Annotated in this window: 61 protein-coding genes (1 of these 61 running past the window's edge); 46 read left to right on the top strand and 15 right to left on the bottom strand. The window is 51.5% G+C overall.

The features are described 5' to 3' along the window. The first annotated feature begins 690 nt into the window (after positions 1-690). Positions 691-975 carry a hypothetical protein gene (locus tag HY394_00005; protein MBI4052400.1) on the top strand — a complete coding sequence of 95 codons (285 nt, stop codon included), beginning with the start codon at positions 691-693 and terminating at the stop codon, positions 973-975. 30 nt (positions 976-1,005) lie between these two features. Here HY394_00005 and HY394_00010 read toward each other — a convergent pair whose 3' ends face one another. The 3 genes from HY394_00010 to HY394_00020 form a co-directional block, all read right to left on the bottom strand. Further along, entirely contained in the window at positions 1,006-1,563 is a 558-nt protein-coding gene (locus HY394_00010; protein ID MBI4052401.1) for a hypothetical protein, read from the bottom strand. Between the two features lie 122 nt (positions 1,564-1,685). Further along, a complete protein-coding gene (locus HY394_00015; protein MBI4052402.1) occupies positions 1,686-1,976 on the bottom strand; it encodes a PRC-barrel domain-containing protein in 291 nt (96 codons plus the stop codon). Positions 1,977-2,195: 219 nt separating this feature from the next. After that, a complete protein-coding gene (locus tag HY394_00020) occupies positions 2,196-3,131 on the bottom strand; it encodes a tyrosine-type recombinase/integrase (protein MBI4052403.1) in 936 nt (311 codons plus the stop codon). 156 nt (positions 3,132-3,287) lie between these two features. Here HY394_00020 and HY394_00025 point away from each other — a divergent pair, with 156 nt between their 5' ends. Together HY394_00025 and HY394_00030 are read left to right on the top strand one after the other, a co-directional pair. After that, positions 3,288-3,521 carry a hypothetical protein gene (locus tag HY394_00025; GenBank protein ID MBI4052404.1) on the top strand — a complete coding sequence of 78 codons (234 nt, stop codon included), beginning with the start codon at positions 3,288-3,290 and terminating at the stop codon, positions 3,519-3,521. A 139-nt stretch (positions 3,522-3,660) separates the two neighbouring features. Then, the gene (locus HY394_00030) at positions 3,661-3,822 is read left to right on the top strand and encodes a hypothetical protein (protein MBI4052405.1); all 162 of its coding nucleotides are present in this window, start codon (positions 3,661-3,663) and stop codon (positions 3,820-3,822) included. Positions 3,823-3,981: 159 nt separating this feature from the next. Here HY394_00030 and HY394_00035 read toward each other — a convergent pair whose 3' ends face one another. Then, positions 3,982-4,266, bottom strand: a complete 285-nt coding sequence (locus tag HY394_00035) for a hypothetical protein (protein ID MBI4052406.1) — start codon at positions 4,264-4,266, stop codon at positions 3,982-3,984. A gap of 172 nt (positions 4,267-4,438) precedes the next feature. Here HY394_00035 and HY394_00040 point away from each other — a divergent pair, with 172 nt between their 5' ends. Continuing rightward, positions 4,439-5,194 (top strand): TrmB family transcriptional regulator, encoded by a 756-nt coding sequence (locus tag HY394_00040; GenBank protein ID MBI4052407.1) that lies wholly within the window; start codon positions 4,439-4,441, stop codon positions 5,192-5,194. 332 nt (positions 5,195-5,526) lie between these two features. Further along, positions 5,527-7,194, top strand: coding sequence for a glutamate--tRNA ligase (locus HY394_00045; protein ID MBI4052408.1), 1,668 nt, complete (start codon positions 5,527-5,529; stop codon positions 7,192-7,194). A 14-nt stretch (positions 7,195-7,208) separates the two neighbouring features. Here the strand turns inward: HY394_00045 and HY394_00050 are convergent, their stop codons facing one another. Next, positions 7,209-7,715 (bottom strand): hypothetical protein, encoded by a 507-nt coding sequence (locus HY394_00050; protein MBI4052409.1) that lies wholly within the window; start codon positions 7,713-7,715, stop codon positions 7,209-7,211. A 265-nt stretch (positions 7,716-7,980) separates the two neighbouring features. Here HY394_00050 and HY394_00055 point away from each other — a divergent pair, with 265 nt between their 5' ends. The 15 genes from HY394_00055 to HY394_00125 are packed head-to-tail and all read left to right on the top strand — an operon-like array spanning position 7,981 to position 16,716. Beyond that, positions 7,981-8,355: a 50S ribosomal protein L7ae gene (locus HY394_00055; protein ID MBI4052410.1), complete on the top strand. Its 375-nt coding sequence runs from the start codon at positions 7,981-7,983 to the stop codon at positions 8,353-8,355. A gap of 7 nt (positions 8,356-8,362) precedes the next feature. Beyond that, positions 8,363-8,581 (top strand): 30S ribosomal protein S28e, encoded by a 219-nt coding sequence (locus HY394_00060; GenBank protein MBI4052411.1) that lies wholly within the window; start codon positions 8,363-8,365, stop codon positions 8,579-8,581. A 24-nt stretch (positions 8,582-8,605) separates the two neighbouring features. Next, the gene (locus tag HY394_00065; protein ID MBI4052412.1) at positions 8,606-8,971 is read left to right on the top strand and encodes a hypothetical protein; all 366 of its coding nucleotides are present in this window, start codon (positions 8,606-8,608) and stop codon (positions 8,969-8,971) included. Positions 8,972-8,984: 13 nt separating this feature from the next. After that, positions 8,985-9,458: a nucleoside-diphosphate kinase gene (gene ndk / locus HY394_00070; GenBank protein MBI4052413.1), complete on the top strand. Its 474-nt coding sequence runs from the start codon at positions 8,985-8,987 to the stop codon at positions 9,456-9,458. Further along, complete coding sequence (gene dut, locus HY394_00075; GenBank protein ID MBI4052414.1) at positions 9,427-9,915, top strand: dUTP diphosphatase; 489 nt, start codon at positions 9,427-9,429, stop codon at positions 9,913-9,915. Before ndk ends, dut begins: the two co-directional genes overlap by 32 nt. Positions 9,916-9,939: 24 nt before the next feature. Then, complete coding sequence (gene infB / locus HY394_00080; protein MBI4052415.1) at positions 9,940-11,724, top strand: translation initiation factor IF-2; 1,785 nt, start codon at positions 9,940-9,942, stop codon at positions 11,722-11,724. Then, entirely contained in the window at positions 11,721-12,206 is a 486-nt protein-coding gene (locus HY394_00085; protein ID MBI4052416.1) for a 30S ribosomal protein S6e, read from the top strand. Before infB ends, HY394_00085 begins: the two co-directional genes overlap by 4 nt. 51 nt (positions 12,207-12,257) lie before the next feature. Continuing rightward, entirely contained in the window at positions 12,258-13,640 is a 1,383-nt protein-coding gene (locus HY394_00090; protein ID MBI4052417.1) for a translation initiation factor IF-2 subunit gamma, read from the top strand. Continuing rightward, complete coding sequence (locus HY394_00095) at positions 13,624-14,025, top strand: hypothetical protein (protein MBI4052418.1); 402 nt, start codon at positions 13,624-13,626, stop codon at positions 14,023-14,025. The genes HY394_00090 and HY394_00095 overlap by 17 nt, the downstream gene beginning before the upstream one ends. Positions 14,026-14,035: 10 nt before the next feature. Further along, positions 14,036-14,653 carry a DNA-directed RNA polymerase gene (locus HY394_00100; protein ID MBI4052419.1) on the top strand — a complete coding sequence of 206 codons (618 nt, stop codon included), beginning with the start codon at positions 14,036-14,038 and terminating at the stop codon, positions 14,651-14,653. Positions 14,654-14,677: 24 nt separating this feature from the next. Further along, positions 14,678-14,872, top strand: a complete 195-nt coding sequence (locus HY394_00105; protein MBI4052420.1) for a DNA-directed RNA polymerase, subunit E'' — start codon at positions 14,678-14,680, stop codon at positions 14,870-14,872. Positions 14,873-14,880: 8 nt separating this feature from the next. Further along, positions 14,881-15,261, top strand: coding sequence for a 30S ribosomal protein S24e (locus HY394_00110; GenBank protein MBI4052421.1), 381 nt, complete (start codon positions 14,881-14,883; stop codon positions 15,259-15,261). Positions 15,262-15,281: 20 nt separating this feature from the next. Next, positions 15,282-15,503: a 30S ribosomal protein S27ae gene (locus HY394_00115; protein ID MBI4052422.1), complete on the top strand. Its 222-nt coding sequence runs from the start codon at positions 15,282-15,284 to the stop codon at positions 15,501-15,503. A 41-nt stretch (positions 15,504-15,544) separates the two neighbouring features. Continuing rightward, positions 15,545-16,102, top strand: a complete 558-nt coding sequence (locus HY394_00120) for a CPBP family intramembrane metalloprotease (protein ID MBI4052423.1) — start codon at positions 15,545-15,547, stop codon at positions 16,100-16,102. Continuing rightward, on the top strand, positions 16,099-16,716 hold the full coding sequence (locus tag HY394_00125) for a threonylcarbamoyl-AMP synthase (protein MBI4052424.1): 618 nt from the start codon (positions 16,099-16,101) through the stop codon (positions 16,714-16,716). The genes HY394_00120 and HY394_00125 overlap by 4 nt, the downstream gene beginning before the upstream one ends. Here HY394_00125 and HY394_00130 read toward each other — a convergent pair. Next, the gene (locus tag HY394_00130) at positions 16,708-17,253 is read right to left on the bottom strand and encodes a M50 family metallopeptidase (GenBank protein ID MBI4052425.1); all 546 of its coding nucleotides are present in this window, start codon (positions 17,251-17,253) and stop codon (positions 16,708-16,710) included. The genes HY394_00125 and HY394_00130 overlap by 9 nt on opposite strands. A 68-nt stretch (positions 17,254-17,321) precedes the next feature. On the opposite strand from HY394_00130, the gene HY394_00135 reads away from it, so the two are divergent. Then, positions 17,322-18,314: a bifunctional N(6)-L-threonylcarbamoyladenine synthase/serine/threonine protein kinase gene (locus tag HY394_00135; GenBank protein MBI4052426.1), complete on the top strand. Its 993-nt coding sequence runs from the start codon at positions 17,322-17,324 to the stop codon at positions 18,312-18,314. Positions 18,315-18,344: 30 nt separating this feature from the next. On the opposite strand, the gene HY394_00140 is transcribed toward HY394_00135, so the two are convergent. Beyond that, positions 18,345-18,914, bottom strand: a complete 570-nt coding sequence (locus HY394_00140; GenBank protein MBI4052427.1) for a hypothetical protein — start codon at positions 18,912-18,914, stop codon at positions 18,345-18,347. A gap of 268 nt (positions 18,915-19,182) precedes the next feature. Here HY394_00140 and HY394_00145 point away from each other — a divergent pair, with 268 nt between their 5' ends. Next, entirely contained in the window at positions 19,183-19,836 is a 654-nt protein-coding gene (locus HY394_00145; GenBank protein MBI4052428.1) for a hypothetical protein, read from the top strand. On the opposite strand, the gene HY394_00150 is transcribed toward HY394_00145, so the two are convergent. Further along, positions 19,833-20,360, bottom strand: a complete 528-nt coding sequence (locus tag HY394_00150; protein ID MBI4052429.1) for a M50 family metallopeptidase — start codon at positions 20,358-20,360, stop codon at positions 19,833-19,835. The two genes, HY394_00145 and HY394_00150, sit on opposite strands and share 4 nt — an antisense overlap. 72 nt (positions 20,361-20,432) lie before the next feature. Beyond that, complete coding sequence (locus HY394_00155) at positions 20,433-20,864, bottom strand: winged helix-turn-helix transcriptional regulator (protein MBI4052430.1); 432 nt, start codon at positions 20,862-20,864, stop codon at positions 20,433-20,435. A gap of 87 nt (positions 20,865-20,951) precedes the next feature. Between HY394_00155 and HY394_00160 the strand changes: the two genes are divergently transcribed. The 14 genes from HY394_00160 to HY394_00225 all read left to right on the top strand — a co-directional run bounded on the left by HY394_00160 (position 20,952) and on the right by HY394_00225 (position 36,112). Then, positions 20,952-21,635, top strand: a complete 684-nt coding sequence (locus tag HY394_00160) for a nucleotide exchange factor GrpE (protein MBI4052431.1) — start codon at positions 20,952-20,954, stop codon at positions 21,633-21,635. A 175-nt stretch (positions 21,636-21,810) separates the two neighbouring features. Further along, positions 21,811-23,718, top strand: coding sequence for a molecular chaperone DnaK (gene dnaK / locus HY394_00165; protein MBI4052432.1), 1,908 nt, complete (start codon positions 21,811-21,813; stop codon positions 23,716-23,718). 76 nt (positions 23,719-23,794) lie between these two features. Continuing rightward, entirely contained in the window at positions 23,795-24,934 is a 1,140-nt protein-coding gene (dnaJ, locus tag HY394_00170; protein MBI4052433.1) for a molecular chaperone DnaJ, read from the top strand. A 68-nt stretch (positions 24,935-25,002) separates the two neighbouring features. Then, positions 25,003-25,824, top strand: a complete 822-nt coding sequence (locus HY394_00175) for a hypothetical protein (GenBank protein MBI4052434.1) — start codon at positions 25,003-25,005, stop codon at positions 25,822-25,824. A 274-nt stretch (positions 25,825-26,098) separates the two neighbouring features. Continuing rightward, positions 26,099-27,862 carry a biosynthetic-type acetolactate synthase large subunit gene (gene ilvB, locus HY394_00180; protein MBI4052435.1) on the top strand — a complete coding sequence of 588 codons (1,764 nt, stop codon included), beginning with the start codon at positions 26,099-26,101 and terminating at the stop codon, positions 27,860-27,862. Then, positions 27,859-28,413, top strand: a complete 555-nt coding sequence (gene ilvN, locus HY394_00185) for an acetolactate synthase small subunit (protein ID MBI4052436.1) — start codon at positions 27,859-27,861, stop codon at positions 28,411-28,413. The genes ilvB and ilvN overlap by 4 nt, the downstream gene beginning before the upstream one ends. A gap of 13 nt (positions 28,414-28,426) precedes the next feature. Then, on the top strand, positions 28,427-30,856 hold the full coding sequence (locus HY394_00190; protein ID MBI4052437.1) for a valine--tRNA ligase: 2,430 nt from the start codon (positions 28,427-28,429) through the stop codon (positions 30,854-30,856). A 109-nt stretch (positions 30,857-30,965) separates the two neighbouring features. Further along, positions 30,966-31,508, top strand: coding sequence for a hypothetical protein (locus HY394_00195; protein MBI4052438.1), 543 nt, complete (start codon positions 30,966-30,968; stop codon positions 31,506-31,508). A 270-nt stretch (positions 31,509-31,778) separates the two neighbouring features. Beyond that, positions 31,779-32,399 (top strand): Kae1-associated serine/threonine protein kinase, encoded by a 621-nt coding sequence (locus HY394_00200; protein MBI4052439.1) that lies wholly within the window; start codon positions 31,779-31,781, stop codon positions 32,397-32,399. 38 nt (positions 32,400-32,437) lie between these two features. After that, entirely contained in the window at positions 32,438-33,865 is a 1,428-nt protein-coding gene (locus tag HY394_00205) for a hypothetical protein (protein MBI4052440.1), read from the top strand. 121 nt (positions 33,866-33,986) lie between these two features. Then, positions 33,987-34,541, top strand: a complete 555-nt coding sequence (locus HY394_00210; GenBank protein ID MBI4052441.1) for a 30S ribosomal protein S15 — start codon at positions 33,987-33,989, stop codon at positions 34,539-34,541. Between the two features lie 5 nt (positions 34,542-34,546). After that, the gene (locus HY394_00215; protein ID MBI4052442.1) at positions 34,547-34,684 is read left to right on the top strand and encodes a hypothetical protein; all 138 of its coding nucleotides are present in this window, start codon (positions 34,547-34,549) and stop codon (positions 34,682-34,684) included. A gap of 31 nt (positions 34,685-34,715) precedes the next feature. Continuing rightward, positions 34,716-35,366, top strand: a complete 651-nt coding sequence (locus HY394_00220) for a hypothetical protein (protein MBI4052443.1) — start codon at positions 34,716-34,718, stop codon at positions 35,364-35,366. A 62-nt stretch (positions 35,367-35,428) separates the two neighbouring features. Then, positions 35,429-36,112, top strand: a complete 684-nt coding sequence (locus HY394_00225) for a DUF92 domain-containing protein (GenBank protein ID MBI4052444.1) — start codon at positions 35,429-35,431, stop codon at positions 36,110-36,112. On the opposite strand, the gene sppA is transcribed toward HY394_00225, so the two are convergent. After that, positions 36,102-37,022 carry a signal peptide peptidase SppA gene (gene sppA, locus HY394_00230; GenBank protein ID MBI4052445.1) on the bottom strand — a complete coding sequence of 307 codons (921 nt, stop codon included), beginning with the start codon at positions 37,020-37,022 and terminating at the stop codon, positions 36,102-36,104. The two genes, HY394_00225 and sppA, sit on opposite strands and share 11 nt — an antisense overlap. A 47-nt stretch (positions 37,023-37,069) precedes the next feature. Between sppA and HY394_00235 the strand changes: the two genes are divergently transcribed. Both HY394_00235 and HY394_00240 read left to right on the top strand, forming a co-directional pair. Then, a complete protein-coding gene (locus tag HY394_00235; GenBank protein ID MBI4052446.1) occupies positions 37,070-37,582 on the top strand; it encodes a CDP-2,3-bis-(O-geranylgeranyl)-sn-glycerol synthase in 513 nt (170 codons plus the stop codon). Next, positions 37,576-38,058: an archaeosortase/exosortase family protein gene (locus HY394_00240; GenBank protein MBI4052447.1), complete on the top strand. Its 483-nt coding sequence runs from the start codon at positions 37,576-37,578 to the stop codon at positions 38,056-38,058. Before HY394_00235 ends, HY394_00240 begins: the two co-directional genes overlap by 7 nt. Before the next feature lie 43 nt (positions 38,059-38,101). Here HY394_00240 and HY394_00245 read toward each other — a convergent pair whose 3' ends face one another. Beyond that, entirely contained in the window at positions 38,102-39,748 is a 1,647-nt protein-coding gene (locus HY394_00245; protein ID MBI4052448.1) for a hypothetical protein, read from the bottom strand. 1 nt (position 39,749) lies between these two features. After that, positions 39,750-40,823, bottom strand: coding sequence for a hypothetical protein (locus HY394_00250; protein MBI4052449.1), 1,074 nt, complete (start codon positions 40,821-40,823; stop codon positions 39,750-39,752). Positions 40,824-40,936: 113 nt separating this feature from the next. On the opposite strand from HY394_00250, the gene HY394_00255 reads away from it, so the two are divergent. The 5 genes from HY394_00255 (at position 40,937) to HY394_00275 (ending at position 48,045) form a co-directional block, all read left to right on the top strand. Continuing rightward, the gene (locus HY394_00255) at positions 40,937-41,965 is read left to right on the top strand and encodes a 50S ribosome-binding GTPase (GenBank protein MBI4052450.1); all 1,029 of its coding nucleotides are present in this window, start codon (positions 40,937-40,939) and stop codon (positions 41,963-41,965) included. Between the two features lie 149 nt (positions 41,966-42,114). Next, positions 42,115-42,402, top strand: a complete 288-nt coding sequence (locus HY394_00260; protein MBI4052451.1) for a UPF0147 family protein — start codon at positions 42,115-42,117, stop codon at positions 42,400-42,402. Further along, complete coding sequence (locus tag HY394_00265) at positions 42,399-43,925, top strand: metallophosphoesterase (GenBank protein ID MBI4052452.1); 1,527 nt, start codon at positions 42,399-42,401, stop codon at positions 43,923-43,925. Before HY394_00260 ends, HY394_00265 begins: the two co-directional genes overlap by 4 nt. Before the next feature lie 19 nt (positions 43,926-43,944). After that, on the top strand, positions 43,945-47,406 hold the full coding sequence (locus HY394_00270; GenBank protein ID MBI4052453.1) for a DNA polymerase II large subunit: 3,462 nt from the start codon (positions 43,945-43,947) through the stop codon (positions 47,404-47,406). A gap of 51 nt (positions 47,407-47,457) precedes the next feature. Continuing rightward, positions 47,458-48,045, top strand: coding sequence for a hypothetical protein (locus HY394_00275; GenBank protein ID MBI4052454.1), 588 nt, complete (start codon positions 47,458-47,460; stop codon positions 48,043-48,045). A gap of 33 nt (positions 48,046-48,078) precedes the next feature. On the opposite strand, the gene HY394_00280 is transcribed toward HY394_00275, so the two are convergent. After that, positions 48,079-49,320, bottom strand: coding sequence for an AAA family ATPase (locus tag HY394_00280; GenBank protein ID MBI4052455.1), 1,242 nt, complete (start codon positions 49,318-49,320; stop codon positions 48,079-48,081). A 262-nt stretch (positions 49,321-49,582) separates the two neighbouring features. On the opposite strand from HY394_00280, the gene HY394_00285 reads away from it, so the two are divergent. The 3 genes from HY394_00285 (at position 49,583) to HY394_00295 (ending at position 51,963) form a co-directional block, all read left to right on the top strand. Continuing rightward, positions 49,583-50,710, top strand: a complete 1,128-nt coding sequence (locus tag HY394_00285) for a hypothetical protein (protein MBI4052456.1) — start codon at positions 49,583-49,585, stop codon at positions 50,708-50,710. Between the two features lie 127 nt (positions 50,711-50,837). Continuing rightward, entirely contained in the window at positions 50,838-51,191 is a 354-nt protein-coding gene (locus HY394_00290) for a cell division protein SepF (GenBank protein ID MBI4052457.1), read from the top strand. 25 nt (positions 51,192-51,216) lie between these two features. Continuing rightward, a complete protein-coding gene (locus HY394_00295) occupies positions 51,217-51,963 on the top strand; it encodes a hypothetical protein (GenBank protein MBI4052458.1) in 747 nt (248 codons plus the stop codon). 48 nt (positions 51,964-52,011) lie between these two features. Here the strand turns inward: HY394_00295 and HY394_00300 are convergent, their stop codons facing one another. Both HY394_00300 and HY394_00305 read right to left on the bottom strand, forming a co-directional pair. Next, positions 52,012-54,459, bottom strand: a complete 2,448-nt coding sequence (locus HY394_00300; protein MBI4052459.1) for a hypothetical protein — start codon at positions 54,457-54,459, stop codon at positions 52,012-52,014. Further along, positions 54,443-55,382 carry the 3' portion of a hypothetical protein gene (locus HY394_00305; GenBank protein ID MBI4052460.1) on the bottom strand. The gene runs 860 nt beyond the window's last position, so the window shows 940 of its 1,800 coding nt (coding positions 861-1,800); the start codon falls outside the window, past its right edge; the stop codon is at positions 54,443-54,445. Before HY394_00305 ends, HY394_00300 begins: the two co-directional genes overlap by 17 nt.

A 55,382-nucleotide genomic window follows, 5' to 3' on the forward strand; every position in this document is an offset into this window, starting at 1 on the left:
GGGTGGGGCAGCCAGGAGTGCCCGTCGGGCTCATAACCCGAAGGTCGAAGGTTCAAATCCTTCCCCCGCTAAAAAAATAAAACACTATTTCTTTAAAACCCACAGAACCAAGCCTTAAAAAAACACAAAAAGGCAAAAAGAACCGGAAAGCTTCCACACTACACCGATTAGACCTAAAAAAAGCGGCATCTAATAAAAAAAGATCACAAACTTTTGCACCTAAAACTTAGGACCGCTTTTAGCCGGGCCCAAAAGCCAAGCAACCGCCCTCACCCAGGCTCACAAATACACGCCACCCACGAGAACCATAACAAAAAAACCAGGCGGCAAAAAACCCGGCAAAAAGCAAAAAAACAATGCCTCACAAAAGGCGGGAATGTTGGCATATGATCGTCCCACCTAAAAGGAGCCTGGACAAAACAAAAATGACCCATATAACAAGGCTCAAAAAACCACTTTAAAGCGAAAAAAGGACAAACAAAACAAAAATAAGTAATTACAAGTAATTTTAGTAAAGGCGTGTTATTATAGTAAAATATTTAAGTAATTACGGCAAATATAATAATCATGGTTTTAGGATTCCTTATAAAAATTTTGGAAAGACTGCGCGGCCCCCCCACCGGCACGGCAAAAATTTATCCCGCAGCGGAACGCCAGGAGGAAATCCGTTCTGTTTGGGACCACCTGAAATTGGTTGAAAACACCCAGGCGTTCCACCTCGCCAGCGTTATAGGTTTTGATGAGTGGGTTGATATGGAAGAGATCCGAAGGCGGGTCGTTGCACTTTTCGGGATAGAATACAAAAATGAGAAAAGCCTCTATCCTTATCTCAAAACCCTTTCAGACATAGGGCTTTTTGAGTCGACAAGCGCCGGGGGAAGGAGAAAATGGCGCAAAAAAGACCTCATTATCATAATAAAGACAAAAAAAGACGAAGAAAAGGCAAAAGAAATCTATCAGAAAATAACAGCCTGAAAAAAAGCAAGATTGGGGTTTAAAAGAAAATCAGGGTGTTTTGGCCGCCGTATAAAAGGATTTTAGGCGCTCTGATTTTGGGTAAAGCTCCTTAAACCAAACATTACCCGTGAGCTTTCTTGCTGTTTCCACTGCAATAGTTTTTATGGCTGGGTCGCCGGAACCAACCAAGGCAGATTCGACTCTGGCTGGGGTGTCGCCTGAAAGAATTTTGGTCCGGTCTAGCAGTGCCTCAAGCGCGGAAACCGCCTCTTTTTCGCTTACGTCTTTCTCGTTAAGGTAGTAAACCGCTTTCCAATCCCCTTTTGTTTGCCATTTGTGGGTCGGGTTTTTGCCTGTTTTGAAAAAATCTGTGAGTTCCTGAAACGCGTCAGGCGGGATTATGACACAGCTTTTGCCGGCGCGGATAAAAGGAAATTTTGACAGAACGCCTTCGCGGTGGTATTGGTAGTTTTTGCCGTTTGATTTGAAAACCGCCTGGGTGTAGCCGTAGATCGCCCGGAAGAGTTTTTGGTAGGTATAAGAGGAGTGTTTTGTGTTTTCGGGAAGAATGAATTTGTATTGGATGAAATAACCTTTAACGCCCATGGGCCCCACACTTCCACTATTTAATATAATTAAGTATTTGAAAGCATTATGTATATATTTATAATGTCAATTTATCGGCTGATAACGAACAATATAAACATAACTCTTTGTTTTTTGTTCTTTTAGCGGCGATGCCTGGCTGGCGGGGCTTCCACACTCTCGTCTTCCGAGACGTCTTTTCCCACACCAACAAGAACTATGTCTTTTGCTGATTTGACGTTCCTGTACGGCACGCTCTTTTCCGAAATGATCCTTTTTGCGTCCTGCTTGGATTTTGCCCTCAGCGGCTCGGTTGTGATGGTCTCAACCCTGCCTTTCTCCAGGTTTATCACAAGGTCGTAAACCTTGCCCTTATACTCTGACGTTGTGGTGTAAATGTCCATACCAAACAACTTTGAAAGCCTGACTGTCATGAAATATCCCTCCCCTATTAAGCGTATTATAGAATGGAATTTAAATATTTAAATCTATCTCACCTGCCGCCAAGCGGCTTGTTTGGGGTTGGTTTGCCGGGCCGGCCCACGGGCCGGTGTCCAAGATTTTGTGTTTTTACTTCTGCTGCCGCCGGCGGTTGCCCCCGGCCCGTGGTTTGGGTGAACGCAATAGTGGAAGTGCCGCCCCGCCGGCCGGTTTTATTTTATTTTTATTTTGTCCAGCGGGCTCTCGACTTTTTTCAGCTGGTCCGTTGAAACCGCGGTGTAAATCTGTGTCGTGCTGAGGTTTGAATGGCCGAGAAGTTCCTGTATTTTCCTGATGTTTTCCCCCCCTTCAAGGAGGTGCGTGGCAAAGCTGTGCCGCAGTGAATGCGGCGTCACCTTTTTCTGTATGCCTGCGCGGCCGGCTGCTTTTTTTACTATTCTTTGCACTGTGTCGGTTGACAGCGGCTTTGAATTGCTTTTTTTCGAGAACATGAATTCGGACGGGATCTTTTTTCCTTCCAGGTATTTTTTTGCTTTTTTGCACCAGTCCTTTGACAGGATTATGACCCGGTCCTTGTTGCCTTTCCCGCCTTTTACTCTGGCCATCTTTTCTGCAAGGTCAAGGTCGGCAACCTTCATTTTCACGCATTCGCTTACCCTGACCCCGGAAGAGTAAAGCAGTTCCACTATCAGGCGGTTGCGCTTTTTTTTGATCGCTTTTATAAGGGCTATTACTTCCGGCACGGAAAGCGTTGTCGGCAGATGCTTTGCCTTTTTCGGCCGCTTTATTTCATCCACTATCCCCATTTTCAGGTATTCCTTGAAGAAGAACCTCAATGAGGCCAGCACCAAGGCAAGCGTGGCGTTGCCCGCGTTGCCTTTTTCCTTTTTGTGCGCGAGAAACGAGACAACGTCTTCTCGGCTGCAGGTTTCGGGTTTTTTTTTCACAAACGCAAGGAATTCCTTAACGTACATCGTGTAGGTTTCCATGGTCTTCTTGCTGTAACCGGTTATGAGTAGTTCCTGCCGGAAACGCTCAGCGGTTTTTGCCATGTCCTGTTCAGTGCCGCCCCCCGCCTTGCCTTGCTCTGCCGCCGGCTCCCCCCCGGTTTTTCCTAGGCCGCCTGTACGGGCAGTTTGTTGCGGCATATTGTTTTGCCCCTGCCGGGAGCCGGTTTTTTCCTGCATAACAGAATCTGGCTTTTTTCGCTTTTATATTTATGGCTTGCCGGCTGGTTCGGCTTGCCGGGGCCATTTTTAGGATAAATTTAAATCCTTTTTACCTTCAATATTGTTTTCATGGCAATGCGCAAACCCCGCCCGGATGGAAAGATCGAGAATGCCGACGATAAGGCCTGGAAACAGTGGTTTTCCGAGATTCCGGACAAGGAGCACGACGATTACCTTAAACAGCTCGGTTTGGATGAAGAGGACATGAAAGAGTGGCACGAGCACAAACCGGCTGAGAAGATTCTTGACTCCGGCGAACCCGTTGCGGAGCCGCCCCGCCAACCTGGAAAAAAGAAGGGAAAAACTTAGTTTCCGTTTGCGGTATTCGTACCATATGCCTTTTTAAACTCCGCAAGCACCATTAAGTATAGTGGCAATTGATCCTTTGAAAATCTCTTTCTCTTAGTTTCTTTGGGTTTTGGTTTTTAAAGTTTCAAGGTGGGATTTGATGTATCTGGACAAAGTCGATGAAAAACTCAGGCAGGAACTTCTTCAAGAAGAATTCAAGATGAGGAAAAAGCAGCCTCAGGCTTGGACGAAAACAAAGTACAGGCGCTTTGCGAATTTCGGAAGGAACAGGCCGAAAGAATCTGTTGCGGCGGTCGTTTAAGGCCCCGCGTTCCCTATTTTTTGCGCTTTTCGTAAAAAAGGTCTCCTTTTCAGGCTAGCGATGGCTATTTTGGATTAATCTGGCTTGGCTGCTTTCATCGGGCGGCAGCTGGGCCGGCAGGCCTGCAGTTTGGTTGTCCGGCATGGCTGGTGTTTTGCCTTAAACCTTTGAAATCGTGCCCATTCTGCCTGTGCCGAGCTGCATTTTGCCCTTGTATTCCGAGACCCAGCCGTTTTCGATTTTGACTTTGTCGCCTTCCTCGAATGTGTCGGTCTGTTCGTTCCACAAGGTCAGGCTGATTTCGCCGGTTTCGTCCTTGGCTGCGCAATTGCAGACTTTGCCGGAGCCCCTGTCCGAGGCGAAATCCCTTGACTCGCCTTTTGAGACGATTTCAAGGGTTATTTCCGGTACTGCGCTTTTTGGTTTGAGTTCATTGACTTTCAAAAAACCACCGCTTTTTTTATAGGTTTGGCACCGAAACAATTTAAACTGCAATGCAACAAAAACAACTTAACTTAATGAATTAACTGTAATGGGTAAATTTATATATTCTTGGGGCATAATTATTTATTGTAGTTAACTTATTTATTTAGAACAATTACTTGCCGTGGTTTTGATGTCGGAAGCTGATGTTAACAGCCTTTTTCTTGAGCTTGGGTTGACGGAATACGAGTCCAAAACGCTTTCCACCATCCTGAAACTTAAGGAAGCCGAGGCGCCTGACATCAGCAGGCTTGCGCAGGTTCCGAAGACCCGCGTCTATGACGTTTTGGACAAGCTTATCAGGCGCGGCCTGATAATCGAGATTTCCGGCAGGCCCAAGAAATACCGCGGCATAGACCCCTCCGAATCAGTGAACCTTTTGCTTAACGAGAAGAAAGCCGGTTTGAAGGCATTGGAGTCGAAGGCAAACGGTGTAAAACAGCTTTTTTTGTCCGCAGGCCAGGGCATTGCAACCGCCGAAGAGAAGGTCCTCAAAGTGAAGGACAAATCCGATTTTGAAAGGATTCTTGCGCAGGAGCTTGAAAGCGCGGAGTCAAGCGTTGTCGGTTTCACTGCTTTGGAATCAGAGTCCTCTGTGCTGGCGAACGCGCTTGAGAAGGCGAAGAACAAGAACGTCACAATCCGGCTGGTCAACCACGCGCCAACGGACGCAATCAAAAAGCATGCCAGGGACATCGGCCTGAACGTCAGGCATTCCAACCACGGCCTCACCGCATTTGTTGTTGACGACAAGAAAGTCGTGCTTGCATTGAGCGACACCGAGAAAAGCCCGGAATACCATTTTGCAATCTGGTCCGACAACAAGGCAATGGCTTCCATGCTGCAGGGCTATTTCGACAAGCACTGGGATGCCGGAAAGCCCATTTAAATTCTGCCAACCGCGCAAACCAACTTAAAAACACGCCAAAGCGCAAACGCCCGAAGATACACACAAATTCTTGGACGACCGGTTTCGTCCGGCTCGCCGTCACGTCCGGCGGGTACGTGCGCTATCTTCGATAGCGCTGCCTCGCTTTGCTCGGAACGGCTGGTTTGACGACGGGTACTTCGCAAAATCCAAGATTTTACGACGTGCCCAGAATCTTCGGATTCTGGAGCATTGCTGTTGCAATACCCAGCTACCTTCTTTTCGCTTCGATTCTTTCATTGCCCACCTGCATTTTTTAATAGTTAGGCGCACTAATTGGTTTTGTTGGTTTTATGTCCCTTGACGAAGACGCTTTCCGTTATGCGGTCAAGAACGCTTTTTTGCATGGCGGAAAAGCCGACATCGGCGCGGTTGTCGGCAAGCTGAAAGCCCTGCACGCCGCGGCCGGCATGAAGGAGATTGTCGCGTCGGCGCAGGCCGCAGTGAAAAAAACCAATTCCCTTTCATTGCAGGAAATCGAAGGCGATTTCAGGAAGTTTGCTGCTGAAGGCTACGAGCTGAAACCGCCTGAAAAAGTTGAGGGCTTGAAGCCGCTGGCATGGGCTGAAGGCGAGAACGCGGAAAAGGTTGTAACGCGTTTTGCCCCGAATCCCAATGGCCCGTTTCATTTGGGCAATGCACGTGCCGCTATTCTGAGCCACGATTATGCGCGCAAATATGGCGGGGAATTTTTCCTGCGGTTTGATGACACCGACCCGAAAGTGAAAAAGCCTGTCGCCAATGCCGAGCAGTTGTTCCGCACCGACCTGGAGTGGCTGGGCTGTTTTCCGGACAAGGTTTTTTTCGCTTCCGACAGGCTGGAAATCTACTATTCTCTCATGCGCAAAATAATCGGCATGGGAAAGGCGTATGTCTGCCTTTGCGATGTTGAAAAGTGGCGCGAACTCACGGAAAACAAAAAAGCGTGCCCCTGCCGCGGAAAGCCTGAAACCGAACAGCTTGCGTTGTTTGAAAAAATGCTTTCAAATGATTTGAAGGAAGGCCAGGCGGTCTTGCGCATCAAAACCGATCTGGAGCATCCTGACCCGAGCACGCGTGACTGGTGGGCAGCCAAAATCGTTGACCGGCCTGAGCACCCGAATCCGAATGTTAAGGGAAAGTTTGTCTGGCCAAGCTACAATTTTGCTTCCGCGGTCGACGACCACGAGCTTGGAGTTTCGCTCATCATCAGGGGCCAGGAGCACGCGCAGAACCAGACCAAGCAGGAATTCCTGTACAAATATTTTGGCTGGAAGTATCCGCATTCAATCCATTTCGGCAGGGTCAAATTGGAAGGCATGGTTTTGAGTACCTCGAAAATCAAAGCGGGCATTGAAGCGGGCGAATATTCGGGCTGGGATGACCCGCGGCTTGGCACGATCCAGGCCCTGCGCAGGAGAGGCTTTTTGCCTGAAACCCTGCGCAAGGCAATCATTTTCATTGGCTCGAACCAGAATGACACGACAATCAGTTCCGATGCCCTGGCTTCATGGAACCGCGAATCATTGCAGTCCGCGCCAGGTTTTGTTTTCATCCAGGACCCGGTCAGGCTTGAAGTCAAATTCTGTCCTGCAACCGAGGCCGAGCTTGACAATGAAACGGTTTCCCTGGATGAGGGTTCGCAGTCTTTTTTTGTTTCGAAAAAAGAGCTTGAAAAAGCCGGCCCTGCAGGAGTTTTCCGCCTGAAAAAGGCGTTCAACGCAAAGCTGGAAACGATTGAGGAATTTTCAGCCGGGGCGAAGTTTGCCGGAACCCACAGGCTTGAGCCGGTTGTTTCATGGCTTTTGGTGGGCGCTGACATTGAAGTTCTGATGCCCGACAATTCAAAGGTTGTCGGCCTGGTCAACGAAAAAATTTTGTCGCAGAAAATAGGTTCGGTTGTACTGCTTGAAAGGTTCGGCTTTGTCAGGCTTGATTCCGAAAAGAATGCGCGCCTGCAGGCAGTGTTCTCGCACAAGTGATGCCGGGGTTTTCCTTAAGTTGTCCGTTTTCTATGTGCCGGGTCAATAGTGCCCCTGAGTTCCGGCATGCGTGCCGCAAAGATTTCATTTGCACTGCCCCTAATCCACTGGTCGGTTGACAGGGTCCGTTTGACTGCCGTTAGGGCATTGACGTGCAGGGATCTTCTTTCCGTGCCGGGCGCCCCGGGGTTTCCAACGGGCCTGCCGTTTTTGTCCGTCACTAAAATGTGCACATATCGGGTGTGGTCTTCCCCGAGGATTTTGCTGATTGGCGGGCCGAGGTCGTATATGACCTGGCCAGTGCGCGGGTCAACCCTTCGGCCGTCTTTATATGACATTGAACTGAGACCTTCGGAGTCGACCGGAATGGCTTTGATATAATAAACCGGATTGCGCTTCTCGGCTTTCGCCCGCCTTTCGGCGGCTATCCGCCTTGCTTCGCCGGGCTTTACCAGCCTTCTTCCGGCCGCTTTTTGCGGCCGCCTTGTTTCTCCGGGGCCTGAAGTCATTCGCAGTGGCATGCTTTACTCTTTCTCTATTCTGATTATTAAGTTTTTCTCCGGTTTTGGTTATTGCAAGCCGTTCTAGGCAAAGCCGCAACCAAAATTGTTAATGCGATGGCACGCGCGGCATCCTCCGACAGGCGTGTGCCGCAAAGTTCCGCGTGCGCGGGCAGGCCGCTTGGGCGGAATCGGCTTTTTAAGCTTTTTTGTCGCAGAGTATGTCAATCGATTCAATTCGAATTTTCGCCGATGAGGATGACGGCCGTTTTTGGCCTGAGGAGGTGTGCTTGTGGCTGAATTCGTGAAGTTTGACGTTCCAAAGGAAATTGCTGAAAAACAGCTTGACGTTGTTGACAAGGCAAAGAAGAAGGGGAAAATCCGCGTTGGTGTCAACGAGGTCACAAAGGCGGTTGAGAGGGGCAAGGCAAAGCTTGTTCTGATTGCCAAGGATGTTTCGCCGCCTGAAATTGTCATGCACCTTCCGATAATCTGTTCTGAAAAGGATGTCGCGTTCTCTTTTGTTGAAACCAAGAAGGAATTGGGGGAGAAGGCGGGCATTGCGGTCGGCACTTCCGCTGTTGTTGTCCTGGACGAGGGCGACGCCAAGAAGGAGCTTGCCGACATCACTGTAAAGCTGAAGGAGCTTGCCAAGGCGTGATGTTTTTATGGCTGAAGACGAGAGCGGAACGCCTGCCGAAGTGGTTGAGGTCATAAAGCGCACCGGCGTGCATGGTGAGATCCTGCAGGTCATGTGCAAGATCCTTTCCGGCCCCGACCAGGGCAGGATAAAGCGAAGGAATGTGAAGGGCGTCTGCCAGAAGGGCGATGTGGTCATTTTGCTTAATACTGAGCGTGAAGCCAAGGAAATCAAGACTAAGAAGTAAAATTGTCCGGGGTTTGATTGTTTTATGCCAAAATGCGCTTTTTGCGGTTCGGAACTTTTGCCCGGCACTGGCGTGCTTTACGTGAAGAAGGACGGCGAATTCCATTATTTTAACGGTTCGAAGTGCATGAAGAACTATTTGAAGCTGAGGCGCAACCCGCGCCATGTTCCGTGGACCGCGGAATTCAAGAGGCTCAAGTCAGGTATTTCCGCCACTGCAGCTGCAAAGGCGGAGGCAAAGCCCGGGGCCCCAGTCCCTGTTACGGAAAAGCCCGAGCCGGGTTCCTTGTCAAAGCGCAAGGAGAAGCTGAACGCCAGGCATGCCGCGAAAAAGGCTAAGAAGGGGAAGCTTGCGGCGAAGAAGGCGTCCAAAAAAGCGAAAGGTGAATGAAGTGACTGGTGGCATGGAGAGAACGCTTGTCATTGTGAAGCCTGATGCCGTCAACCGCAGTCTTGTGGGCGAAATCCTTTCGCGTTTTGAGCGCAAGGGCTTGAAGATTGTTGCAATGAAAATGGAGCATCTGGCGCCTTACAAGCTGAAAGAGCATTACGCACAGCACAAGGACAAGGAGTTTTACGAGGAGCTCATAAAGTACATGTCCTCGATTCCCTCGATTGTCATTGTCTTTGAGGGCAAGGAAGTTGTCGACGTTGTCCGTAGGATGATTGGCGGCACTTTCGGCAGGGAAGCCCAGCCCGGAACAATCAGGGGCGACTATTCCGTGAGCAACCAGACGAACCTTGTCCATGCCTCCGAGAACAACGAGAAGGCGAAAGAGGAAATCGCAAGGTTTTTTTCCGAGCAGGAACTATACGATTATCGCAAGATGAACTTTGACTGGATTTATGCCAGGAACGAGAAAGGGCAGCAGCAGTGACTGTTTGCCTTTGCGGGCGGTTTGCTTGGATGTTGCAATTGAAAAGGTTTCCCCTGATGCAAAGTTGCCTTCGCTTTCCCATCACGGCGATGCAGGCTATGACCTTTACGCCAACGAAACCTTAGAGGTTTTGCCCGGCAGCATTGCCCTTGTCGCGACCGGCTTGAAGCTTGCAATCCCCGTCGGTTTTGAATGCCAGGTCAGGCCGAAAAGCGGCCTTGCCCTGAATCATGGCATCACTTTGCTTAACACCCCGGGCACGATTGACGCGGGCTACCGCGGCGAAGTCAAGGTCATTCTGATCAATCTTGGCAAGAATTCTTTTCTTGTCGAGAAGGGCAAAAAGATTGCCCAGCTTGTTTTCAACAAAATCGAGTCCGCTGATTTTAAGCTGGTCGAAAAGCTTGATGAGACCGTGCGGGGCGACGGCGGTTTCGGTTCCACGGGCCTTGTCTGAAAAGAAATTTTGAAGGTGTTTTTTTTGATCCGCAAACCGATTATCACTGTTCTCGGTCATGTCGACCACGGGAAAACAAAAATTTTGGATGCCATCCGCGGCACGGCCGTGGCGGAGAAGGAGGCGGGGCAGATTACCCAGCATATCGGCGCAACCGAAGTGCCAATTAACGTGATTGACAAGATTTCCGGTTCCCTGCTCAAAAAGTTCGGTTTTTCGCTTTCAATTCCCGGCTTGCTTTTCATTGACACGCCCGGCCATGAGGCTTTCACGAATTTGAGAAAGCGCGGCGGCTCGATTTCGGACCTTGCTGTTCTCGTGGTTGACATTACCCAGGGTTTCCAGCCGCAGACGCTTGAAGCCATTGACATTTTGCGCTCGTATAAGACGCCGTTCATTCTTGCCGCGAACAAGGTCGACCTTTTGCACGGCTATCAGAGTTCGGGCAGTGATTTTTCCTCGAATTTTGCCTTGCAGCCTAAATCCGTGCAGGACCTTGTTGACACGAAGGTTTACGAAATCGTAGGAAAACTTTTCGAGCGCGGCTTCCAGGCCGAGCGCTTTGACAGGTGCACGGATTTTTCAAAGCAGGTTCCGATCGTTCCCCTGTCGGCGAAGACCGGAGAGGGTTTGCCGGAATTGCTGATGCTTTTGTCGGGCTTAAGCCAGAAGTTTTTGAAGGACAGGCTTGAGATTTCGGAAACCGAAAAGGCGAAGGCGACTGTTTTGGAGGTCAAGGAGGAACGCGGCCTGGGAAAGACTGTTGACGTTATTCTTTACGAGGGCAGTGTTTCAGTCGGCGACGAGATTGCCGTGGCGGGGCGCAACGGCATAATCCGCGCCAGGATAAGGGCTTTGCTTGAGCCGAAGCCTTTGGAGGAAATCCGCGACCCCAAGGAAAAGTTCAGGTCGGTCAGGCAGGTTTTTGCGGCTTCGGGCGTGAAGATTGCCGCGCCCGGCCTGGATGATGTTTTGGCTGGTTCGCCGCTCGTGGTTGTTGACGGCAATGGCAATAGCGATGATTTGCAGTTGTCCGCGCTTTCCGAGGAGGTTTCATCGCTCACTTTTTCCAGGGCCGGGAACGGCGTGATTGTGAAAGCCGACACTCTCGGTTCGCTTGAAGCGCTCATAAAACTGCTTGACCTTAAGGGCGTTCCGGTCAAGAAAGCCGACATCGGCGATGTTTCAAAGAAGGATTTGGTTGAGTGCGTTTCGGCTTTGGCTGCGGCGGGGAAGGATGCTTTCGAGTGCGTGATTTTCGCTTTTCACGTCAAAGTGCCGGATGACCTCGAATTTGAGGCCCAAAAGCTTGGGGTCAAAATTTTTAAAAGCAACATAATATATAAGTTGATTGAGAGCCATGAATCGTGGCTTCTGGAAGAGCGCGAAAGGCGCAAGAAGGAGAAGCTTTCTTCCCTTGTTTTTCCGGCGAAAATCGAGGTTTTGCCGAACCTTGTTTTCAGGAACTGCAAGCCCGCAATAGTGGGTGTGAGGGTTTTGGAGGGAAAGCTTTGCCAGGGCGTTTCCCTTTTGAACGCCGGCATGGTTGTCGGCAGGGTGCAGGCAATCCAGTCCGAGGGCAAAACCCTTTCAGAGGCGAAGAAAGGCGATGAAGTGGCTGTCTCGATTGACGGCGCTTTTGTCGGAAAAAATCTTAATGAGGGCGACACCTTGTTGTCGTTCATTCCTTTGCGGCAGTTTGCCGAACTGGAATCATTGGCAGGCGTTTTTTCCGATGGTGAAAAAGAGTTGCTAGAGGAAATAAAGGCAGTGGTTGTTTCAATGCAGGATTCGGAGGCGAGTGCATGAATGTGGTGATTTCTGACCCGAAGACGGGCAGGGCTTATTCGAAAAAAGTCGAGGGCACGGTTTTCGAGAACAGGAAAATCGGCGAACAGGTAGATTTGTCTGAGCTGGGCTTGCCCGGCTTCAAGGCTACGATTGCGGGCGGAAGCGACAAGCAGGGCTTTCCAATGAGGTCAAACCTTTCCACTGCCGGCCGCAAAAAGGTTTTTGTTTCGGGTGGCGTTGGTTTCAAGCCTTTGGTGAAAGGCGAGCGCAGGCGCAAGACAATGCGCGGCAATACAGTGAGCGCGGAAACAAGCCAGTTGAATGTTTTTGTCACGTCTTATGGTTCAGTGAACCTTGACGAGGCTCTCGGCAAGGCAGCGGGAGCGGGCGGAAAGGAGGAAGAGCTGTCCGCGAAGGAGCGCGCAGTCAAGCAGTCGCTTGAAATGGCGGGCAAGGGCGACCTCAGTTCCAAGGACATCAAGGGCAAGGTGAAGCGCTGAGCCCTTTTTCATTTCTTTCTTTTCTTTCATTATTTTTGAGGTATGGTTTTGATGTCAGTGAAAAAAAAGCCTTTGTTGAAAAAGCCTTCGGAGAAGAAGCCGGCCGTTGCGGAAGCCCAGCCTGAAAAGCCGAAGGATGCCAAGGCAGTGCATGCGAAGGCCGAAGCATTGAAGGCAGCCGCAAAGCCTTTGGCTTCCGATGTTTCCTCAAAGCCTAAGGATGCAAAACCCAAACAGGCTTTTGCCGAGCAGGCCGTCGTCAACATCGGCATGGTCGGCCATGTCGACCATGGCAAGACGACTTTGACTTCCAAGCTTACGGGCAAGTGGACTGACACGCATTCAGAGGAACTGAAGCGCGGCATTTCAATCAGGCTCGGCTATGCCGATGCGGTGTTTTACAGGTGTCCGGAGTGCAAGGGGTCGGAAGCGTTCGGCTCCAGTCCCGTCTGCCAGAACTGCAATTCAACTGCGCAGAAACTCCGTAAAGTTTCATTTGTCGACGCGCCCGGCCATGAGACTCTGATGACCACGATGCTTTCCGGCGCCGCGCTCATGCAGGGCGCTGTTCTTGTGATTGCCGCGAACGAGCCATGCCCCCAGCCGCGCACGGTCGAGCACCTGATGGCTTTGAAGATTGCCGGCATTGAAAGCATTGTCGTGGCGCAGAACAAGGCAGACCTTGTTTCAAGGGAGCAGGCTTTGGCGCATTACACTGCGATAAAAAAGTTTTTGCAGGAGAACGGCTTTGCCGGTTCGCCCGTCATTCCGACTTCCGCGAATTTCGGCGTCAATGTGGATTTGCTGATCGAGGCAATCGAAGAATGCATCAAGACTCCGTCCTTCGATTCGGGCAAGCCCGTCAAGCTTTTTTGCGCGCGCTCTTTTGACATCAACAAGCCCGGCACCAAAATCCATGACCTCAAGGGCGGCGTTCTGGGCGGTTCGGTGATGCAGGGCACGCTTCGCCTGAACGACCAAATTGAAATCAGCCCCGGCCTGGAATCCAAGCCGATTCTCACTTCTGTTGTGAGCCTCGGGGTTTCCGGCGGCGCCCTGGAAGAAGCGCGTCCAGGCGGCCTGATTGCAATCGGCACAACCCTTGATCCGAGCATTACGCAGAACGACAGCATGCGCGGCCAGGTTGTTTCAAAGCCGGGTTCCATGCCTTCGCCCACAACTTCTTTGAGGCTGAATGTTGTTCCGCTTGAAAGGCTTTTGGTTGACGGCTCGCATGGAGTCAAGGTCAATGACCTGGTTGTCATAACCGTGGGCACAATGACCGCGGTCGGCAATGTTGTGAAGGAGAACAAAAAGAGTTTTTTTGACGTTGCATTGAAGAACGAGGTTGTAATAGAGCCGGGCCAGAAGGTTGCCATCAGCAAGCGCGAGTCCGGCCAGTGGAGGCTTGTCGCTTATGGCATCAGCGGATAGCCGGAAAACGGTCGCCTTCGACTCGAATATCCTGCTGCTTGCGGCGCGCGACAAAATTGATGTTTTCGCATTGGTGGAAAACCGTTTCGGCGCTGTTTCATTCGTTGTGCCGGAGCAGGTTTTATCCGAGCTTTCATTGCTGGCGGAAAAGAAAAAGGCTTTGGCGCGCGAGTTCGCGGTTGTGAAAAAAATGTTGGAAGCAAACGATTGCAGGGCAGTTCCGGTTCAGGCCGGGAATGCCGATGACGCGCTTTTCGCGCTTTCAAAGGATTGCCTGGTGTTTTCGTCGGACAGGCTGCTTGGAAAAAGAATAAAAAACGATAACGGGGCGATTATTTACTTACGCAAAAAAAGGCTTTTGGAATCAGCGGGTTTGCCGGAGTGAGGTTGAGAAAATGTATGCGTTGTGCAGGATAAGGGACACTGTCAGGGTGCCTCCAAAGGATTTTTCGGGAAAGCTTGATCTTTCCGTGCTGAAAATGGTGCAGGAAGAATATGAGGGCATTGTCGACGAGGACCTCGGCGTTGTTGTCGCTGTCACTGGCGCTTCCGACATTGGCGAGGGCAAGGTCGTGCCGGGCGACGGCGCAGCGTATTACGATGCCACCCTGGACCTGCTTGTCTACAAGCCTGTTTTGCAGGAAGTCGTCGAGGGCGAGGTTTCTGAAATAACCGAGTTCGGCGCGTTTGTCAGAGTGGGGCCTATTGAAGGTTTAGTGCACGTTTCGCAGGTGATGGATGATTTCATCAATTACGATCCCAAGAGCACTTCGTTTGTCGGCAAGAAGACCGGCAGGAAGCTTTCAAAGGAAGAGTCTGTGCTTGCACGGGTCGTTACGGCAAGCCTGAAGGGCAATGTCTCCAATTCCAAGATGGGTTTGACAATGAGGCAGCCGCATCTGGGCAAGGAAGAGTGGGCCAAGGCCGACGAAAAGGCGAGGAAGAAAAAGGAATCCGAGCCGCCGAAAATTGCTTCCAAGGGAAAGCCCAAGGATGCCAAGCAGTCAAGGTGAATTTTCTTTCAAAGGGGGTTTTTTATGAGCAAGGAAAAGGCCTGCAGGAACTGCAGAATGGTTGTCGAGGACTCCAAGGTTTGCCCGAATTGCAACGGCAATGCCTTCACGACTTTCTGGAGGGGTTATTCCATGATAATCAATCCGGAGCAGAGCGAGATCGCCAAAAAGGTGGGCACGCAAAAGGTCGGCAAGTTTGCATTAAGGTTGAGCAGGTGAAATTGGTTATGAAAGTTGAAATTTCGGGCAGGGAAAAAAACGACCTGTTCTCAAGGGAAGAGGTTTCGTTTGTCGTGAAGGATGCGAAAGTGACGCCGTCGAAAAAGGAATTGCGTGAAAAGCTTTCCGCTTTGACAAACGCCAATCCGGAAGCAGTGGTAATCGGCAGGGTTGTCACTGGTTTCGGCTCCACAGCAGTTTCCGGCACTGCGAAAATCTACAAGGACGCAGCGGCAATGAAAAAAGCCGAACCGAAATTCCTGTTGGAGCGCAATTTCGGCAAGCAAAGCGCTGACGCTTCCGCAAAGCCGGGCGAAAAAGCAGAGGAAGCCAAGGCCGAGCCGGCTGCAAAGCCAAAGCCCGAAAAGAAGGCAGATGCAAAGAAATGATTTGTTTTTGGTGATGTTTGATGGGAAAGAAGAAAAAGAAGTCTACTGAAAGAAAGGGCAAGAAGCCCAAGAAAAAGCATGCGAAAAGGCTGAAGTCCGCGGCTTACAAGGTCGAGGGCTCAAAGATTTCGCGCAAAAAGGACTGCCCTAAATGCGGTGCCGGCATCTTTTTGGCCGAGCACAAGGACAGGCTTTCATGCGGCAAGTGCTCTTACACGGAATGGAAGCAGGCTGCCAAGTGAAAGGCAGCCATTATTAATTTTTTTTCCTCAGGATTCTTTTGATGCCTGACCCGCTTTTTTTCGCGCTTGACCTTTCACTAGTCCTGCTGCCATACGCGTTCATCTGCGCTTCAAAGAAACTGAATCCATTCCGCATGGATTCAGTGAAGGCTTTTCTTGCGGACCTTCGCCTGAAACCGGAAATTTCAAAAAAAGCGTTTTTCCAGGCGCTTTTTCTTGCGCTTGCATTGCTGCTGTTTTCTTCCGCGCTTTCGTTCGGCCTTGAAATGGCGGGCCTGAACGACCTTGAAAAAGTTGACGATGCCATAAGCGGCATTTCATCGCGCCCGTTTTTTCTTGCATACGTCCTGCTCGTCGCGGTGCCCGCCGAGGAGATTTTTTTTCGGGGCTTTCTTGTGAAACGCACCGGCGCAGTCATGTCGTCAGTTTTGTTCGGCCTGGCGCACATTGGTTTCGGCTCCATGGCAGAGATTCTCGGCGCTTTTGTCCTCGGCCTTGTCCTCGCAAAGGCGTTTGAAAGGAACCAAAACCTTTTTCCCAACATTTTTGCCCACATGCTTTACAATGCCGGAGTGGTTTTGCTCGCGGTGATTGCTTGAAAACGAAAACAATTGTCCTCTCGGAAAAAAATTTTCCCTCCGCTGTTGAAGCCGCATGCAGTGTTTTGCGCAAAGGCGGGCTTGTGGTCTATCCGACCGAAACATGCTATGGCCTGGGCTGCATTGCAACGGACGGGAAAGCCGTTGCAAAGGTTTTTGCGGCAAAAAGGCGCGGCCCGGAAAAAGCGCTTTCCATAATCGTCTCCGGCGTTCCGATGGCAGAAAAGTTTGCAGTTCTCGATGGCTGTTCAATGCGCCTCGCCAAAAAATTTTTTCCCGGCCCTCTGACGCTTGTCACGGAAAAGACTCAAGCGGTTCCGGATGTTCTGAGCAAAGATGGCATCGCATTCAGGGTTTCATCGAACAGGTTTGCGTGCGCGGTTGTTGAAGCCCTGGGCGCGCCCATTGTGAGTTCGAGCGCGAACTTCGAGGACGAACCGGAAATTTATTCCGGGAACGCTGTGGCAAAAAAGTTTTCGGGCACCGCCGATTTGGTTGTCAATGCGGGCGTTCTTGAAAAAAATGTTCCTTCGACGATTTTTGACTGCCGAGCAAAGATGATACTGCGCGAGGGCGCGATTTCCGCAAAAGAGGTTTTCCGCGCCTTATCCTAAAAAGAATGCGAAGATTCCTGCGGCAAACAGGAATTTCAGGACTTCTGAGTTGTGGAAAATTTTGAGCGTCCAAACCAGCGCAATCGTGGGAACGAACACTATCACGGCATAAACAGTCCAGAACGCCTTTGTTATCGCGCCTGTCCTCGCATTCATTTTCCTGTCAAACGACCTCGAAAGGCTGTTGTACGCGTTTTCCGCGTCGTGGTCGCTGGGAAAAGCATAATACAGTGTCGAGAACCCGAGCCACCAGAAAAGGTATTTCATTGCCTGGCTTTGCGCGGTCTGGCTGAAAAGCAGGAACTGCACTCCGAGGAATGCGCCCACAAAAAATGGCGCAATGCTTATCAGCACCGCAGCCAGGGTCGACCTTGGCCGCTCATGTACGACATACGCCGGGCCCTGCAGGCTGAACAGTTTTACCCTGTAAACCCTCACTCCTGCGAGCAGTGAAAAAACGTAGTGGCCCAGCTCGTGGATTATCACGCCCGGAAAAAGCAAAAACCAGAACACGCGCAGACTCTGCATTATGGGCATTTTCGTATCATACCACTTCTAGTCTAATCTTTAAAAAAAGGTTTTTGCAGCAGATTCTTCCGGTTTACATGATTTGTTTGGGAATAGAAAGCACCGCCCATACCTTTTCGGTCGGCATTGTCTCGGATGACAACGCAAAATGCAACATTCTGGCGAACGAAAAAAGCGCTTTCACCGCAAAGGAAGGGGGCATCCATCCCGCCAAGGCGGCGGAGCACCATTTTGAAAACGCGCACGGCGTTTTCCTTCGCGCCCTGAAGAATGCAGGCATCCGCGAAAGCGAAATAGACGTTGTTTCTTTTGCGCAGGGTCCAGGCCTCGGCCCGTGCCTTCGCGTCGGCGCGATTGCCGCAAGGACGCTTTCATTGAAACTCGGCAAACCATTGGTCGGAGTCAACCATTGCGTTGCCCACGTCGAAATCGCAAAAGCCCTTACCGGAGCAAAGGACCCGATAACGGTTTATTCTTCGGGCGCGAACACCCAGATTATCGGCTACGAGAACAAACGCTATAGGGTTTACGGCGAAACCCTTGACATTGGCATAGGAAACGCATTGGATTCTTTCGGCAGGGCGCTCGGCCTGGGCTTTCCCGCAGGCCCGGTCCTGGACAAAATGTATTTTGAGGCGATGCGGGAAGCTTTTGTCGAACTGCCGTATTCGGTCAAGGGCATGGACCTTGTCTTTTCCGGCCTTGTCACTGCGGCGGAGCAGAAAATCGGAAAGGTTCCGGAAAAGGCTCTGGCTTATTCTTTCATGCACACTGCCTGCGCAATGCTTTGCGAGGTTGCGGAAAGGGCCTTGGCTCACACGGAAAAAAAAGAACTGATGATGACGGGGGGAGTTGCTGCAAGCAGGGCCTTGCGTGAAATGCTCGGCAGGATGTGCGAAGCCCGCGGCGCAAAACTGTTTGTTCCGGACTGGCAGGTGTGCGTGGACAACGGTGCAATGATTGCATGGCAGGGTTTGCTTGAATTCAAAGCGGGAAACAGGACAAAAATTTCCGACAGCCGCGTGAACCAGAAATTCCGCACCGACGATGTTGAGGTCAACTGGATTTAATTGGATTGCCGCATTTGCATTTTTGCAGGCTTATTTTCTTCCGTGGTGCCTGATCCTGAATTCTTTTGTGTGGCTGTACGAATAGCATAACAATGCCAGAATCAGCGCGAACAGCGCCGCGTTGAAGACCGTGTCGAACGGCGGAAAAACCCCGAACCTGCGCCATTGGATTATCTGCCATTCCGGGTCGAGATAGGCGGCAATAGAAATTGCTATGATTGAAACGAACGCGATTTCCACCAGGAACAAGGCAATGAACCTGATGTCGTCCTTTGCGCCTTTCAGCTTTGCCTTTGCGTTGTGCCTGAAAATGCTCGGCAGAAGCCTGAATTCCGCATGCGTTCTGGGATACCTTGCCCTGACAGTGAGATGCACTATTGCCATGAATGCGATTATCGCGAACAGGAAAACGTACAATGCAGGGTCTTCCTGCAATGCAATGCTGAACGAGCCGGCCGTGACTTTCAGTGCCAAAATCTTGTAAATGATGTAAAACATCAGGAACATCATGGTTGTCTGCATCAGCAGCAGCATGATGGGCGAAACCCTGACATTCTCGAAGCCGAAAAAGCCTTTCACCCTGGTTTTAAGCGAAGCCATGCATATCAGTTGGCTTTTTTGGTTAAAAAAGGTTTTGGCAAGCCGTCTCGTCCGGCTGGTACGAACTAAGGCGTGTCCCTGCCGTGACACGCCGAGTGAGCATATCCGTATTTAGTGGCTTGTAAAGGAGAGTACTCCATCCAGCGCGGACTCGCTTGGCCGAGCGCAGGATTTTATTCTTCCGCAGCATTGTCTTTTGTTAATGCGCAGAGATTCCGCGGTTGTGCCTGCAACAAGACAGCATAAAGGGGCAGTTCCAGAGCGTCGGTTGTCTACAAAGGAGCTGGCACTGCGGCAGACGAGATTACGATTGCGCCGTGCCAGGGAAGTCCGGCACAGCACTGAACGCGGCGCTTTTGTAAAGAAATTCAAGAATTTTGTAGGGCGCGCAGAACACCGCATAGCCGGTGGGCGCATAGCTCTCCTCGGCTTCGGCTCAGATAACGATCTTGCGCAAAAAGGCGCAGTGGCCATTTCATTCGGGCGTGACATTCTCGGGGTTGCGCGCATCCGTTTTTCTGAGCCGGACCGGCTTGGCCGGGTCGCGGTTTTGATTGACGAGTTCCAGGGCGAAGGCGGCTCACGCGAAGCACAGAGGCAAAATTTCCGGCAAAAGAACGGCGCGCCTTGGAATGTTGTTTTAGTGCGGTCGATTATTGATGCCGCGTATAATGCCGGCTTCAACCGCGTGCTGTTGCAGGACCCGAAAACAATCGAAGGCTATGAATTTCCGGTTCCCGCCCAAGGTGTTGACCTCTTTGAAGACGCTCCCGCATTATTTTTACCCCAAGCGCAAGCCGAGGTCAGGACCCGGATGGAAAAACTCTACAATTGGACAAAAAGAGACTGCGATTTCTCCGGCGAGGACTGGCTTGAGGTTGGCGGCAAAAAACGGCATTACTGGGTCAGGGAATTTCCTTAAATCGCGCCCGCCGCGCCGAGCAAGCAGGCAACCCAGATTATGCGCGTGAATCCGAATTTTCCGATGAAAAGCATTACCGCCGCCGCAACCGAGAGCGGCGCGAACACGAAGGGAAAAGTTGCAATCCACAAAATTTTTGTCGCAACGCTTTTTTCCTTCTGCCTTGCTTTTTTCGCGTAAAACGAGAACACGCTTTCGAACGCGTTTTTCGCGTCCTGTCCGCTTGGAAACGAGTGGTATGCAAGCGAGATTGCGAGCCAGAAAAAAAGCACCGATGCAAGCACTGAATTCTGCACCAGCGCAAAAGCCGTTTTTGCGAGCAAAAAGCTCACGATGTTTCCGAGCAGGAACGGGGCAAGGCTTATTACAACGCTTTGCCAGGCATTCGGCTTTTCGTGCTCGACAAAGGCTTCATCTCCAAGCAGTTTGACCCGGAAGACCCTGACCCCGAACAGGAGGCATGCCAGCAAATGCGATATTTCGTGGAAAATTACTCCCAAAAAAAGCAGCCGGTTTCCGAGCAAGTTTTGTACACCTGAAAATGCAAAAAAATTCCTGAAAAAAATGCTTTGGGGTTTTCCGGGTTCGGCTTTTTTTTATTCGTCTTCAAAGCCTATGCCGAATTCCCGGTCGATGCGTTTTGCCGTTTCTTCCATTCTTTTGAAAATGCGTTCGATGTCTTCCTGGATTTCCTGTATCGTGCGGTACATTGACCTGCTTCTTGCAAGGTAAAAGCGTCCGTCTTTCACGACCAGGCCTGAGCGCATGAGGTTGTTCAGGTGGTTGATTGCCGCGCCCCTGCTCATTCCGACTTTTTCCGCAACCCGGGTTGAGGTCAAAGGCTTTCCTTTCTCGGTTGCAATGACAATTTCGCGGAAAATCTGCGCCGCGCCGGAATCGCTTTGCGCTTCCATTGGCAGGAAGCCGAAAGAATTGCACAGCCAGTTGAATTCGTGGTCGAAGTCTGAAGAGAACGGCTGTTCGACTTTTCTGATGACTATCTTGAAAGAGGCTTTTCTTGCCTGCATACCAAAACTGTCAGCATAAACAAATTTAAATGTTTTGTTCAAGAATTCCATTAATTGTCCATATTTTTTGGACAAATAGGTGATTTTTTGTCTTCGCACAAGCCAAAGGATGAACGGGGAAGCAATGCAGCCGGCGTCAATGGCGAACCAGCCAAAGGGCATGGCAGTGCGGATTTTGCAAAGCTGAAGGGGCTTGAGCAGAAGCTTGAAAAATCGGAGGCGGATGCCGCGGAGTTCAAGGCAGACCTGCAGAGATTGCAGGCGGATTTCGAGAATTTCAGGAAGCGGTGCGAGAGGGAAAAAATTGAAACTGCGTTGCACGCGAATGCAGGCCTGCTCCAGGATTTTTTGCCATTGCTGGATTCGCTGAATGCAGCCTTGTCGGCAAAACAGCTTTCGACCGAGGAGAAAAAAGGCATTGCCTTGGTGAAAGGGCAATTTGAGGAAATTTTGAAAAAGGAGGGCGTTTCTGAAATTCCGGCCCAGGGAAAGCATTTTGATTCGGGCGTGCACGAATGCCTTTTGCGCGAAAGCGTTCCGGCGAAGGCTGACGGCATTGTGCTTGAGGAACTGCAGAAAGGCTATCTTTTCAGGAACAGGGTTTTGAGGCATGCGAAAGTAAAGGTGAATGTTTTGGAAAATGCGGAAGATGATGCAGTTGACAATGCGGACGAAGGCGCTGGCCCGCGGAGCGCGGAAAGCGAAGTTGTTGGCGGCAAAAGCTGCAAAGGTGACGACGTCAAAGGCAGGGTTGGCGGCAAAAGCGTTTAGGCGTTTTTATTTTGAATGATCGTTGTGGTGTTTTTATGGTTGACGAAAAACAGGTTTTGGCAAATTTGGCGGTGAGGAAGGATGTTTTGCACGCCTTTGAGGAGGCGGCAAAGCACCCTGAACCGGAAGTTTCAAGGAAAATGTTTTTTGCATCTTGAAAAGAGGGTGATACGACATGGCGAAAACTATCGGCATTGATTTGGGAACTTCAAACAGCGCTGCAGCTGTCCTGGAAGCGGGCAAGCCCCGCATTATTCCGAGCGCGGAAGGCGCTTCCCTTTACGGAAAGGCTTTCCCTTCAGTTGTTGCTTTTACAAGGGACGGCCAGGTCCTTGTAGGCGAGCCTGCGAAAAGGCAGGCTGTCTCCAATCCGGAGCGCACCATTACCGCAGCGAAAAGGAAAATGGGAACAGATTTCAAGTATAAAATCGGGGGGAAAGATTATACTCCGCAGCAGATTTCGGCTTTCATTCTGCAGAAAATAAAAAAGGATGCTGAAGAGTTTTTGGGCGACAAGGTTGAAAAAGCAGTAATCACTGTTCCGGCTTATTTTGACGACAACCAGCGCCAGGCCACAAAGGATGCGGGAAAAATCGCGGGCCTGGACGTCATAAGAATTGTCAATGAGCCCACAGCCGCTGCACTGGCTTTCGGCGTCGACAAGAAGGGCGTTGACCAGAAAATCTTGGTCTTTGATTTCGGCGGCGGAACCCTTGATGTTACTATCATGGAGTTCGGCGACGGGGTCTTTGAAGTGAAGTCCACTTCCGGCGACACCCAGCTTGGCGGCACTGACATGGACAAGGTGCTTGTCGATTTTATCGTTTCAGAATTCAAGAAGGAGCAGGGCGTTGACCTTTCCAGGGACAGCGTTGCAATGCAGCGCCTGAAGGAAGCGGCGGAGAAGGCAAAGATCGAGCTTTCAACCGTTGTCGAAACCGACATCAATCTGCCGTACATTACCGCTGACTCGACCGGCCCCAAGCATTTGGCGATGAAGGTTTCGCGCTCGAAGCTTGAACAGCTTGTCGAACCGATCATAAAGAAATGCGAGAAGCCCGTCCAGCAGGCAATGGCTGACGCAAAGCTTACGCCGGCGGACATTGCCCGGATCATTCTTGTCGGCGGCCCGACCAGGATGCCGGTTGTACAGAAGTTTGTCGAAAAAATCGTGGGCTCGAAAGTCGAGCGCGGAATCGATCCAATGGAATGCGTTGCAATGGGCGCAGCTGTCCAGGCAGGCGTGCTTTCCGGCGAAGTCAAGGACGTGCTTTTGCTGGACGTTACTCCATTGTCGTTGGGCATTGAAACCCTTGGCGGCGTATTCACCAGGCTCATAGAGCGAAACACAACCATTCCGACCAAGAAGAGCCAGGTGTTCAGCACTGCCGCGGACAACCAGCCCGCAGTCGACATTCTTGTCCTGCAAGGCGAAAGGCAGATGGCAAGGGACAACAAGACTCTCGGGAGATTCCAGCTTGTCGGAATTCCCCCCGCGCCCAGGGGAATTCCACAAATCGAGGTTTCGTTTGACATTGACGCGAATGGCATTGTCAACGCGAAAGCAAAGGATCTCGGAACCGGCAAGGAGCAGAGCATAAAGATTGTCGCGTCGCAGAAGCTTTCCGAAGCGGAAATCGAGAAGATGCGCAAGGAAGCGGAAGCGCATGCGGAAGAGGACAAAAAGCGCAGGGAAGAAGTTGAAATAGTCAACAATGCGGATGCGCTTGCCTATTCCACGGAAAAAACCCTTGGCGAGCTGAAGGGCAAGGTTTCCGAGGAAAAAGCGAAGCCCGTTGCCGAGAAAGCCGAAGCACTCAAACAGCTGCTTTCAGCCGAGCCAAGGGATTTTGCGCAAATCAAGGCGAAGTCCGAGGAGCTGAGCGCGGAAATCCAGAAAATCGGGGCCGAGCTTTACTCGCAGGCGCAAAAGCGCGGCGAAGAGCAAGGCGACGGAAGCGGCCAAGCCGGCCACGGCCACAAGCACAAAAGCGGAGGCCATGGAAATGGCGGCGCAGGTTCCGGCGACGGCGATGACAAGGTTGTCGACGCGGATTTTGAGGAAAAGAAAAAGGGCGAATGAACTCCTTTTTTCAAACCTTCCTCTTTTTTCTTTTATTTCTTATTCCGTGTTTCATCTGGAACGGGTTTGACTTTGCATGTCTGAAAAGCGCGATTATTACGATGTTCTGGGCCTGAAGAAGGGCGCGCCCGTAGACGAGGTCAGGAAAGCCTACAAGGATTTGGCGAAAAAATTTCATCCCGACGTGAGCAGGGAATCCAATGCGGAAGAAAAGTTCAAGGAAATCCTTGAGGCTTACTCCGTGCTTTCCGATCCGCAGAAAAAGGAAAACTATGACAGGTTCGGCCATGCGGCTGAAGGCTTTCAGGGCCAGGGCTTCAGCGGTTTCAACCGCGACTTCGATTTTGATTTCAGTGATTTGTTTTCAGGCGCTTTCTCCGGTTTTGAGGGCACGCCGTTCGAAGGCGTTTTCAGCGAAGCCTTTGGAGGCAGGAGGCGCGGCCCGGTAACTGGCAGGAATTTGCGTTTCGATTTGAACATTTCTTTTGAGGAAGCCGCTTTCGGCGTGGAAAAAGAGCTTTCAGTGCAGAGGCTTGGCCAATGCAGTGAATGCGACGGCTTTGGCGGCAAGGGAAAGCAGACCTGCAGCCAGTGCAACGGTTCCGGAATTGTCAGGCACGAGCAGAGAACTCCTTTCGGCTTGTTTGCCACGCAGATGCCCTGCAATAAGTGCAATGGTTCGGGCCAGTCTTTCAAGGAGCGCTGCGCAAAGTGCGGCGGCAAGGGAAAGTCAAAGGAAAAGGCGACCGTGAAAGTTAAAATTCCGGCCGGCATTGATTCCGGAAACCATCTGCGACTGAAAGGCTTGGGCGAAGCCGGCGAGAATGGCGGCCAGCCAGGCGACCTATTCATCGTAGTGTTTGTCATGGCGCACGAAATTTTCCGGCGCGACGGAAGCGACGTTTTCTGCGAAGTTCCATTGTCTTTCAGCGAAGCCGCTCTCGGCGCAAGCGTCGACGTTCCGACTCTCAAGGGAAAGGTTTCTTTGAAAGTGCCGCCTTCCACGCAATCCGGCACGATTTTCCGGCTGCATGACAAGGGCATAAAAAACCTTGAAGGCGCCGGTTTCGGCGACGAGTTCGTGAAAGTGATTGTGCAAACTCCTGACGGCCTTTCAAGGCGCCAGCGCGAATTGTTCGGGGAACTTTCAAAGGAAGACCTGACGCAGAAAAAGCGCAAAAGCCTTTTCGACAAAATAATGGATAAGTTTAAGTAAGCGCTAAGACTAATTCTTTTTTCATGCTGCGTTGGAGGCTAAGGAACCCGTTCCGGCGAAAGCATGCAATGCCTTCCCAGCCGCAAGGCGAAGTTGAACAGCAACAGGCTGAAGGCGCAGGGGATGAAAGGCGGCCGGGCTTTTTTTCGCGTTTCATGCGTTTTTTTTCTTTCCGCCGGCGCAGGCAGGAGCGCGGGTATTTCAGGCAGCAGGAACAGGCGCAAACGCACATGAAGTCAATTCAGGATGGCCTTCAAAATGGCGTGGCGGCAATGCAGCAGGAGCAGAACCCTTCGCGCAGGGCGGAAATTTTCGGCCAGCTGGTTGCTTCGATCCCTTCAGTAGAGAATCCCGCCAACTTGCGGCTTTTGGAAGCCGTGCGTTCAGGCCAGGCTTTGACCCAGGACGAAGTTGATTTTGCAGGCAGGCTCATTGGCGTAGAGCAGATGCAGGCAATTAAAGGCCAGCTTTTTGAAATTTTTTTCAGCGGTTTCGCGGAGCGTGACCTTCAAGCTTTTGCGAATCTTGAAAGATCAAATCGCCGCGAGTTCTTGGAGGTCTGCAAGGCGTGGGCGTTGAAAATGAACATTTCCGAAGCCGAATTCGAGCAGGCGCTCTTGGCAAAAATCAGTCCCGCGCACGCGCTGAAGCCGGAGAACTTGGGCAGGTTTTCAGCCGGTCAGGGGGAACAGCCTGAAAGCCGTGAAATGCCTGAAAGCGAAGGGCCGGGGCATCAGCAAAGGGGCGCAAGGCCTTTGCAAAGAACGCCACTACCACGCCGGCGGCGCAGATTTCCGGAAAAGGAAGAAGCGGGGGAACAGGCGGAAGGCGGAGGGCTTGAAGAAGCCGGGGCCGGGGCTGAAGGCCAGGAATTTGAAGAGGCGGCCTGAGAGTTTTGAAACCCAAACCTTTAAATAGATTATTTGCCAATATTAAATCAGGTGTTTTGTATCGTACAGGGCGGTTCACTTCTGCTTTAATCCTTCTTTTCCAGTTTCATCTAATCATAAAAACACCCGCGGTTTTTCTTTTTCCACAGCTTCGCCTTTGGCGGGTTTGCCTTTGCCGTTGCGTTTGCTTGTAGTTTCGGGAGTAGTGCTGTGAAGGCCCCCCCTTTTAAGTTTTAAAAGGAGTGCGTTGTTGAATTTTTGATGCGTGATTGAAATGGGCGAAAAGATTTCCGGCGCTGAAGCCACGATCAGGATGCTTTTGAAGCATGGCATAAACCTGAGCTGGGGCATTACCGGCGGCGCGATAATCCCGTTTTTTGATTCGATGCTTTCGCACCAGAAGGATTTCAGGCACATAACGACCAGGCACGAGCAGGGCGCTGCACATGCGGCGGAAGGGTATGCGCGGGCTGTCGGAAAGCCGGGTTTTTGCGTCGCAACCTCCGGTCCCGGGGCGACAAATCTTGTCACGGGCATAGCTGACGCTTACCTTGATTCCGTGCCGATAATTGCGATGGCCGGCCAGGTTTCAACCAACCTGATCGGGAATGATGCGTTCCAGGAAGCCGATTTGATGGGCATCACAATGCCTATCACAAAGCACAATTTCCAGCCGCGCAAGGCTGAGGAGATTCCTGAAGTCATTGAGAAGGCTTACAGGATTTCGATGGAAGGCAGGCCGGGGCCGGTTTACATCGATTTGCCAAAGGACGTGCAGACACAGTCGCTTGACTCAGATTTGCTTAAGCGCGAGTACAGGCTTGCGCACAAGAAGATAACCTTGGAAGGCAATCCAAAGCAGGTTGCTAGGGCCGCGGAAGAGCTTTTGAAGGCGGAGCGGCCGGTCATCATTCTTGGCGGCGGAGCAGTGCATGCTAATGCTGCAAGGGAAGCGCTTGAGCTAGCAGAGCTTTTGAACGTTCCGGTCGCGACAACGCTCATGGCGAAAGGCATTTTTCCTGAAACCCATCCATTGTCTTTGGGTTGCCTGGGGATGCATGGCACTAAGAGCGCGAATTACGCTGTCATAAACGCCGATGTCCTTGTCGGCATAGGCAACCGCTTTGACGACCGCATTACGGGAAACCTCGCAACCTTCGGCAAGCAGGCGAAAATAATCCACATCGACATCGACCCGGCCGAGATCTCCAAGAACGTGGAAACGTTTGTCCCGATTGTCGGCGACGCGAAAACCGTTTTGAAACAGCTTGTCCTGGAAATAAAGAAGCTTCGCCGCAGTCCGAAGAATGCGTGGTTCAAGAAGCTTGAAGGTTTCATGAAAGTAGAGGCAAAGGAAGACATAGTCATTGGAAAGGACGATCCTGTAATCCACCCCGTGCAGGCAATGCAGGTTTTGGACAAGGTTTTGGCGGAAGACGACATTGTCGTTACAGGCGTCGGCCAGCACCAGATGTTCGGAATGCATTATTTGAAGCGCTCGAAGCCGCGCACGTTCATTTCTTCGGGCGGCCTTGGCACAATGGGTTTCGGCCTGCCGGCGGCCATGGGCGCGAAGGTGGCAAAGCCTGATGTGAATGTTTTCAATCTTGACGGCGACGGAAGCTTCCAGATGACTGTGCAGGAACTTGCGACAATGAAACTGGAAGGCATAAATACCGTCAGCGTGATTTTGAACAATGGCACTCTCGGCATGGTGCACCAGTGGCTTGACCTGTTTTATGACAGCAGGCAGTCGCAGACGCATCTGAGGAAATGCCCGGACTTTGTCAAGCTTGCGGAAGCGTACGGCCTGAACGGCGTGCGCGTTGAAAGGCTTTCAGAGCTTGAGCCGGCTTTGCGGCAGGCTTTGAAAAACGATGAAGCCACGATAATCGACGTGGTTGTTTTCAATGCTCACTGCCTTCCGATGTTTCCGAGCGGCGGCAACCTCACGGACTTTTTCGGCGGAACCGTCAGCAAAAGCTTGGAGTGGTTTCCGGGCGTTGTGAAGGGAAAGGATTTGGGGGCGAAGGAATGACCTTGCATATAATAGGCTTGCTTGTCGAGGACAGGCCGGGCGTTTTTGCGCGCATTTCAGGCCTGGTTTTCAAGCGCGGCTTCAACATTGAAACGATTTGCGTGGGCAAGTCCGAGAAGCCCGGAATTTCGCGCATCATCCTGACGATCAACGCGGATGACAGGACTCTTGAACAGGTCAAGAAGCAGCTCGGCAAGCTCATCGATGTGGTCAAGATAAGCGATCTGCCGAAGTCCGAGTCGGTTGTGAGGGAGCTTTTGCTTGTCAAGGTCAACACAAAGGATTCGAAGAAGCGCGCCGACATAATCGCTTTTGCCAAGTCTTTCAGGGCGAGCGTGGTGGATGTTTCGGCTAAAAGCCTTGTCATCCAGCTTGCGGGCCAGCCCTCGAAAATCGGCGCATTCCTTGAGCTTATGCGGCCGTTTGGAATACATGAAATTTCGAGGACAGGCACGAATGCCATGAGCCGCGGCCCGAAATCACTGTCCGGCGAAGAGGCAGTGAAAACCGGCGCAAAGGCAAAGCAAGGCGGCGCCAAGGCCAAAAAGTGAAGGTTTTTTTTCTATGGCTAACGCTGACTTTCACGCGATTGAAAAGAAGTGGCTTGACTACTGGCGCAATGAAGGCGTTTACAAGTTTGACCAGAGTTCGAAAAAGCCTGTTTTCAGCATTGACACGCCTCCCCCGACTGTTTCCGGGAAAATGCATTTGGGCCACGCTTTTTCCTACTGCCAGGCGGACATGATTGCAAGGTTCAAGCGCATGCGCGGCTTTGAAGTGTTTTATCCTTTCGGATTTGACGACAACGGCCTTGCAACCGAGCGTTTCGTGGAAAAGAGCAGGAACATCCAGGCGAAAAATTTTTCGCGCGAAGAGTTCATCAAAATCTGCCTTGATGAAACCAGGAAAGCCGAGGAACAGCTTCAAAAGGATTTTTCCAGCCTCGGCTTGAGCGTCGACTGGTCGCTGGTCTACAGGACGATTGACAATTTCGCGCGAAAGCAGGCCCAGCGCAGTTTTTTGGACATCCATGCAAAGGGTAGGCTTTACCAGCGCGAGGCGCCTGCAATGTGGTGCCCGAAATGCGAAACATCGATTGCGCAGGCCGAGCTTGAAGACATGGAAAAGGACAGCAGATTCGTGCACATCCGCTTTGATGTCGAGGGCGGAAAAAGCATTGTCATTGCCACGACCAGGCCGGAGCTTCTGCCGGCATGCGTCGCATTTTTCGTGCACCCGGACGACAAGCGCTACGCGTCATTTGTTGGCAGGAAAGTGAAAATTCCTTTTTCGGACCGCACCGTCCTTGTGCACGCGAGCGACAAAGCAAAGCAGGATGTTGGAACCGGCGCGGTTTACTGCTGCACTTTCGGAGATTTGACTGACGTCGAATGGGTTATGGAATTCGGCCTCCCGATAATTGAAATCATCGGCAAGAACGGCGTTCTCAATGACAAAGCTGGAAGGTTTGCAGGCAAAAACGTTTTGGATGCGCGCAAGGAAGTTGTCGAGGCGCTTGAGGCGGATGGCAGGGTCATGAAAGTCGAGCCGTTGAGGCACGTTGCAAACGTGCATGAGCGGTGCAAGACGCCGGTCGAGATTCTCACTTCCAAGCAGTGGTTTGTCAAATACCTTGATTTGAGGGAAACTTTCATTGGCAGGGGAAAAGAAGTGAAGTGGACTCCCGAGCATATGCGCGTGCGCTTTGACAACTGGATTAACGGCTTGAAATGGGACTGGAATGTTTCACGGCAGCGCTTTTTTGGCGTGCCATTGCCGGTGTGGTATTGCAAAAAATGCAAAAAGCCAAAGCTCGCTTCCCCGGAAGATTTGCCGGCCGACCCATTGCAGTCCAAGCCTAAAGGAAAATGCTCTTGCGGCTCTTCCGAGTTCGAGCCGGAGAAAGACGTTTTGGACACCTGGTTTACATCGAGCCTGACGCCGCAGATCAACTGCAAGTGGCTTGAGGATGAAAAACTGTTCAAGAAATTGTTCCCGATGTCCTTGAGGCCGCAGGCGCACGACATCATAACCTTGTGGGCGTTCAACACGGTCGTGAAAGCGCATTTGCATTCGAACAGCCTGCCCTGGAAGCAGATAATGATTTCAGGCCATGCCCTCGATCCGAAGGGAAGGAAAATGTCCAAATCTTTGGGCAACGTCATTGCGCCGCAGGACATGGTTTCAAAATACTGTGCTGACGCATTGCGCTACTGGAGCGCTTCCGCCTCGCTTGGCGAGGACGTGCCGTTCCAGGAAAAGGAAATGGTTGCGGGCCAGAAGTTTTTGTCCAAGCTGTTGAATGCGGGAAAATTCGTTTCAGGTCTGACACAAGGGATTTCGCTTGAAGATTTCAGGAATGAAAAGAAAAACCTGCGCCCGACGGACAAGTGGATTTTGAGCAGGCTCAACACTCTCAAGAAGTCCGTGACCGAAAGCATGGAATCATTCGACTTTTTCCGCGGCCTGAATCCCGTGCGCGACTTTTTCTGGCTTGAATTCGCGGACTATTACATCGAAGAGGTCAAGTACCGCGCTTACGACGAAAGCAATCCTTCCTGCAAAGCGGCGAAGCTGACTCTTCTGTCAGTTTACCTTGACTGCCTGAAAATGCTCTCGCCCTTCCTCCCGTTCGTGTGCGAGGACATAATGCAGTCGCAGTTTTCATCGCACCTCAAAGCCAAAAGCATTCATCTCGAGGAATGGCCGGGTTTCGACGCAACGCTTGTTTCGGATCAGGCCGAATTCGAAGGCGAAACGTGCAACTCGATCGTGTCGGCCTTGCGCAAGCTCAAGTCCTCGCGCAGCCTTGCAATGAACGCCGAACTCGGAAAGGCTGAAATTTTCGTTTCCTCGCCGAAGGCGGAGACCGCAGTGAAAGCGGTTTTGGAGGATGTCTGCGGGACAATGAACGTGAAAAGCCTTGCCGTTTCCAGGGCAAAACCCGCGGAAGGCGCGGTTAAAGTTTCGGAGGAAGTTTTTTTGTCGGCCTGAGTTTTTTCCAGGCCGCTTGGCGAAGCAGTTAAGGCGGGCATTTTTTTGGGCTTTCGGCGGGATCAAGAATATTAATAACGTTTTACCCTAAATTACTCTTGTTGATTGAATGAAACGGCTTTTTCTGTGCGCCCTGCTTTTGGCCCTGTTGTCTGGTTGCGCGGATTCGGGTTCCTTCAAGGAAAAATTTGACGCCTTGCAGCGCACCGAAGCGAACTTTCATTCTTCAGGCTTGACTCCGACTGAGATTCCGAAGATTGTCGCACTGCAGTCCGAGCTGAACAAGGTGAAGGTCTCATTGTCCAAGCAGCCGCGCTCGTCCGAGAATTCCGCGCTCACGTCGCTCATTGACGCGAAGTTTGACCTGCTTGAAATGCGCCTGTCTTTCGAGAAAGGCAAGCTTGAAATGGCGAAAGCCAAGTTCTCCGAAGCCGATTGCCGCGCCGGCGGCGCGCTTGTCAACGCCGCAGATTTTTTCGAGAAAGCAACTGTTTCCGGGTCAAGCGCAAAATCCAGGTTCCAGTCGTTTTTCAAGAATTATCCTGCCGAGGCTAAGCAGACCGGCATTTCATTGCAGGATGTTTCCCTGACAATCGATCTGATCGCCGAAAACGCCGCAACACTGCGCGACGGCGTCCTTGGCTTGTGCTGACGCGTTTTCGACCGCGTGTGCCGCGGCGATTTCGTCCGCCGGGTCCGAAACTAAGGTCTTCGTTGCAAAATCTTGGATTTTGCGACGTGCCCAGAATCTTTGGATTCTGGGGCATCACTGTTGTGAAAGACCGAGTAAGGGGTTGTTAGATTTCAGGGGCGTGCGAGGGGGCGGAGCCCCCTGCGTCGGGATTAAGGCGTATCACTGTTGTGAAAGGCCGAGTAAGCCGCAGTAAAAGCCTTTTAAGCGGTTTCCCGGCAGGATTCTTTTATGGCCGTTTTTGAAAACGAATTGCTTGTCGCGCGCGGAGCCGAAGCGGAACTCTTCAAATCCGAATACCTTAGTTTGCCGGTGCTTGTGAAAAGGCGCGTCCCGAAATCCTACCGGAATCCAGTGCTTGATTCGCGCATCCGTTCCGAGCGGACTGTTGCGGAGGCAAGGCTTTTGCATAACGCAAAGGCATTCGGCGTCAGGGTTCCCGCGGTTTTGCGCATTGACAAGGCAAATGCGGAGATTGCAATGGAGTTCGTTCCCGGAAAGCGCGTGAAAGACGTTCTGACGAAAAAAAATTTCAAAAAGATTTGCGCGGAAATCGGCGCAAGCATCGGAAAGATTCATTGCGCCGGAATAGTGCACGGCGACCTGACAACAAGCAACATTCTGATACATAACGATTCTTTGGTTTTCATTGATTTTGGCCTGGCTTCGCTGTCGCAAAAAACCGAGGACAGGGCAGTGGACCTGCTTGTATTCAAAAAGACTTTTGAGGCAACGCACTGCAACCTGCTTGAAGGCTGGCAGTTCATTGTCAAAGGCTACCTGAAGGAGTTTCCGCATCCGGAATGCGTGAAGCAGATTGGCAAAATTGAGGCGCGGGCGCGGTATCTATAATTATTAACTCCATTTTGGGTTATTTTTATTGATTTTTTATGGGGCAGTCTGTTGGGAGAACGACTCGGCTTATGGGTGTTGCAGCAAAGCGCCTTAAACATACAAGGGAACAATTGTATGACGCGATTTCAGCGGGCCATTTGGAGGCATTGAAAGTTGGCGGAAGCTGGCATGTTTCAACGCAGGAAATTTCCCGCGTGCGCGGGCTTCTGAATTCTGGCTTGAGCATAGCGGACGCCGCAACAAGGTTCTGCATTTCACGAAAGTCTGTGTCAAAGCTGATTTCGTGCGGGTTTGTTGAGGCGCAGCCGTTTGGCAAAAAGTTAATTCTTACGCCTGAGTCGATTAAACGTCTAGAGGGGCGAGTTGAATTCACCAATTGGTTTGTTGAGAATTATGTAAATTCCGAGGAATTTGCCGCCGGCCTCAATCTCAGCAGGGAACGGGCGCTTCAGGTGATTTCGGAATATTCCATTCCGACAATACAACTTTCCGAGCTTGACCTTTTGGGTGAAAACAGGACAAAGCACACGCTTTTTGTTCCGCGTGATTTGTTTGAACGGAATAAGACCGAGTGGGCCAATAGGGCGAGAAGCCGGCCAAGGCCCAAAGACGAAATTGCCAGGATTGACGGGCTTTTGCACAGCTATTCCTCTGAACTGGAAACATTAAGCGAGAAAAAGAATGGGGCTGTCGCGGAATACCGGAAAATAGTTTTTGGTTCGGTTGGTCTAACCTTGCCGGAACTGCGCGCCGCGGAACAAACCCTTGATGCGCGTTTGGATGCCTTGAACGCCGAGTATAGAGCACTGCGGTCTGATTATCGTTCTGATAATTCCCCTGAATTCTTAGGTGCCCTAAATCGCAAGGCGCTTGAAAGGAATGGTGTTGAAGCCGGGCTTTCCAATGTTCGTGGCAAAATTGAACGCGGAGAGGGCGTAAGGGCGGCTCGAAAGAACATAAGCGACAGGGAGAGGGGGTGGGCGGTTTCATTGAGGGACTCCGTCACTGCAATGTCAAGGCGTGAAAGTTATATTGTCGGGCGGTTGTCCGAGCTGCGGGTCGAACGTGCCGCTATGCAGGCAACGGTCAATTCTTATAACGCATCTTTGGCTAAGGGCGGCAGGGCGCTTTATGCGAATGTCCCGAATGGTTTTGTGACCTTGGAGGACGCTTTCAGGCGAACCGGATTTTCACAACCCACTTTGCGCGGTTTCATAAACCAAGGCATAATTGATGGGGGTGTTGTTGTAACCGTGGGGGCAAGGCGCTTTAATTGTGTTCCTGAACATTTTGTCCAAAAAATTGAGAATGCGGTTTCCGTGGTCAGGGCAAGGGAACTGACCGGTTTGGGAAAAAGAAGCGTTTTTTCGGTTTTTTCCGGCAGTTGCTTTCGCGTGGGCAAGAAATGGTTCGTTGAAAAAGCCGCGGTTGATGGTTATATCGCGGCAAACCCGGAACATTAGCTATTTAAAGCTTTCATGGGCATACTTTCTAATCTCAGTTTTTGTTTTCTCTTCTGCGCCGGAATGGGCGGAAGGGGCATTTTAGTTCATTGGTTTTAATTTTATTGTGGGTTTGATGGTTATGGCACGGCTTGGAAACCAGGCGGAAGATTCTGAAGGCGAAAGGGCATTTGAACAGCCGCAGGCAATGGAAGAGCAGTCCGTTGAGGCGCAGGTCAGGGCCGAATCCGGCATTGCCGAGGAAAAGCCAAAGAAGGCCAAAAAGTCGAAAAAGGACAAGGTCCAGAAGGCCTGGGTCAAGATGTCCGTCAAGGACATCGAGGAAGCAATTGTCGGCTTGGCGAACGCGGGTCATTCGGCTTCGCAGATCGGCTTAATGCTGCGCGACGAGTACGGCGTGCCGGATGTCGAGGCGGCAACCGAGAAGACTGTTTCGGAAATCCTCGAAGCGCACAAGATTTTGCCTGAGATTCCGGATGATTTGATGAGCCTCATCAGAAGGTCTGTTGAAATCAAGGCGCATTTGGACAGGAACAGGAAGGATTTCACTGCAAAGCGCGGTTACCAGCTGACTGTCGCAAAAATCAGGCGCCTGCTCAAATATTACACAAAGGCGAAGAGGCTGCCGAAAGACTGGCATTTCACCGAGGAAAAGGCGGCTTTGCTTGTGAAGTGATTTTGATGGCGGGGCTTGTTTTGAACACGGGTTTCAGGCTTGAGTGCAATGGCAGGCTTGCGCACTCGTTTTCATGCACGGGCATTGAAGAGTTTCTTGAGTCGGGCGACAAGGCGATAATGGCCTTGCCTGCGGAAAAATGATTTTTTGGTTTTGGATTTTTGAGTGTTTTTTATGGCTGAAAAGGAAAAGACTGCTGGAGCGGAAAAGGGCGAGGAAAAGAAGGTTGTCAAGCCGACCAAGAAGGCGATTGACACCTGGAAGAAAAAGAAATGGTTCACGATTCTCGCTTCAAGGGAGTTCAGCCAGAAACCCATCGGCGAAACCCCGGCTGAAAAGCCGAAGGGCATTCTTGGCAGGGTTGTCAAGGTCAATCTTTTTGATTTGACTTCGCAGAGGCAGAAGCGCCACATAACCGTTTTTTTCAGGGCATCCGACGTGCAGGGCACGAATGTTTCAACAATTCTCGCGGGCCATGAAATACATCCATCGCATTTGGCAAGGGTCATCAGGAGAAGGTCGAGCAAGATGGAAGTCGTGCAGAACGTTGTCTCGTCCGACGGCAAGAACATCCGGGTCAAAACCGTTGTTGTTTCTGCGAGGAAGATCGAGGGCGAAAAGCGCACGGCAATAAGGAACGCCATCGCGGATATTGTCAAGAAGAACAGCAGCGGAAAGCCTTCCGACCAGCTCATCCAGGAACTCATTTTCGGCCTGGTTTCCGCGAATGTTTTCAAGAAGGCGAAGGAAATCGCGCCGGTCAAGCGCGCTGAAATCGTCAAGTCTTTTTTGGCTCCTGAAACCGCCAGTGAACAGTCCGCCTGACGGGCCGTGCCGCTCTTGGTTTTAAATTTCTTTTCAGCTTTCTTTTTTCCAGGTTTTTTTGCATGACCGGGCTTGCCGAAGTCTTGATCCTGTTTTTTGTCCTCGCGCCAGTCTCATTTGTTGCGTTCCGCAAGAGGTCGCTTGATTTTTTCGGCATACTGGCGGCGAATGCCCTCGGCATAATGGTTTTTGTCGGCGGCGGATTGCCGCTGTTTTTGGCGTTCACTGTTGTTTTTTTCGCCGCCGAGGCCGTCACGCGGGTTTCCAGGCTGAAGCGCAGGGGCAGTTTTGAGGCGCGTTCAATGGGAAACATTTTCGGAAACGGCCTGGTTGCGACTGTTGCGGCATTGTCCGGCAGTCCGCTCGCGTTTTTCGGCGCGGTTTCCGCGGCTTTGGCTGACACTTTTTCCTCGGAACTCGGCAGCCTTTCATCCGATTCGCCCGTGATGATAACGGATTTCAGGCGCGTTCCAGCCGGAACGGACGGCGGCATAACTTTTCTCGGCCTGCTTGTGGCGTGCGCGGGCGGCCTGCTTGTGGCAGCAATGCATTTTTTCCTTTTCGCCAGCCTTCCGTTGGCTTTTGTTGTTTTTTTGTGCGGCTTTTTCGGCAGTGTTTTCGACTCTTTTCTGGGCGCGTTTTTCCAGGGAAAGGGCCTGCTTGACAACAACAGCGTGAATTTTTTCGCCACGGTTTTCGGCGCACTTCTGGCGCTTGCATTCGGCTGGTTTTTCGCTATGTTCTGATTCCGGGGCCGTTTGGGACCGGGGCTTCCATGCTTTGCCTGAGCCCTTCGCCGAAGCTCCTGCCGGATTCCGACAGCAGTTCGAACAGTGAAAAGTCCTTGGAATATTCCTTTATTCTTGGTTCGCCCTGGATGCCGGCCATTGCGGAAGCCTTTTTTATGGCGTCCTCTTTTGTGCCGAAGCCGTCGACCAGGCCGATTTCTTTTGCCTGTTCTCCTGACAGTATCCTGCCGTCGGCGATTGCGTTGAATTTCCTGGTGTCGAGCTTGTCGCCGCGGAACTTTATTATGTCGCCTTTGAACCTTTGGAACGAGTCCTGCACAAGGCGTTCAAGCAGAATTCTTTCTTCTTCGGTCATGCCTTTGAACGGGCTCGCGATGTCCTTCATTGCGCCCGCCTTGACAACGTTGACGTCGATTCCGATGTTTCCAAGCAGCCTCTGCACGTTTGGCACGAACATTACCGCGCCGATGCTTCCGGTTATGGAGTCCTCGTCAGCCATTACATAGCTGCCTGCGGCCGCCGCATAGTATGCGCCGCTCGCGCCGATTTCGGAAATCCAGGCAACGACCGGCTTTTTCATTTTCCTTATTTTTTTCACTATCTGTTTTGAGGCTACAACGCTTCCGCCGCCCGAATCTATGTCCAATACGATTGCCCCGGTTTCCTGGTCGTTTTCCGCCTCGTCAAGCCTTGCAACTATTTCGTCGGCCGACAGCCCGCCCTGCACCTGCCGGTCGAACGAGATTTCGCCTTTCAGCGGAATGACGGCAACCTGGTCCGGCTTGAAAAGCCCCGGCACCACGCCCTGCCCGGCTCCGGGCATTGCGAGCGCGGCAACAAGCGCAATCGCGACAATGAGGATGACAAAAGCAGCCATTGCGATTATGATTTTTTTCATTTCCCGCACCAGCAAAAGATAAAAGTTGATAATGTTTAAATTGTATTCGGGAAGGAATGCTTGAAGTTTTTTTCGCAGTGCTTCTTTATGCTGTTCCGCTTTACCTGAGCAACGCCTGTGCCATGGTTTTCCACGGCAGGACGCCGATCGACCTTGGCGCAAAATTTTTTGACGGAAAGCCCTGGCTCGGCAACGGCAAAACTTTCAAGGGCGCGGTCATGGGCGTTTCAATCGGCTTTCTGTCTGCAATCGCAATTTCGTTTTTTTTCTTCCCGCGCATAGCGTGGTTTTATCCGGATTACGCGTTTTTCGGCCTGGTGCTTTCCGCGGGCGGGGTTTTCGGTGACGTTGTGAAGAGCTTTTTCAAGCGCCGCATGGGCTTCGAGCAGGGTGCCCAGCTTTTTCTCGTAGACCAGCTTGATTTTGTCGTGGGCGGGCTGTTCTTTTCGTGGTTTTTGCGCGTTCCTTCTTTGGCTGAGATCGCAGTGCTTCTGGTGCTCACTGTTTTCATGCACAAGGCCGCGAACTATTTTGCTTTCAAAATGAGGATAAAGCGGGTTCCATGGTGAAAAGAAGCGTAATTGTTTTTGCGGCGAAGTTTTTCGGCTTTTTCGCATTGCTTTATTTCCTGCTCCTGTCCTTTCCGCCGCTGTTCCTGCAGGAATGGCTTACGAAAGCGGTTTCCTCGATTCTCGGCCTTCAAAGCAACGGCATCCTGATTTTCGTGGAATCCGGATCGTTTGTCATGACCGAGAGCTGCACGGGCCTTGTTTCAGGCATAATCCTGGCGTCAGTGGTTTTTTCATTGCGCAGGCCGGAAATGAAAAAGAAGCTATTGCTTTTTTTTGCGGGGGCTTTGCTGCTGTTTGCGGTCAACTTTGCCAGGCTCCTGCTGGTTGTTTCGGCGGGAGTTTACTGGGGAATCGGGGCAGCCGAGATTTTGCACATGATTTCCTGGCTTGCGATGTCAATTGCCATAATCCTTGTCTGGTTTTTGCTGACAAAAAGGTTCGCGGGAATCAGGCGGTTCAACGAACTGCTGTGAGAATGAGATTGGCCCGACCTGCAAATTCTGCTTTTTTTTTGGCTTACTTTTTTTCCTTGTCCGCGAGAAGGCTTTTCGCGATTTCCGCAAAGGCCGGCCTCGTTATTGTTATGCCGATGAGTACGCCGGCAATGGCGGTAACAGCAAAGCCGACCAGCTTGCCCAAGCCGAAGCCAAGGAAAATTATCGGGGCCATCGTCGCTATGAGCGTCGAAGCCGAGGCGAAAATCATGAAGAACGCGCGCTTTATCCTGTTGAGGAAGGACGTTTCCGTTGCGCCGACTTCCCCGCGTATCAGCTCGTCGGCAATGATTATCTGCGAGTCGACGCCGGTTCCAACGGCTGCGAGAATGCCTGCAACCGCTGACAGGTCGAGGTTCCAGTTTATGAGAGAAGCAAATCCGAGTATGAGCACGACTTCGCTTGTGCCGGTCACAAGGATCGGCAAGGCAAGCTTTATTTCGCGGTAGCGGATGAAAAGGACTGCGGCAACTGCCAGCAATCCCACTATGCCCATGAGCGCGACGTTCCACAGGAAGTCCTTGCCGAGCAATGGCGAGATTGTCTCTTTTGAAATTCCCTCGACGCCAACTGACAGTGAACCGGATTCCAGCAGAACCGTGAGTTCCTGCAGGCTTTGCTGCCCGTCCTTTGCATTGGTGTCAAAGCCCCTTATCAGCAGTTCCGACAGCGGCTGTATCTTGTCGACGGAATCCTTGTCCATGTTGGTTACGTCTTCGCTTAGCGAGATTATCTGCCTCATGCCTGTTGCGCGCCACAGCCAGGGCACGTTGTCCGATGCTTCGGGGGTTTCAACGGTTTTTATTTTGAAGCCCTCGGCCGAAAGCTGTTCAACCGTTTTCTGGGAAATGCTGTCGGGCACTATCGCAGTTGGATTGTCTTTTTTGAGTTCCCTGATTTTTTCAAGCTGTTCTTCGGTGAGCATTCCGTTTGCGTCGACAAAGTTGGGGAGCGCCGCGTTTTCCAGCACTTCCTCTATCTGGGTTTCGCCGGGAATGTTTTTGAGCTGGTTTCCGGCCAGGAAAATCTGCCTGTCCCTTTCATATGTTTTGGCCGGAAGCACGAGAACCGCGTTTTTCGGCCTGTCGATGTAGAAGTACGTGCGTTCGCAGTCGTACTGCTGCTGGTTTGCCTGCGGGTCGAAGCCTGTGAGCGTGCACTTGTGGAAAACTTTTTCCGCGAAATTTTTTGCGGCAAAGTCGTTGAGTATGAATGGCAGCAGCCACATCACTCCGCTGCCGCTGTCCGCGCTTCTTACGCCGTAGCCGGCGTTCGCGCTTTTCTGCACCTTTATTATGTCGCCGCCCGTGAAGACGGTTTCGCCTTTGAGCGTCACTTCGAATTTGCCCTGCTTTTGCAGCAATGACTGTATGCGTTCAACCTCTTCCGGGCTGGTTTCGGCTATCTGCGCTATGACGTATTCGTTTCCCCAGCTTGTAACCTTCGTGTCCTTGAGGCCGAGGCTGTCGAGCCTTTGGAACAGCACGTTTGTTATCTTGCTCATTTCGTCGGGGCTGTCGACCTTTTCCGACAATTGTATCTGGAAAAGCGTTCCGCCCGAAAAGTCTATGCCGAACTTGATGCCCTTTGTCGTGATCAGGCCTATGGACGCGACGATGAGGATTGCGAGGAGCCAGATTTTCCAGTTTGAAAGCAAGCCTTTGGCCAATTCAATCCCTGCCCTTTGCGCCTTTCGATTCAACGTACCACAGTATTATCGGCGCGTTCGCCAGCCAGGTCGCTATGAGGTCGCCTGCGAGGCCGAACAGCAGAACTGCGGCTATTTCGAATATGATTGTTATCTGGTTCGCGTAGGATAGCACCATCATTGTCAACAGCATTGCCATTGCGCAGAACGTCATTGTCAGGCCGGTTTTCATCGCATCAACTGCCCTCTGCCCCGCGCTCTTGCCGCTCCTTTTCATGACTTTTGTGGTCAGGATTATGTCCGTGTCAACCGAATAACCCAATAGCATCAGCAAGGCCGGAATCGTTGAAAGCGACAGCGGAATGCTGAAGAAAGCCATCAATGCGAGCGCTGCAAGAACGTCGAATATGCCCGCCTGGATTATTGCGACGCTTGGAATGAATTCCCTGAAAAAAACGAAGATTACAACCGTTATGAGGATAAGTGAGGTCAGGCTTACCGTCAGCGCGGTATTCCAGAAAGTTTTTCCAAGCGCCGGCCCCACTTCCCTTATCTGGAAGGCGGAGTCTTCGCCTATTCCGAATTCCTTTATTATCAGGGCCTGGATGCTTGAAAAGAATTTTTCCTTGGACGAGTTCAGGGCTTCCTCTGCCTGGGCGATAAGCTCTTCCGTTTCGCCCGCTTCTCCTGCTTTCTGGCTTGGCGCGGCAATGCTTATTGCCTTCAATGCGTGCTGTTTTGCGTTCGCATCATTGCCGGCTTTCCGTTCGGCTTTCGCCAAGTCGAGTTCCTGCTGTGCTTGCTTCAGAGTCTTGTTTTCTGCGAACTGTATGTTGACACCGTAGCCGTTGACTGCGGTCGTGGTTGAAACGCTCAAATCGCTGAGCTCAAAATTCCTGCTCAGCAGTTGGGTGAGCTTTTCCTGGTCGATGGGCTTGTCGGTCTTGAAAATTATCATCGTTCCGCCGGTCAGCTCTATGCCCTGCTTTATCCCGGGCACCGCAAAAACCATCAGCAGGAAAACAACCGCGAGTATGGCCGGCACTGCCAGGTATCTCTTGTAGTTTCCGTCATAAAAGGTTTCAAGGAATTTCATGCTTTCACTCTAATCGGTCGTCGGCCAAAAGCAATAGTACTGATTAAAAACAAGAAAACAATTAAAAATAGCTATTCCCTGCATTCGCCGGGCGTTTTTTTTGGTGTTCCCTGATGGCTTTTAAAATCGGTTTTCTGGCAACGCCACAGCAGCTGCTTGATGTCGCGTTCCGCAGGGCGTCCAAGCACGTTTCGGCAATGAAAAAGGAAAGGCATTCGCTTGCCGACGCCAAGGGAAGGTCGATCCAGAAACTGGATGTCGCGGCCGACTATCTTGTGGATGCATTGGAAAAGGCTGTTGAAAGCTTTCCGAAGCTGTATGGACTGGACCCTTTCAGCAGCGAGCTTGCGCAGTCAACAATCGACGTGGACAGGACAAGGAAGGCGCTCGGCCAGATCACCGCAGTCAGGAATCTGGCTGACAGGATGCGCAAGCAGTCAATATCGAATATCAAGAAAATCAAGTTTTCCGCTTCCGCGCAAAAATCCGTTGGGCGCGCGGAAACCGAGTTTTTCGGCAGGGTTTCATCGCTTGTGAAGGACCTGGAAAAAAGCATCCTTACATTCAACGATTCCGCGAAAAAATTGAAGGAATTCCCCGAAATAGACGTTTCACTGCCGGTTGTCCTGCTTGCAGGCTTTCCGAATGTGGGGAAGAGCACCCTGCTTGCCGCGCTCACCGACTCCAAGCCCAAGATTGCATCGTACCCTTTCACGACCAAGGGCATTCTTGTGGGCTCGTTCGAACAGCGCTGGCAGAAAGTCGTGGTGGTCGACACGCCCGGCCTGCTTGAAAGGCCGGAAGAGAAAAGGAATCCGGTTGAAAAGAAGGCGGTTTCAGCCTTGAAGCATCTGCCGGACCTGGTCGTTTTTGTCGCCGACCCAACGGAACAGTGCGGCTGTCCGATCGGGGTGCAGAGGCAGCTTTTTTCGGAACTCGCGGCTTTCGGAAAGAAAAAGCTTGTCGCAATTTCCAAGTCGGACATCGCCGAAACAGGGCAGGTTGAAGCCGCGAAAAACGCTTTCGCCGATTCGGGCGCGCAAACGATTGTCTGCGGATTTGAAAATTATTCTGATTTGAAGAAGGCGGTTGTGGAAACGCTTGCGGGCGTGAAGGGATTCAAGCCAAGGGCCGCCAGCTAACGTAAAATCTTTTTCCGGCGTTCTGCCCCTGCCTTTAAAATGGGTATCGTTTATTATTCGATATTGCACCGTTTTGAGCCGAGGGGATTGAATTTATTTGTCCGCTTGGCCTGTTAGTTGTCGCATTGGCTGCAAATGAGTGATGTTGGATGGCTGTCAAGAAGTCCCTTTCCCCCGAACTGAAAAAGGAAGTCGAGGACTGCCTTGGCCTGATGGAGGAAATCCTTTCTGACCGGAGCGTGCCCCGCAACATCAGGGCCGTGATCGAGGACGCCAAGGCAAAGGCTTCGGCCTTCGAGGACGGCGGCGTGAATTTTTCCGGCGCCATCTATCTCCTGGACGACATCAGCAATGACATCAACATGCCTTCCCATACCCGCACGGAAATCTGGACCCTCATTTCCCTGCTTGAAGCGGTGAAAGAGAAGGTCAAGTGAGCTTTTTGGAACTGCTTGCAAAGGAAGACTTCGAAAAAAAGATTCTCGCGTTTGCCGGCGGGAAGCAATTGCTTTTGTCACCGCAGGCCCTGGAAATTTTGGCGGAGCGCCAGGATTTCCAGAAAATCCTCGAAGAGCTTGCCGCTGAAAACGTTTTTATGGTGCGCGAGGAAGACGTGAAGCGCAAGACGGTCAAGACGAAAATCAGCCTTGTCGACGAGCAGACAGTTTCAGTGCAGTTCTCGAAGTTCAAGCCTGTGGCAAAGGACATTCAGCCGAATTTCAGGGTTTTCGAGGAAACGGATGTTACGAACAAGAGCTGTTCCGAGGGAAAGGTGTCCGATTTCCTGAACCTTTTCAGGAGCAAATTTGAAATCCTGGGCAATGTTTTGAAGGCGAGGCCCGGCTTTCTGCCGAAGCCGTTGAACCGGCTGCGTTCCGTTGCAAACCGCGGCGAAGCGCATTTCGTTGCAATGGTTTTCCGGAAGTGGGTTACAAAGAACGGCCATCTCGCGTTTGAGGTTGAAGACCTTGAATCGAAGTGCATTGTCCTGATTCTAAAAAATGATGTTCCGCTCACAAAGTTCGGCGAGACAATCCTGCCTGACAACGTCATCGGAGTCAAGGCTTCGAAGCTTTCGGATGAAATGGTGATTGCCAAGGAGATTTTCTGGCCCGACGTTCCGATGCGGCCGGAGAAACGCGCTTCCAGGAATGTTTCGCTTGCAGCAATTTCGGATTTGCATTGCGGGAGCAAGCTTTTCCTGGACAAGCCTTTCAGCAAGTTCCTGTTGTGGATCAACGGCAACATCGGCTCCGAAAAGGATCTGGAAGAGTTGGGCAGGATAAAGTACATTGTCGTTACGGGGGACAATGTTGACGGAATCGGGGTTTACCCCGACCAGATCAATGAGCTTGCCATAAAGGACATCTGGCAGCAGTACGATGATTTTTGCTCGAAGATTCTTGAGATTCCCGAATACATAGAGGTTTTCATCATTCCAGGCAACCATGATGCTGTGCGGAACGCGGACCCGATGCCTGCATTGCAGCACAAGCTTGTCAAGAGCATTGCCGGCCTGAAAAATATCCACCTGCTGGGTTCGCCGAGCATGATTGAAATCGAAGGGCTGAAAACACTGCTCTACCATGGCGGCTCGGTGCACGATTTGTACAGCAGCGTCAGCAATCTCAGCTATTCCAAGCCCGAGCAGGCGCTTGTCGAGCTTTTGAAGCGCCGCGATTTGATGCCGACTTACGGCTTGAAGCACCCTTACGTTCCGGAAAAGCACGATTTCATGACATTGCGCGAGGTTCCGGACCTGTTCTTTGCCGGCGACCTGCACCACAACGGCTATGATTCGTATCACGGCACGACCGTCCTGAACAGCGGCACTTTCCAGGGCCGAACGGCCTTCCAGGTCAAACAGGGCCATGTTCCCACGCCGGGCATAGTTCCGGTCATTGACCTGTCGACAAGGAAGATTTCGGAAAAGCGTTTTGCGGCAGAGGAAACAGGCTGAATTTTTTTGGTGTTTTTTTATGGCTGAAGATTTTGTGGCTGAAGGGAAAAAGGCGGCCGAAATTCTGGCTTTTGACCACGTCAAAAAGTATTATTCGGAAATGAATTCAAGGGTTTTTTCGCAGATTGGCATTGCGAAAAAGGCGAAGGCGAAAGGCCTTGACATTTCATTGGACATTGAAACAACTCCGACGCAGGACCTTGCCGACAGGACCGAAAGCATTATCGGGCCGAAGGGCGTTGCCGAAAAATACCGCGAGGCCTATGCAAAAAACGGCAACGACAGGGAGAAGGCGACATTCCAGATTTTCCGCGAAATAATCGGCCAGGAATGGTGCGAGATCCCGGACACGTCACAGCGGGTTGAGCAGGCAATCAGGACAGCGCTTGTCCTCATGACTGAAGGCGTTGTGATTGCCCCGCTTGACGGCGTGCCGAAAGTCCTTGTTTCGCAGAACCTTGACGGCTCGAAGTTTGTCGACATTTATTATGCGGGTCCCATCCGCGCCGCCGGAGGAACTGCAACTGTCCTGCCGCTCATTCTGGGCGATTATGCGCGCGCCCTTCTCGGCCTTGACCGTTACAAGCCCACGGACGACGAGGTTGAAAGGTATGTCGAGGAGTGCCAGGTTTACGAGGAAATTTTCAGCAGGCAGTACAGGCTTTCGGATGATGAAGTGAGAAAGATCGTGCGCGGCTGCCCTGTCTGCATCAACGGCGAGCCGACGGAGGAAAGGGAGGTTTCAGTGAACAGGAACCTGCAGCGTGTGGAGTCGAACCGCGTCAGGGGCGGCGCCTGCCTTGTCATAAGCGAGGGCATTGCATTGAAGGCGAGGAAAATCCTGAATTATGCGCGCAAGCTCAAGCTTGACTGGGAGTGGCTTGAAGGCATAATAAAAGTCGAGAAAGCCGATTCGAGAAAATCGGAATTGAAGGCCGAGGCAAAATACTTGGACAGGCTTGCCGCGGGCAGGCCGATTTTTTCCTATCCGATGCGCGTCGGCGGCTTCAGGCTCAGGTATGGGCGGAGCAGGAACATGGGCACAATGGGGAAAGGCATTCATCCCGCAACCATGCACCTGCTTGACGATTTCATTGCAGTCGCAACACAGCTGAAGGTTGAAAGGCCGGGGAAGGCTGCGGGCATTTGCCCAGTTGACAGCATCGAGGGGCCGATCGTCAAACTGTTCAACGGCAATGTGGAGAAGCTTTCGACTGCGTCGGATGCGTTTCGGGCGAGGCTGCAGACGGAAAAAGTCTTGTTTTTGGGGGACATGCTTGTTTCCTTCGGCGATTTCAAGTATTCCGCGCATCCCCTGGTGCCGCCCGGCTATTGCGAGGAATGGTGGGACCTTGAATTTCAAAAAAGCCTCAAGGAAAAAGGCATTGATGGGGAAAAGCGGAAAGGCCTTCTTGGCCGCGCGCAAAACCCGGTGATTTCCGCCGACGATGCCCTGCTTTTTTCGCGCGATTTCAATGTTCCCCTGCACCCGAAGTTTTTGCACTATTATTGCGCGCTGTCAAAGGAAGAGGCTAGGGTGCTCGTCGAGTTGTCGCACAAAAATCTCCTGAATGGCAGTGACGGGTTTTCATTCGCAAACGACCCGGAACTCAAGGCGCTGTTTGAAAGGATCGGCCTGCCGCATTCAGTGAATTCCGGTTCACTGCAGCTCGACAGCGATTTGGGCAAGGCTTTCCATGCAACGCTCGGCCTGGAAAATTTTTCAGGAGAACAAGCCGGGAATGCCTTTTCTTCCTCTGAAAGCGTTTTCCAGTTCCTGTCCAATCTTTCCGGCCTCCAGATAAGGGACAAGGGCGGCACTTTCATCGGCTCGCGCATGGGCAGGCCGGAGGCGTCTTCGCCGCGCAAAATGGAAGGAAATCCCCACGTCCTTTTTCCCATAGGCCTGCACGGCGGCGCGACAAGGTCGATCAACAAGGCAGCCGAGTCAGCTTCCGGCAATTATTCGCAGGGCAGCATTGAACTGGAGGTATGCCTTTTCAAATGCGAAAACTGCAACGAATATTCCTGTTTCCCTTACTGTGTGAAATGTTCCGGCAGGACGAAAAAGTTTTTCGTGTGCAGGAAGGATGGAAAGGAATGCCACTCAAACAAATGCCCGCGCTGTGCAGGGGAAGCAATGCCGTTCAATTCAAGGAAAGTCGATGTCGCGGCTTTGCTGCTCAAGGCCTCGCAGCATTTGGGCATGAAAGTGCCCGATCCGGTGAAAGGCGTGAAAGGCATGATCAACGAGGAAAAAGTCTGCGAGCCGCTTGAAAAAGGCGTTCTGAGGTCAAAGCACGGCCTGCACATTTTCCGCGACGGCACTGTGCGGTATGAACTCATCAACGCGCCGCTCACTCATTTCAAGCCCAAGGAAATCGGCCTGACAGTTGAAAAGGCAAAGGAACTCGGATACGAAAAAGACATTGAAGGCAAAGAGCTTGTCGACGCAGGCCAGATAGTAGAACTGTTCCCGCAGGACATTGTCATTCACGCGGAAGCCGGGGACTTTTTCCTCAAAGTTTCAAGGTTTGCCGACGACCTGCTGGAGCATTTTTACGGCCAGGAACGCAGGTTCAATTATTCGAAAAAAGAGGACCTTGTCGGGGAATTCCTGCTCGGCCTGGCGCCGCACACTTCCGCGGCAATCGTGGCAAGGCTCATAGGCTATTCGAAGGCAAAGGCTTGCTTCGCCCACCCGTACTTCCACCAGTGCAAGCGCAGGAACATCGACGGCGACCAGGATTCACTGATGCTTTTGATGGACGGCCTGCTGAACTTTTCGCAAAGCTATCTTCCCTCGCACCGTGGCGGCAGGATGGACGCGCCATTGGTTTTCACAATCGCTTTGAGGCCGACTGAAATAGACGAGGAAGTGCATTCAATGGAGACATGCGCAAAATATCCCTTGCAGTTGTATGAGCGGGCATTGAAGGGCTTTCCGCCGGAAGTCGACGGACTTGAAACAGTCAAGCAGCGCCTTGAAAAAAAAGAGCAGTACAGCGGCATCCTGTTTTCGCATGACACCAGCGTTTTCGACGCCGGGCCATCCTCTTCAAAATACGTGCAGCTTGGCAGCATGGAGGACAAGATCAAGGCGCAGGCGCGCGTCCAGAACATGATTGTTGCGGTTGACGGCAAAGACGCATTGGAGAGAGTTATGTTCTCGCATTTCCTGCCCGACATCATCGGCAACGCGCGCGCGTTTTCAAGGCAGACCTTCCGCTGCACGAATTGCAATACCAAATACCGGAGAATCCCGCTGTCCGGCAATTGCAACAAGTGCGCGAAAGGCAACATCATCCTGACAATCGCACAGGGCTCGGTCAGGAAATACCTGAAAATCGCCAAGGAAATTGTCGTAACGTACGGCCTGAGCGATTACCTGAAACAGCGCCTTGACCTGGTCGAAGAAGAAATAGACTCGGTCTTCAAGAACGAGAAAGTGCAGCAGAAAGGATTGTTTGAATTCGTATGAATGCCAAGATAAAATTGAAATACTTCTAGCGAATAATGGTAAATACTTGAGATGATTGTTTTGTCAAAAAATGATAAAAAAATTTCTTTGCAGGATGATGAAAAACTTATATTGCCAAACGGAAAAAAAGAATATTACTTTGCTAAAGGTGGCAAAAAGATGCATTTGCACGGTATCGAAGAAGAACACCCGGACGGAAAAACAATTATAAAGAACATAATAACCGATGAAACTAAGCCGCTTGGAGACACCATGAGACACCCAATTGAAATAACCGCAAAATACAATAAGAACGAAACCGTTAGCGACTATCTAAAAGATGAATATCTATTGTCGGAAGACCGTTTGTCAGATAAAAAAATTTTTGTGCTCTCTAAAAATCAAACCGGCAGTTTTGAGTCAGCTTTAAATGTCATAAGCGGTGGAACAACTCTTCGTAATAATTATGTTGTGCTTGGCACTGATTTCATTAACAACAACTTTGCGAGCGGGGTTATAAAATCAGACGATAGACTTTTTATTGTTCTGGCGAAAGAAAAAAAATATTTCAAGATAGACTTGATGTTTTTTTGCAAAAAGTATGGCTTAAATTATTCGCAAAGGAGAATATTTAAGAATAAAATTAAGTCTAAGCTATAATCTAACCAAAATACTGATTCAGAAAATCAATGTCTAGTACTGCACTCCGCCGAAGATTTCGATTTCCAAAGCGTCCTTGATTTTTTTCGCGTCAAAGCCCAGCTTTATCAACCGGGTCGTTCCGCGGATGCCTTTTCCCGACATTGTCGAGACGATCAGGCCGAACATTTCCAGTTCGGAAATATACTGGCGGTACCAGCGCGAACTCACAACGGTTTCCTTCAGCTGCTTGGCTATTCCGACGTATTCGTTGTAGACGTCTCCGGAAAACATCACGCTTTCGTTTTCCTCGCCCGTAATCTTTCTGACCCCGCTTTTCCTGCGCGCCAGCCTCGCAATCGAATACAGGACAAGCTGCTGCTGCCTCGGCAGGGTTGAAATCATGTTGAGTATGACTTCTTCCTCGACCTTTTTTTTCGCCTGCTTGACTTCCTCTTCCGTAACGTGGCCGACGCCTTTCTTGTCCGCAATTTCGCCGGCGCGCAAGAGCAGCATTACCGCAGTGCGCGCGTCCCCCGATTCCTTTGCCGCAATCGCCGAGGCAAGGCTTATGGCGGAATCCTCAACGGAGTTTTCCCTGAACGCTACCTTCGCCCTTTCGGATAGTATTTCTTTCAGTTCCTGGGCGTTGTAAGCCGGAAAAACGATTTCCTGCTCGCACAAAGAGCTCTTGCTTCTCGGATCAAGGCGGTCCTTGAACATCAGGTTGTTTGAAATGCCTATAAGGGAAACCGCGCCGCTTTCAAGTTCGTCATTGCACCTTGTCAGAGAATAAATCAGGTCATCCAGGTCTTTCAGCTTGTCGATTTCATCCAACGCCATTACAACGACGCATTTTTTTGTCTGCGCGAATTCGAGGAGTTTTTCGTAAACGAAAGTTGCGGAGTAACCCATGAAATTGTCGTTCGGGTAAAAATCCTTGATTGCTTTCAGCAGAACCTTGTATTTGGAGTTATGCGTCCTGCAGTTGATGTAACAGGTCTGTATTCCGGAATTGTCAGAAGTGCCTTTGCCTTCCGCGTTTTTTTTGGCGAACTCCGCCAAATCCTTCAAAACATGCCTTGCAGTGGAAGTCTTGCCCGCGCCGGTCTTTCCGTAGATGAAAAGGTTGTCCGGCTTTTTTCCGCCGAGCGCCACTCCCAGAACGGTGGTCATGGTTTTTATCTGCTCGTCCCTGAACAGGATGTGGTCAGGCGTGTAATGCGGCGTTATCTTGTCCCTGTCAAGGAAAACGCTTTGCCTGTTGGCTTCCTGCTCGAATAAGTTCTGCTCCAAAAACCCACCAAACAACCTTTCCTGCACAAAACTTAAAAAAAGGGCAATGGTCTCCGGAGCTTCCGCTATTTTTTTAAACTGCGGAAAACACTATGTTTCAATGCCTGAATCCCGCGAAGCCGCACCCGATGAAATCACCGCGGCATGGAACGCAGTTCTGACTGCTTTTAGGAAAGACAAACCCGGGCGGAAAGGCAAAGGAATTGGCTGGAACAGTTTTTTTGGCCAACCGCATGTTGCGGGTGCTTTGGGCGTTTTGGGAATGGATGCGCGCTTGGTTCAGAATTTGCTTGGAAGGCCCGAAGGGCCGCCTAGTGCGGCGGATATTGTAAAGTGGAACACGCATGCAAGGGAACAATTGGCCATAATGCGGCGCGAGGACAGACTTCGCGGACTAATTGACGAAAGAAGCGACGCCAACAAAGCTGCCGGTGCAAGTGCAAGGCGCGGCATGGCGCATTTGAGGGAAGCGGAAGCGGCTGCTTTGGAACGCAGGCATCAGGCTAATGCGGCCGCGTTGGAGGAAAAACGCAGGAAGGATGCGGCAAGCAGGATAACCAACAACAGCCTGATTTTCAAATCCGATCTGGATACCTTGGCAAGGCTTTCTTCGCAGTATGTTGATGAACGCGTCGGATTGGGCATTGTGCCGCGAAGCGGAGCGCAAAAACTCAAGGGCGAACTCGCCGGCTTTTGGCGCAAAGCCCACAATGTAAGCCTCCGCATCAAGCCTGACGCTGACGGCGACAGGCAGATGGCCAACATGATAATTTTGCGCAACGGCGACAAGAATGGAACGCCCGTAGGCTTCCTAAAATTCGGGCTGACGAAGACAATGCGGGGTCAGGTTGTCCTGCATTTGTCTGACGCGTTCATTGAGCCCCAATACCGCATCAGGGGCGGAGAACCGCTTTTTCCTCGGCCCGTTGTCCGGGCATTGCGCGGTATAATAAAAATGGTCAGGGAAACAAACGACCTGCCCGACTCTGCAGTCGTGCATTTGACGTACGACCCGCGGCTGAGTTCGGCTGGCACAAGAAAAGGAACAGTGGAAACGGTCATGACGCCGCCGCTTTTTTGGATGGACGAGCCCAAACCGAATGTTTCGGAAAGGGTGCGTGCGATTCGGCTTCACCCTGACCAGAATCTCCCGCTCCCGTTCGACATTTTTGCGCACGCCGCACCAAGCGGCATTCCTACTTTGAGGGAGCGCACGGGTGTGAGCCATACAAATCCGGCGGTTGACAGGGGCTTTGGCATTAATCCCAATCCACAGGGCGCCGGCAATATTTTAGGCGCGTCTAACGGGCCGTCAAGCCTGAATCGGAACCCCGGCCGCGGGCAAAAGGGTAACATGGGAAAGCGCGGCGGCGGGGGCAGAAGAAGATAATTTTTTTGTGCATACTTGTTTTTCACGGCGGCCGAGGCTGATTTTTCAGCCCCGACAACAATATTATTAAAATACCCTTCGCGGACGTGAATATACTTAATGGCTTTTTTCTTTGGGGTGATTGTGGATGGCTTTTTTGGAGAATGTTTTCAAGAAATCTGAGGGAATCGACATAGAGGATTTTCTCAACAACCTTGACGCGCAGGAAGAGGACCTTTACGCGGACGCTGATGCGTTCGTGAAGCCCTTGTCCCTGGTCGGCGACGAGGACGTCGAACTGATTGTCAAGGAAGCGAAGGACGGCAACATAGTGCTTTTGAACATCGCCGACCTTTCCAAGCGCAATGCAATGAAACTGAAGCAGCTCATCGGCTCGGTCCGCGACTCCGTGCTTGAAATAAACGGCGACATTGCAAGAATTTCTGAAGACAGGGTCCTGATCACGCCGAGCAACGTCAAGATCATGAAGGCCCGAAGATAAGCGCGTGTTGGAATTGCTTTCACAGTTGCATTGGCTTCCCGAAAAGGTTTCCCGGGAAGCCGCAATTGAGTCCGTGCGCAGGGTTTTTCTGGCGAAGGGCTGGGACAAGGCTCATTTTTCCGTTTCAGAAGCGGTTTTGTCCCGACCCGAATTCGTTTTTTTTGTTTTCGACGCTTTTCTTGAAACCCAGACCGCTAAAGGCAAAATTGTTTCCGACACAATGCGCAATGACATGGCATTGTCATTGCCATCCCTTTCAGTTGACAACAACGCGGCTGTTTCCATCCGGTCAGACTATTCCTCTCTTTCGGCCAGGAAGCTTGAACGCCTTCCCGCAGGCCTTGAAGGGTTTGATGAGAAAAAGCTTGAGCGCTTGTGCGTCCTGAAAGCGGCCGCTGAACTTGGGGTCGAGGAACGCAATGTAATTGTTTCATCCGTCAAAATCGTTTCAATTCCTTATTGGAGTGTCGGGGCTTCACTTCCGGGCGGGGGCCTTGACGCAGATGTTTCGGCTTTTTCCGGAAAAATACTGTCGGGCTTTTCCGTTCCGGACAGGCCCGTGGGCGTGGTTGAATCGGCTTCCGAAACAATTGCCGGATTGTCCTCTCCGCAGGGTTTGGCAGAGCATGCCTCGGAGTTCTTCGACGAAGCCGTGCTGGTTGTGTCCGGCAAAAAAAGCCTTGAATCGGCTTTCGGAAAGGAATTTTTCCCGGTTCTCCTTGCAATTGTTGCGGCAGTGCTGTTTGTCGCGTTCTTTGTTCTGGGCCTATGACCTTGCAGTGAAAGGCGTTCAATCGGGCTTTTGCTTGCTGCAGGTTTTTCAGTTTTCACAGAGCAGGCTTGCCCCGATTTCAGCATCCTTTATTGCCGCGAGGTCTTCCTTGAACGGTTCGGGGTTCCACCAGATGCCAACGCTTCCAGTCTCGTATGAAACGCACGCCCTGCCTTCCCTGACGCGCCCGAAAATTTCCTTGAGCGTTGCGCCGGACCCCATTCCTGAAAGCGGTAGAGCCTGCACGTTTTCCTCTCCACCCAGGCCGAAGAACGCCATGCCAGAGCCGTTGCAGGCGTTCTGCACGGAATAGTTTCCTGACAGCGGCGAAAAGAAAACGCTTTGCAGGAACAGCCTGTGCGCCAGTACGTTTTTCCAGGCGAACCCGAATGCGTTTTGGCTTTGCAGGCAAGTCCTGTTTTCGGCTTTTGAGTCGCGCCTTTCCCTGAAAAGATTGGCGTTGTAGAAGTCCCTGCAGCTGTTAGTCGAACCGATGCCCGTCCAAACAGATGAATAGTCTTTTCCCGCGCCGAGAATGTTCGAATCGTTTTGGATGGCGTAGTATGCGACCGCCTCGTTCGCTATTCCGGCTTCAGCATTTGTCGTGCCTATGGCCTGCATTATGGCGGGCGTGGCGCGCGAGGGCGCAAAGTAAATGCCTGACGGATTCATTTCAAAGAGCAATCCGGCCTTTGAAACGTTTGTAGTGAAAAAGTCGTCTCCGACCGAGCCGGAAATCATTTTTCTTGCGCTGATCCTTGTGGCGGCTATCGGAACGTTTCCCGCGAGAACTATCGGAACTTGCGTGTCGTTGGTGAACCCGATGCCATAGTTTTTCCTTTCGGTTTTTCCGTCCGCATCCGTCCTGTCCGTTCCGACAAGGCCGTTGAAAGGCAGCCTGTAGAACGCATTGTCGGGTGCATCCGATATTTTTGCAAGCTGCACGTCGATGGTTGATGAAGGCTGGCCGTTGCTGAAGAACGGCTGCGAAACAGGGTAGGCTATTTTCACATGGTATAATCCGGCCTGGATGTTTTTCTTCTCCGCGGAGTCGGAAACGTCGGTTCTTTCGATTGTAAGTTTTCCTGAACCCGGATCACTGAAATATTTTGTCCAGGGCTTCTGGCTGTCGGCGTAAAACGCCGGTGTGCCGAAAAAGGAAGCGGAACCATGCGTGTACAAATAATCGAAGTCCTGCCTGAAGTCGTCGCTGTAAAAGTCCTCTATAAGGTACGAGTCGAATTCGGATTCCGCTGCGGCGTCCGCGTTTTTTCCCTGCGCGATGAGGCCGTCTATGTTCCTCAGCTTTTGCAGTAGTTCGATTGAAAACTGCGCCGGGTCGCAGTAAACGAACCCGCCTGAATCCTTTTTGTCGCACGCGTCAATGGCTATGTCGTTCCAGTTCCAGCTCAAAAGGATTTTCGGCAGGGCGCTTTCGCCTGTGAAGCCCGGTTTCCCGTCAGCCGAAACGCATTGCGCGTTTTGCCCGCCTGCCAGAATTTCGACGTGGAATTTCTGCTTTGCAAGGTAGTCAAGGCGCGCGTCCAGGTTAGGCGATTCGACCCAGTGCCGGCTCAGGTCTCCGCCGGCCGGCCCCGTGACGGACAGCCTGAATTTCGGGCTGATTGCCTGCGGGAAAGCGTTGGGCCTGCCAATCTCTATTTTCTGCAAGGCTATTGCCCTCTGGCCGGTTTCAAGAGTGAATGGCAACGGCATTCCCTCGAATTCGCAGAAATTCCCTCCAACGGGGTCGCATGAATCTATTATGACCGGGTTTTTGCTCATGTTCGAGAAAGTCCACGGCACATAAAATGTTTTTGTTTCATCAGCCTTTTCGAATACGAAATCAGTTTTTTTCGGGCCGGAAATTGCGATTTCGGCAGAGGAAACGAACACGTTCAAGTCTTTTTCCGTCCTCCAGAGCGTCCCGTTGTTGAGCCGGGCAACCCTTATTTCGACATGGAATTTTCCCGGCGCATAGAAACGGTATGCTTCGAACGTCGCCTGGCCGGAGCACCTTTCTCCCGTTGGGGAAATTGCCGAAGGGCCGTAGCAGGAGGAGCCACGGCACGAATATTTGTTGTCTCCGGCAAGGCTCCCGTTCACGAAAACCTGCGCCGGGTGGATTATTTCGGCGGTCGCGCCGTCGCTGCATGCAAGTATGAAATTGCTTGTCGTAACCCTCAATGCCGTGTTGACGGGAACCTCAATTGAATTGTTTTCAGGGTTTATTGCGGCATCAATGCCTGCGCCCAATGTTCCATCGTCGCTGATTGACAGGAATTCCGTTGTAACCTCGAAGTCCTGGGTTTCCTCCGAGCACATGCAATGCTCCGACCATGTCGGGCAGGTTGCGGTGATGCCTGCCTGCGTGCACTGCGCCTGCGCCGACTCAAGCGTGCAGTTGTTTGAGGCGTCAACAGTTGCCGTGGCTACAAAAAACAGAACCGAAAGGAATAGCACGGCTAAGATTGCCTGCTTATGCTTCAAGGTCATCACCTTGCGCCGGTTCATCAAAGCCGTCCGCACGGCCGCCGTTTCTTTTCCTGCTTTTCCAGACAAGATAAGCCGCGCCGGCGAGTGCAACAAGCACGGCGACTGCAAGGGCAACCGGCACAATGCCCGCTGACGGCGTTTTCGTTTCGGCTTTTCCGGTTTCAATTCTCGGCAGGCATTGCGCCAGGCAGCATTCAGCGCTGTCTGAAGCGGCGGCTGTTTTCGCCGAACAGTACGAGGCCTTGCCGCAAACCATTCCGTTTCTTTCCGCGCATGTCCCGGCCGCGGCTTTTTCCAACAGGTTGATTTCAAAGGATTTCTGCGTTCTTGTGCTGAGGTCGTTCACCACAAGAACATATGTTGCGGGCGGGGCTTCAAAGGACACGGTTTGAGGGGATGAGCCTGCAACGAATCCTTTGCTTTCGGGGTTTTGGGTTTCGCTGAGAAGGAAATAAAACGCATTGATGTCAGAGGCGGCATTGGAGCCGTTGGAAAATTCAAGGGCAAGCATTGACTTCGGCCTGTCGTAATTCCAGCTGACGGCAAGTTTGGCTTTTTTTTCCTGCGCCGCAAATTCCTCGGCATTGATCGTGAAACAGTACCTGTCGAACACTTTTGACTGCTTTTCTATCTGCGAGCAGACAGTGAAAAAGTCCAGCTTTGATTTCACGTCAAACGGGAATTTTGTGGTGAAAAAATCCGGTATGGCTATTTTGTCGAACGCCTGTTCCCCGGAAAAAACCTCTTTTCCGGAACGCTCGTCCTTGACGGAAACCCTGAGGGAAAAGTTTTCGAAAACCGGCCTTGGCAGCGTATAATGGTCGGGGCTTGGCCCGATGAGGTATTCCAGTTCAACGTTCTCATTTTCGCCGAAGGAATAATCATTGAGCGAAACTTTCCTGATTTTGGCCGTGGGGCCGAGA

This window comes from Candidatus Diapherotrites archaeon (genome assembly GCA_016205145.1).
In the GTDB taxonomy this organism is placed as follows: Archaea; Iainarchaeota; Iainarchaeia; order Iainarchaeales; family JACQJH01; genus JACQJH01.

What these genes read in the sequence shown, in the direction of transcription:
- HY394_00010 (MBI4052401.1), bottom strand. Translation starts at nt 1,563, where the DNA reads ATGGGCGTTAAAGGTTATTTCATCCAATACAAATTCATTCTTCCCGAA.
- HY394_00015 (MBI4052402.1), bottom strand. Translation starts at nt 1,976, where the DNA reads ATGACAGTCAGGCTTTCAAAGTTGTTTGGTATGGACATTTACACCACA.
- HY394_00020 (MBI4052403.1), bottom strand. Translation starts at nt 3,131, where the DNA reads ATGCCGCAACAAACTGCCCGTACAGGCGGCCTAGGAAAAACCGGGGGG.
- HY394_00025 (MBI4052404.1), top strand. Translation starts at nt 3,288, where the DNA reads ATGCGCAAACCCCGCCCGGATGGAAAGATCGAGAATGCCGACGATAAG.
- HY394_00030 (MBI4052405.1), top strand. Translation starts at nt 3,661, where the DNA reads ATGTATCTGGACAAAGTCGATGAAAAACTCAGGCAGGAACTTCTTCAA.
- HY394_00040 (MBI4052407.1), top strand. Translation starts at nt 4,439, where the DNA reads ATGTCGGAAGCTGATGTTAACAGCCTTTTTCTTGAGCTTGGGTTGACG.
- HY394_00045 (MBI4052408.1), top strand. Translation starts at nt 5,527, where the DNA reads ATGTCCCTTGACGAAGACGCTTTCCGTTATGCGGTCAAGAACGCTTTT.
- HY394_00050 (MBI4052409.1), bottom strand. Translation starts at nt 7,715, where the DNA reads ATGCCACTGCGAATGACTTCAGGCCCCGGAGAAACAAGGCGGCCGCAA.
- HY394_00060 (MBI4052411.1), top strand. Translation starts at nt 8,363, where the DNA reads ATGGCTGAAGACGAGAGCGGAACGCCTGCCGAAGTGGTTGAGGTCATA.
- HY394_00065 (MBI4052412.1), top strand. Translation starts at nt 8,606, where the DNA reads ATGCCAAAATGCGCTTTTTGCGGTTCGGAACTTTTGCCCGGCACTGGC.
- ndk (MBI4052413.1), top strand. Translation starts at nt 8,985, where the DNA reads ATGGAGAGAACGCTTGTCATTGTGAAGCCTGATGCCGTCAACCGCAGT.
- dut (MBI4052414.1), top strand. Translation starts at nt 9,427, where the DNA reads ATGCCAGGAACGAGAAAGGGCAGCAGCAGTGACTGTTTGCCTTTGCGG.
- HY394_00085 (MBI4052416.1), top strand. Translation starts at nt 11,721, where the DNA reads ATGAATGTGGTGATTTCTGACCCGAAGACGGGCAGGGCTTATTCGAAA.
- HY394_00090 (MBI4052417.1), top strand. Translation starts at nt 12,258, where the DNA reads ATGTCAGTGAAAAAAAAGCCTTTGTTGAAAAAGCCTTCGGAGAAGAAG.
- HY394_00095 (MBI4052418.1), top strand. Translation starts at nt 13,624, where the DNA reads ATGGCATCAGCGGATAGCCGGAAAACGGTCGCCTTCGACTCGAATATC.
- HY394_00100 (MBI4052419.1), top strand. Translation starts at nt 14,036, where the DNA reads ATGTATGCGTTGTGCAGGATAAGGGACACTGTCAGGGTGCCTCCAAAG.
- HY394_00105 (MBI4052420.1), top strand. Translation starts at nt 14,678, where the DNA reads ATGAGCAAGGAAAAGGCCTGCAGGAACTGCAGAATGGTTGTCGAGGAC.
- HY394_00110 (MBI4052421.1), top strand. Translation starts at nt 14,881, where the DNA reads ATGAAAGTTGAAATTTCGGGCAGGGAAAAAAACGACCTGTTCTCAAGG.
- HY394_00115 (MBI4052422.1), top strand. Translation starts at nt 15,282, where the DNA reads ATGGGAAAGAAGAAAAAGAAGTCTACTGAAAGAAAGGGCAAGAAGCCC.
- HY394_00120 (MBI4052423.1), top strand. Translation starts at nt 15,545, where the DNA reads ATGCCTGACCCGCTTTTTTTCGCGCTTGACCTTTCACTAGTCCTGCTG.
- HY394_00130 (MBI4052425.1), bottom strand. Translation starts at nt 17,253, where the DNA reads ATGCCCATAATGCAGAGTCTGCGCGTGTTCTGGTTTTTGCTTTTTCCG.
- HY394_00135 (MBI4052426.1), top strand. Translation starts at nt 17,322, where the DNA reads ATGATTTGTTTGGGAATAGAAAGCACCGCCCATACCTTTTCGGTCGGC.
- HY394_00140 (MBI4052427.1), bottom strand. Translation starts at nt 18,914, where the DNA reads ATGGCTTCGCTTAAAACCAGGGTGAAAGGCTTTTTCGGCTTCGAGAAT.
- HY394_00155 (MBI4052430.1), bottom strand. Translation starts at nt 20,864, where the DNA reads ATGCAGGCAAGAAAAGCCTCTTTCAAGATAGTCATCAGAAAAGTCGAA.
- dnaK (MBI4052432.1), top strand. Translation starts at nt 21,811, where the DNA reads ATGGCGAAAACTATCGGCATTGATTTGGGAACTTCAAACAGCGCTGCA.
- dnaJ (MBI4052433.1), top strand. Translation starts at nt 23,795, where the DNA reads ATGTCTGAAAAGCGCGATTATTACGATGTTCTGGGCCTGAAGAAGGGC.
- HY394_00175 (MBI4052434.1), top strand. Translation starts at nt 25,003, where the DNA reads ATGCCTTCCCAGCCGCAAGGCGAAGTTGAACAGCAACAGGCTGAAGGC.
- ilvB (MBI4052435.1), top strand. Translation starts at nt 26,099, where the DNA reads ATGGGCGAAAAGATTTCCGGCGCTGAAGCCACGATCAGGATGCTTTTG.
- ilvN (MBI4052436.1), top strand. Translation starts at nt 27,859, where the DNA reads ATGACCTTGCATATAATAGGCTTGCTTGTCGAGGACAGGCCGGGCGTT.
- HY394_00190 (MBI4052437.1), top strand. Translation starts at nt 28,427, where the DNA reads ATGGCTAACGCTGACTTTCACGCGATTGAAAAGAAGTGGCTTGACTAC.
- HY394_00195 (MBI4052438.1), top strand. Translation starts at nt 30,966, where the DNA reads ATGAAACGGCTTTTTCTGTGCGCCCTGCTTTTGGCCCTGTTGTCTGGT.
- HY394_00200 (MBI4052439.1), top strand. Translation starts at nt 31,779, where the DNA reads ATGGCCGTTTTTGAAAACGAATTGCTTGTCGCGCGCGGAGCCGAAGCG.
- HY394_00205 (MBI4052440.1), top strand. Translation starts at nt 32,438, where the DNA reads ATGGGGCAGTCTGTTGGGAGAACGACTCGGCTTATGGGTGTTGCAGCA.
- HY394_00210 (MBI4052441.1), top strand. Translation starts at nt 33,987, where the DNA reads ATGGCACGGCTTGGAAACCAGGCGGAAGATTCTGAAGGCGAAAGGGCA.
- HY394_00215 (MBI4052442.1), top strand. Translation starts at nt 34,547, where the DNA reads ATGGCGGGGCTTGTTTTGAACACGGGTTTCAGGCTTGAGTGCAATGGC.
- HY394_00220 (MBI4052443.1), top strand. Translation starts at nt 34,716, where the DNA reads ATGGCTGAAAAGGAAAAGACTGCTGGAGCGGAAAAGGGCGAGGAAAAG.
- HY394_00225 (MBI4052444.1), top strand. Translation starts at nt 35,429, where the DNA reads ATGACCGGGCTTGCCGAAGTCTTGATCCTGTTTTTTGTCCTCGCGCCA.
- HY394_00235 (MBI4052446.1), top strand. Translation starts at nt 37,070, where the DNA reads ATGCTTGAAGTTTTTTTCGCAGTGCTTCTTTATGCTGTTCCGCTTTAC.
- HY394_00240 (MBI4052447.1), top strand. Translation starts at nt 37,576, where the DNA reads ATGGTGAAAAGAAGCGTAATTGTTTTTGCGGCGAAGTTTTTCGGCTTT.
- HY394_00250 (MBI4052449.1), bottom strand. Translation starts at nt 40,823, where the DNA reads ATGAAATTCCTTGAAACCTTTTATGACGGAAACTACAAGAGATACCTG.
- HY394_00255 (MBI4052450.1), top strand. Translation starts at nt 40,937, where the DNA reads ATGGCTTTTAAAATCGGTTTTCTGGCAACGCCACAGCAGCTGCTTGAT.
- HY394_00260 (MBI4052451.1), top strand. Translation starts at nt 42,115, where the DNA reads ATGGCTGTCAAGAAGTCCCTTTCCCCCGAACTGAAAAAGGAAGTCGAG.
- HY394_00270 (MBI4052453.1), top strand. Translation starts at nt 43,945, where the DNA reads ATGGCTGAAGATTTTGTGGCTGAAGGGAAAAAGGCGGCCGAAATTCTG.
- HY394_00275 (MBI4052454.1), top strand. Translation starts at nt 47,458, where the DNA reads ATGATTGTTTTGTCAAAAAATGATAAAAAAATTTCTTTGCAGGATGAT.
- HY394_00285 (MBI4052456.1), top strand. Translation starts at nt 49,583, where the DNA reads ATGGATGCGCGCTTGGTTCAGAATTTGCTTGGAAGGCCCGAAGGGCCG.
- HY394_00290 (MBI4052457.1), top strand. Translation starts at nt 50,838, where the DNA reads ATGGCTTTTTTGGAGAATGTTTTCAAGAAATCTGAGGGAATCGACATA.
- HY394_00300 (MBI4052459.1), bottom strand. Translation starts at nt 54,459, where the DNA reads ATGACCTTGAAGCATAAGCAGGCAATCTTAGCCGTGCTATTCCTTTCG.